The sequence below is a fragment of the Paenibacillus pinihumi DSM 23905 = JCM 16419 genome (genome assembly GCF_000422505.1).
GTDB lineage: Bacteria > Bacillota > Bacilli > Paenibacillales > Paenibacillaceae > Paenibacillus_D > Paenibacillus_D pinihumi.
In genome coordinates, this window is sequence record NZ_AULX01000018.1 from 57,672 (window position 1) to 115,342 (window position 57,671).

42 protein-coding genes and 3 pseudogenes (2 of these 45 cut by a window edge) are annotated in these 57,671 nt (G+C 50.3%); 31 read left to right on the plus strand and 14 right to left on the minus strand.

Annotated elements, in window-relative coordinates; translation table 11 throughout:
- The 12 genes and pseudogenes from H583_RS35125 to sbnB form a co-directional block, all read left to right on the plus strand.
- A pseudogene (locus tag H583_RS35125) lies at window positions 1-6,506 on the plus strand (SDR family NAD(P)-dependent oxidoreductase) (its annotated part extends 991 nt beyond the left edge of the window); the annotation flags it as partial.
- A gap of 252 nt (window positions 6,507-6,758) precedes the next feature.
- Window positions 6,759-8,582, plus strand: a pseudogene (locus H583_RS38060) (type I polyketide synthase); the annotation flags it as partial.
- 456 nt (window positions 8,583-9,038) lie between these two features.
- Window positions 9,039-9,755 (plus strand): annotated as a pseudogene (locus tag H583_RS38065) (acyl carrier protein); the annotation flags it as partial.
- 2 nt (window positions 9,756-9,757) lie between these two features.
- Complete coding sequence (locus H583_RS0103995) at window positions 9,758-10,006, plus strand: acyl carrier protein (RefSeq protein ID WP_028559339.1); 249 nt, start codon at window positions 9,758-9,760, stop codon at window positions 10,004-10,006.
- A complete protein-coding gene (locus H583_RS0104000) occupies window positions 9,984-11,210 on the plus strand; it encodes a beta-ketoacyl synthase N-terminal-like domain-containing protein (protein WP_028559340.1) in 1,227 nt (408 codons plus the stop codon). Before H583_RS0103995 ends, H583_RS0104000 begins: the two co-directional genes overlap by 23 nt.
- A gap of 22 nt (window positions 11,211-11,232) precedes the next feature.
- A complete protein-coding gene (locus H583_RS0104005; RefSeq protein ID WP_028559341.1) occupies window positions 11,233-12,498 on the plus strand; it encodes a hydroxymethylglutaryl-CoA synthase family protein in 1,266 nt (421 codons plus the stop codon).
- On the plus strand, window positions 12,495-13,265 hold the full coding sequence (locus H583_RS0104010) for an enoyl-CoA hydratase/isomerase (protein ID WP_036708436.1): 771 nt from the start codon (window positions 12,495-12,497) through the stop codon (window positions 13,263-13,265). Before H583_RS0104005 ends, H583_RS0104010 begins: the two co-directional genes overlap by 4 nt.
- A 14-nt stretch (window positions 13,266-13,279) precedes the next feature.
- Window positions 13,280-14,029, plus strand: coding sequence for a polyketide synthase (locus H583_RS0104015; protein ID WP_028559343.1), 750 nt, complete (start codon window positions 13,280-13,282; stop codon window positions 14,027-14,029).
- A 32-nt stretch (window positions 14,030-14,061) separates the two neighbouring features.
- Entirely contained in the window at window positions 14,062-16,455 is a 2,394-nt protein-coding gene (locus tag H583_RS0104020) for a type I polyketide synthase (protein ID WP_028559344.1), read from the plus strand.
- Window positions 16,456-16,473: 18 nt separating this feature from the next.
- Window positions 16,474-22,005: a non-ribosomal peptide synthetase gene (locus tag H583_RS0104025; protein WP_028559345.1), complete on the plus strand. Its 5,532-nt coding sequence runs from the start codon at window positions 16,474-16,476 to the stop codon at window positions 22,003-22,005.
- Window positions 22,006-22,041: 36 nt separating this feature from the next.
- Window positions 22,042-23,037, plus strand: a complete 996-nt coding sequence (gene sbnA, locus H583_RS0104030) for a 2,3-diaminopropionate biosynthesis protein SbnA (protein ID WP_028559346.1) — start codon at window positions 22,042-22,044, stop codon at window positions 23,035-23,037.
- A complete protein-coding gene (gene sbnB, locus H583_RS31845) occupies window positions 23,030-24,073 on the plus strand; it encodes a 2,3-diaminopropionate biosynthesis protein SbnB (RefSeq protein WP_036708441.1) in 1,044 nt (347 codons plus the stop codon). The genes sbnA and sbnB overlap by 8 nt, the downstream gene beginning before the upstream one ends.
- 311 nt (window positions 24,074-24,384) lie before the next feature.
- Here sbnB and H583_RS0104045 read toward each other — a convergent pair whose 3' ends face one another.
- From H583_RS0104045 to H583_RS37840, 3 genes are all read right to left on the minus strand, one after another.
- Window positions 24,385-26,232 carry an alpha/beta fold hydrolase gene (locus H583_RS0104045; RefSeq protein ID WP_028559347.1) on the minus strand — a complete coding sequence of 616 codons (1,848 nt, stop codon included), beginning with the start codon at window positions 26,230-26,232 and terminating at the stop codon, window positions 24,385-24,387.
- A gap of 59 nt (window positions 26,233-26,291) precedes the next feature.
- The gene (locus H583_RS0104050) at window positions 26,292-26,873 is read right to left on the minus strand and encodes a TetR/AcrR family transcriptional regulator (protein ID WP_051235964.1); all 582 of its coding nucleotides are present in this window, start codon (window positions 26,871-26,873) and stop codon (window positions 26,292-26,294) included.
- Window positions 26,874-27,108: 235 nt separating this feature from the next.
- The gene (locus H583_RS37840; RefSeq protein ID WP_081666975.1) at window positions 27,109-27,375 is read right to left on the minus strand and encodes a DUF2642 domain-containing protein; all 267 of its coding nucleotides are present in this window, start codon (window positions 27,373-27,375) and stop codon (window positions 27,109-27,111) included.
- 163 nt (window positions 27,376-27,538) lie between these two features.
- Between H583_RS37840 and H583_RS0104055 the strand changes: the two genes are divergently transcribed.
- Complete coding sequence (locus tag H583_RS0104055; RefSeq protein ID WP_028559349.1) at window positions 27,539-28,468, plus strand: aldo/keto reductase; 930 nt, start codon at window positions 27,539-27,541, stop codon at window positions 28,466-28,468.
- An 80-nt stretch (window positions 28,469-28,548) separates the two neighbouring features.
- Here H583_RS0104055 and H583_RS0104060 read toward each other — a convergent pair whose 3' ends face one another.
- The 8 genes from H583_RS0104060 to H583_RS0104100 all read right to left on the minus strand — a co-directional run bounded on the left by H583_RS0104060 (window position 28,549) and on the right by H583_RS0104100 (window position 34,643).
- A complete protein-coding gene (locus H583_RS0104060) occupies window positions 28,549-28,974 on the minus strand; it encodes a hypothetical protein (protein WP_028559350.1) in 426 nt (141 codons plus the stop codon).
- A gap of 2 nt (window positions 28,975-28,976) precedes the next feature.
- The gene (locus H583_RS0104065) at window positions 28,977-29,480 is read right to left on the minus strand and encodes a MauE/DoxX family redox-associated membrane protein (protein ID WP_051235967.1); all 504 of its coding nucleotides are present in this window, start codon (window positions 29,478-29,480) and stop codon (window positions 28,977-28,979) included.
- A gap of 34 nt (window positions 29,481-29,514) precedes the next feature.
- Window positions 29,515-30,123 carry a hypothetical protein gene (locus H583_RS31850; protein ID WP_245585837.1) on the minus strand — a complete coding sequence of 203 codons (609 nt, stop codon included), beginning with the start codon at window positions 30,121-30,123 and terminating at the stop codon, window positions 29,515-29,517.
- A 92-nt stretch (window positions 30,124-30,215) separates the two neighbouring features.
- Window positions 30,216-30,671 (minus strand): TlpA family protein disulfide reductase, encoded by a 456-nt coding sequence (locus H583_RS0104075; protein WP_028559352.1) that lies wholly within the window; start codon window positions 30,669-30,671, stop codon window positions 30,216-30,218.
- Window positions 30,672-30,698: 27 nt separating this feature from the next.
- A complete protein-coding gene (locus tag H583_RS0104080; RefSeq protein WP_028559353.1) occupies window positions 30,699-32,468 on the minus strand; it encodes an ATP-binding cassette domain-containing protein in 1,770 nt (589 codons plus the stop codon).
- Window positions 32,465-32,959 (minus strand): hypothetical protein, encoded by a 495-nt coding sequence (locus H583_RS0104085; RefSeq protein WP_028559354.1) that lies wholly within the window; start codon window positions 32,957-32,959, stop codon window positions 32,465-32,467. The genes H583_RS0104080 and H583_RS0104085 overlap by 4 nt, the downstream gene beginning before the upstream one ends.
- 580 nt (window positions 32,960-33,539) lie before the next feature.
- Window positions 33,540-33,899: a hypothetical protein gene (locus tag H583_RS0104095; protein WP_154665796.1), complete on the minus strand. Its 360-nt coding sequence runs from the start codon at window positions 33,897-33,899 to the stop codon at window positions 33,540-33,542.
- 375 nt (window positions 33,900-34,274) lie between these two features.
- Window positions 34,275-34,643 carry a hypothetical protein gene (locus H583_RS0104100; RefSeq protein WP_028559356.1) on the minus strand — a complete coding sequence of 123 codons (369 nt, stop codon included), beginning with the start codon at window positions 34,641-34,643 and terminating at the stop codon, window positions 34,275-34,277.
- A 622-nt stretch (window positions 34,644-35,265) separates the two neighbouring features.
- Between H583_RS0104100 and H583_RS0104105 the strand changes: the two genes are divergently transcribed.
- From H583_RS0104105 to H583_RS0104115, 3 genes are read left to right on the plus strand one after another with little or no spacing between them, the layout of a single operon-like run.
- Window positions 35,266-36,048: a hypothetical protein gene (locus tag H583_RS0104105; RefSeq protein ID WP_245585838.1), complete on the plus strand. Its 783-nt coding sequence runs from the start codon at window positions 35,266-35,268 to the stop codon at window positions 36,046-36,048.
- A gap of 9 nt (window positions 36,049-36,057) precedes the next feature.
- Complete coding sequence (locus H583_RS0104110; protein WP_028559358.1) at window positions 36,058-37,752, plus strand: vWA domain-containing protein; 1,695 nt, start codon at window positions 36,058-36,060, stop codon at window positions 37,750-37,752.
- A gap of 27 nt (window positions 37,753-37,779) precedes the next feature.
- On the plus strand, window positions 37,780-38,919 hold the full coding sequence (locus tag H583_RS0104115; protein ID WP_028559359.1) for a toxic anion resistance protein: 1,140 nt from the start codon (window positions 37,780-37,782) through the stop codon (window positions 38,917-38,919).
- Window positions 38,920-38,985: 66 nt separating this feature from the next.
- Here the strand turns inward: H583_RS0104115 and H583_RS0104120 are convergent, their stop codons facing one another.
- Both H583_RS0104120 and H583_RS0104125 read right to left on the minus strand, forming a co-directional pair.
- Window positions 38,986-40,341, minus strand: coding sequence for a sensor histidine kinase (locus H583_RS0104120; protein WP_028559360.1), 1,356 nt, complete (start codon window positions 40,339-40,341; stop codon window positions 38,986-38,988).
- Between the two features lies 1 nt (window position 40,342).
- Window positions 40,343-41,056: a response regulator transcription factor gene (locus H583_RS0104125; protein ID WP_028559361.1), complete on the minus strand. Its 714-nt coding sequence runs from the start codon at window positions 41,054-41,056 to the stop codon at window positions 40,343-40,345.
- Between the two features lie 183 nt (window positions 41,057-41,239).
- Here H583_RS0104125 and H583_RS0104130 point away from each other — a divergent pair, with 183 nt between their 5' ends.
- The 12 genes from H583_RS0104130 (at window position 41,240) to H583_RS0104185 (ending at window position 52,040) form a co-directional block, all read left to right on the plus strand.
- The gene (locus H583_RS0104130) at window positions 41,240-42,109 is read left to right on the plus strand and encodes a carbohydrate ABC transporter permease (RefSeq protein WP_028559362.1); all 870 of its coding nucleotides are present in this window, start codon (window positions 41,240-41,242) and stop codon (window positions 42,107-42,109) included.
- Between the two features lie 36 nt (window positions 42,110-42,145).
- Complete coding sequence (locus H583_RS0104135; protein ID WP_028559363.1) at window positions 42,146-43,006, plus strand: carbohydrate ABC transporter permease; 861 nt, start codon at window positions 42,146-42,148, stop codon at window positions 43,004-43,006.
- Window positions 43,007-43,034: 28 nt separating this feature from the next.
- Complete coding sequence (locus H583_RS0104140; protein ID WP_028559364.1) at window positions 43,035-44,171, plus strand: efflux RND transporter periplasmic adaptor subunit; 1,137 nt, start codon at window positions 43,035-43,037, stop codon at window positions 44,169-44,171.
- Between the two features lie 318 nt (window positions 44,172-44,489).
- Window positions 44,490-45,617, plus strand: coding sequence for an ABC transporter substrate-binding protein (locus tag H583_RS0104145; RefSeq protein WP_028559365.1), 1,128 nt, complete (start codon window positions 44,490-44,492; stop codon window positions 45,615-45,617).
- A 110-nt stretch (window positions 45,618-45,727) separates the two neighbouring features.
- Window positions 45,728-46,648 carry an ABC transporter permease gene (locus H583_RS31855; protein WP_036708449.1) on the plus strand — a complete coding sequence of 307 codons (921 nt, stop codon included), beginning with the start codon at window positions 45,728-45,730 and terminating at the stop codon, window positions 46,646-46,648.
- Window positions 46,648-47,454: an ABC transporter permease gene (locus tag H583_RS0104155; RefSeq protein WP_028559366.1), complete on the plus strand. Its 807-nt coding sequence runs from the start codon at window positions 46,648-46,650 to the stop codon at window positions 47,452-47,454. Before H583_RS31855 ends, H583_RS0104155 begins: the two co-directional genes overlap by 1 nt.
- The gene (locus H583_RS0104160) at window positions 47,451-48,494 is read left to right on the plus strand and encodes an ABC transporter ATP-binding protein (RefSeq protein ID WP_028559367.1); all 1,044 of its coding nucleotides are present in this window, start codon (window positions 47,451-47,453) and stop codon (window positions 48,492-48,494) included. Before H583_RS0104155 ends, H583_RS0104160 begins: the two co-directional genes overlap by 4 nt.
- A 5-nt stretch (window positions 48,495-48,499) precedes the next feature.
- The gene (locus tag H583_RS0104165; RefSeq protein ID WP_028559368.1) at window positions 48,500-49,285 is read left to right on the plus strand and encodes a DeoR/GlpR family DNA-binding transcription regulator; all 786 of its coding nucleotides are present in this window, start codon (window positions 48,500-48,502) and stop codon (window positions 49,283-49,285) included.
- Window positions 49,286-49,298: 13 nt separating this feature from the next.
- Window positions 49,299-50,132: an alkaline phosphatase family protein gene (locus H583_RS0104170; RefSeq protein ID WP_028559369.1), complete on the plus strand. Its 834-nt coding sequence runs from the start codon at window positions 49,299-49,301 to the stop codon at window positions 50,130-50,132.
- 38 nt (window positions 50,133-50,170) lie between these two features.
- The gene (locus tag H583_RS0104175; RefSeq protein WP_028559370.1) at window positions 50,171-51,169 is read left to right on the plus strand and encodes a PHP domain-containing protein; all 999 of its coding nucleotides are present in this window, start codon (window positions 50,171-50,173) and stop codon (window positions 51,167-51,169) included.
- A gap of 176 nt (window positions 51,170-51,345) precedes the next feature.
- A complete protein-coding gene (locus tag H583_RS0104180; protein WP_028559371.1) occupies window positions 51,346-51,546 on the plus strand; it encodes a cold-shock protein in 201 nt (66 codons plus the stop codon).
- 257 nt (window positions 51,547-51,803) lie between these two features.
- A complete protein-coding gene (locus tag H583_RS0104185) occupies window positions 51,804-52,040 on the plus strand; it encodes a cold-shock protein (RefSeq protein ID WP_028559372.1) in 237 nt (78 codons plus the stop codon).
- A 258-nt stretch (window positions 52,041-52,298) separates the two neighbouring features.
- Here the strand turns inward: H583_RS0104185 and H583_RS0104190 are convergent, their stop codons facing one another.
- Complete coding sequence (locus tag H583_RS0104190) at window positions 52,299-53,465, minus strand: MFS transporter (protein WP_028559373.1); 1,167 nt, start codon at window positions 53,463-53,465, stop codon at window positions 52,299-52,301.
- Between the two features lie 224 nt (window positions 53,466-53,689).
- Here H583_RS0104190 and bglX point away from each other — a divergent pair, with 224 nt between their 5' ends.
- The 3 genes from bglX to H583_RS0104205 all read left to right on the plus strand — a co-directional run.
- Window positions 53,690-55,849: a beta-glucosidase BglX gene (bglX, locus tag H583_RS0104195; RefSeq protein ID WP_028559374.1), complete on the plus strand. Its 2,160-nt coding sequence runs from the start codon at window positions 53,690-53,692 to the stop codon at window positions 55,847-55,849.
- 245 nt (window positions 55,850-56,094) lie between these two features.
- Window positions 56,095-56,820, plus strand: coding sequence for an HAD family hydrolase (locus H583_RS0104200; RefSeq protein WP_028559375.1), 726 nt, complete (start codon window positions 56,095-56,097; stop codon window positions 56,818-56,820).
- Window positions 56,821-56,935: 115 nt separating this feature from the next.
- Window positions 56,936-57,671, plus strand: partial view of a hypothetical protein gene (locus H583_RS0104205; RefSeq protein ID WP_036708451.1) — the 5' portion only. Its footprint extends 341 nt past the window's final position; only the first 736 of its 1,077 coding nucleotides appear in the window; its start codon is at window positions 56,936-56,938; its stop codon lies beyond the right edge, outside the window.

The following is a 57,671-nucleotide window of genomic DNA, read 5'->3' on the forward strand; positions in this document are numbered from 1 at the left end:
ATCCGGCTTCTTCATCCATCGCGGGTGAATCTCAGGACCCTGCGGAGTGTGCTGCGGCTTACTTGCAGGAACAGATCGGACACGTTCTTCAGACAGACCCCGCTTCTCTGGATGCCCAGACAGGCTTTTATGATTTGGGCCTGGATTCAACCGAATTGATCGTTCTGGTGAAGAAACTCGAACGGCGGGTGGAGGCGCAATTATATCCGACGCTATTATTTGAGTACGCTACGATTGAACGCTTGTCTGAATATTTGGCAGACCAGCATGCTGCGGCATTCCAGCAGCCGCATGAGACTGCAGATAAAAAGCAGGCAACGGAATCACTCTCGTCTGATATGACCACGGATACGGGTGCCGGTGCCCAGCCGGATTTGTCCGCCGGAGACAGCGGTTTCGCTGTAACCGGGGAGAGCAGCAAGCTGTTGATTTACCGCCGGCACTGGGAACAGGCTGCAATCAGACAACGTGAAAAGGCCGAGGAAGCAACCGATGCCAAGGGCACTCCAATAGCACGGCAATACAAAATCTGGCTGTACGGGCCGGCTGCCCGGCTTCATGCCGGATTGCCCTCGGTGTTGTCCGCAGAGCTTGGTAATGCCGAAATGTTCCTGCTTGAATCTGAGGGGGATGACACGCCAGCAAGTCTGGAACAGATATTCAGGCAATCACTTGAACGCCTTCAGCATGAGCTCTTACAACGGACATCGGATCATATTCAATGTTTGATCGTTGCAGATGGCTTGGACGAATCAGGCCAGTACGCGGCAGCCCTGGAGGCTATGCTGAGAACGGCTAATCTGGAGCAGCCCCGCATTAGCGGCCAAGTGATTCTGATCGATCATTTGTTGGAACTGCCTTTATCCGAACTGGGGGGACTGCTGCTGCAAGAGGCCGTATTCTCGCAGCGTACGGAAGGAACGGTCAGGTATAGCGGACAACCGCTCTCCCGGATGGCTAGACATTGGACACCGATAACTGGTGAAAAGGCTAATGTTTCTGCCGATGCCCGTGTTGAACCCACCCCTGCCCAACTGGCCTTTAAGCCAAACGGCGTGTATGTGATCACGGGCGGTTTAGGCGGTTTGGGACTGGCTGTGGCTGAGCATATAGCAGGGAAATTCCCGGTCAAGCTGGCGCTTATCGGCCGTTCGCCTATCCGTGCCGAACAGGAGCAGCGGGTTCAGCAATTGCGGGAGCTTGGCTCGGAGGTTATGGTGCTGCAATCAGACATAGGCTCTGAAGCCCAGGTAGAGGAGGCTTATGCCCGCATCAAAGATCAATTTGGTGCGATTCACGGCATCGTTCATAGTGCAGGCATTATCAAGGATGAGTTCATCGTCCGTAAACAGACATCGGAATTAAAAGAAGTATTTCTGCCCAAAGTACAGGGGCTGTTTGCGCTGGATAATGTGAGCCGAGAGGAGCAGCTCGACTTTTTTGTCCTATTTTCATCAATCTCCGCGGTCATTGGGAATTTAGGTCAGGCTGATTATGCAAGTGCCAATGCCATTATGGACGTCTTTGCAGAGCTTCGCCAAGAGCGGGTAAGCCGGGGCGAGCGCAGCGGCATGACTGTGTCCATCAATTGGCCGCTTTGGGCGGACGGAGGCATGCATATTGATGAAGCCATGGAGCGTATGCTGTTTGCCTCATCAGGACTCAAGCCATTGCCAACGCTGGCAGGTTTGGAGGCGCTGGACCTTGCGCTGGCAGCCGGAGCGGCACAGGCAATTGTCATGTATGGGGAAGAGAGCCGGATTCAACATACATTTACGAGCGTGAATGCGGGTCAGGTCGAACAATTCACAAGTCTTGACGGGCAGATCGAGGTCAGCTATGGCCCGGATGATATTGCGATTATCGGCTTGTCCGGACGTTATCCGCTTGCCGGGACGATCAGCGAGTTCGAAGCCAATCTTCGCAGCAAGCGGGACTGTGTAACATCATTCCCCCAAGACAGATGGGAAGGACATGATTTTGGGTATGAGGTGGATCAGTTTTATAAATTCGGCGGGTTTATTGACCATATGGACAAGTTTGACCCATTGTTTTTCAATATGTCGCCTAGACAGGCCGAGACAACCGATCCGCAGGCCCGTTTGTTTTTACAAGCAGCCTGGTCTGCTTGTGAGGATGCTGGCTTCTATCAGAACCGTGGAGAGCATCACTATGTATCAGGCGGCGAACAGAGCGTCGGTGTATTTGCGGGTGTATTCTGGAGCCATTATGAATTGTTTGGTGCAGATTTGGCCCATCAGGGGACGCCGATGTCATTTGGCAACAGTCCTGCGGCTATTGCGAACTTGGTTTCCTATAATCTGAACTTGCACGGCCCTTCGATGGCGGTGGATACCATGTGCTCCTCATCTTTGACAGCTATCCATTTGGCAAGTGAAAGCATAAAGGGCGGAGAGTGCCACTTTGCCATCGCAGGGGGCGTTAATCTGGTCACGCATCCGCATAAATATATGTTTTTAAGGCAGGCACAGTTTCTGGCTTCCGACGGGCGCTGCCGCAGCTTCGGTGAGGGCGGCGACGGCTATGTGCCGGGAGAAGGCGTGGGCGCTGTCCTGCTGACGACAGTAGCGCGGGCGGAGCGTGAAGGCTATCCGGTGTATGGGGTGATTAAAGGCTCTGCTATCAATCATGTCGGCAAAACATCAGGGGCAACTGTGCCTGATCCGGTTGCACAATCTGAAGTCATTAAAAATGCGCTGGACAAGTCGGGCATACACCCGCGCACCATTACCTATGTGGAGGCGCATGGCACGGGAACCTCGCTGGGCGACCCGATAGAGATTCAAGGCTTGACGCGCGCTTTTTCCGAACGGACAGAGGACAAGGCCTACTGTGCCATTGGCTCTTCCAAATCGGGCATTGGACATCTGGAGGCGGCGGCAGGCATTGCTGCGCTCACCAAGCTGCTTTTACAGTTCCGGCGGGGGGAGATGTTCCCTTCTCTGCATGCGGAGAAAACGAACCCGTTCATTCCGTTTGCAGATACGCCGTTTTATCTGGAACGGGACGGGAAGGAATGGAGCAGGATTGAGAAAGTTACGGGCGGCAAGCGGGGTTTCTATTCAAGACGGGCCGGGCTTAGCTCCTTTGGCGCATTCGGGAGCAATGCCCATCTGATTGTAGAGGAATATATACCGCTACCAAAAGCGAAAGCCTCCACCACCCGGGAGGGCAAGCCGGTTATCATTCCGCTGTCCGCCCGCAATGAAGACAGGCTGCAAGCTGTTGCCAGGCGGCTGCTTGACTGGCTGCTTGCTGACGGTCAGGGTGCAAAAGAAATATCCGGTCCATCGTTACGCGAGCAATTGCTTGCGGACATACTGGAGCAACTGGCCGGATTGCTGGATGTGCCGGCAAGCGAATTGGATGATTGGCAGCCTTTTGTCGACCAGAATGTTGATCCATTGACCCGCTTCCGGTTGTATGAGCGGCTGGAGGAAAAGTGGGAGCTGTCCGGCCTTGAAGGGCAAACCTGTCAGGCAGTTTCCGTTCAAGAGCTAGCCGATCTTCTGCTTCAGCATCATCGGGCTGCGCTGGCCATGCAATATGCAGAGGCTCCGGCAGGCCAAGCGGGGACAGAGCTTCCAATACCTGATAATTTGAATGAGCTGGCTTATACACTTCAGGTTGGCAGGGAAGCGATGGCTGTCCGGTTAGCCTGTGTTGTCCGGTCGACCGACGAATTAATCAGCGCACTGCGAGCGGTTATAGAGGGGCATACGCCATTGAACGGCTATCGAAGTGCCGGGTCAACTGGCAGGAACGCCACTGTTATTGAACTCCACACCAGGATGAGCGATGAGGAGCTCAGTACAGCGGCAGAACAATGGACAAAGGGAGCCCGCTTACACTGGCAAGGACAATATGAAGCTCTTCCTCAGCGAATTCATATCCCAACCTATCCATTCGCAGAGCAAAGGTATTGGGTTCCCGCAGCGGAGTTGGCCAGTTCTGCCGGGTCACGGCGATTCCAAGGGCAGGACATGATTCATCCGTTAGTGCACCGCAATACGTCCGATTTGACGAAGCAGCGGTTTAGATCGGCCTTCAATGGCCATGAACCGTTTTTGAACGACCATGTGGTGAACGGCCGTCGTGTGCTGCCGGCTGCTGCGATTCTGGAAATGGTGCGTGCGGCCGTATATGAGGCTGCTGCTCCGCTTATGGCGGATGAACGGAGACTGACGCTGAAGCAAGTCGTGTGGACAAAGCCCATCGTTGCCAATGACGCAGGCGCAAATACGCTGCTTCATATCGGACTTTCACCGCAAAGCAATGGCGGCATTGGATTTGAAATTTATGGGGAGCAGGAAAATGAGCTGTACTCACAAGGGACGGCAATGATCGGTACGGAACAGGAGCAGCCCCGCCTTGCATTGGAGAAGCTGATTCACCAGTCCCGTCCTAGCCGGTGGAGCGCAGGGGAGTACTATACGGCCTTTCAAAATTGCGGTTTGTCATATGGAGCGGAGCACCGCTGTATGGAGAGCGTTCACCTGGGCACAGACACCGTTTTGGTGAAGCTCCGGTTGCCTGTAAGCGATGGAGCAGCTTCAAATGCCGCATACGGGGATTCGTATATGCTGCACCCGGGTTTATTGGATTCCGCTCTGCAGGCGACACTTGTTCTTAACCATCCGGCCAGCCCAAGCTCTGACGAAATGCCGGAGCTCCCTTTGATGATCCCGTATTCCTTGCAGGAGCTGCAAATATACGGCAAGGCTGCACCTGCAATGTGGGCCGTCGTCCGGCATAGTACAAGCGGGCCTTCTGCCGAAAATGTCCGGGCCTTTGACATCGATATTTGCGATGAAGAGGGGCTGGTGCTTTGGCGTGTCCGGCAGTTGACGGCGGCAGCGTTAAAGCCGGAAGAGAAGGCGGCTGATTTGGGCGTGCTTCTCTATGAGCCTATTTGGCGTGAATGCAGTTTGACTTCACCAATTTCACCACAAAGCGTTTTGCCGCTGCGGCATTCTGTTTTGCTCTGCGGGCGGGATCATGCGGACCTTCAAAGAGTAGAAGCGCAGTTGCCAGGCATCAGCTGCCAGGCTTTGCGGTCAGAGGAGCGTCATGAGGGATTGCAATTCCAGGAGTATGCCATTCAGCTTCTGGAGCAGATTCAGCATATTCTGGCTGCAGGCGGAACAGGCAAAGCGCTGTTGCAGGTCGCTGTTCCTTCATCAGGCAGCGGCAAGCTTCTTGCAGGGTTGAGCGGAATGCTCAGAACCGCACATCTGGAGCACCCTCGCCTGTTGTGGCAGCTCATTGAACTTGAGCCTGAGCTGACGGCAACTGAGATTGCAAGCACATTGCAGGCCAATGCGGGCTGCCTGGAGGATCTTCATATTCGCTACAGCAACGGCAAGCGGTATGTGAAGGACTGGCAGGAACAAGCTGCTCTCCGTCATTCCGGCACGAACCCTTGGCGGAATGACGGGGTATATGTCATTACGGGAGGCGCCGGAGGCTTGGGGATAATCGTTGCCAAAGATATTGTAACCCGCGCCCCTCAGGCAACGCTGGTGCTGACCGGGCGTTCGGGGCCGGAGCAGGCGACGGTGCAAGACAAGCTGGCTGTGCTGCAAGCTGAGGCGCCTCTTGCCACTATTGATTATGTACAGGCAGACGTGTCAGACCGTGACCAGGCAGACAGCCTTGTGGAGCGTATCCATACCTGTTACGGGGCATTACACGGTATTATTCACAGCGCCGGTGTAACACGGGACAGCTACCTGCTTAAAAAGGTGCCGCAGGAGCTGAAGGACGTATTTGCACCAAAGGTATCAGGTGCCGTCAATCTTGATTTGGCGAGCCGCCATCTCCCGCTTGAGCAATTTATTATTTTTGGCTCGATTGCCGGATCGCTGGGCAATGCCGGGCAGGCTGACTATGCAGCGGCTAACGCTTTTGCAGCGGCCTATGCGGATTACCGGGCAGAAGCTGTCCGCGCAGGGCTTTGCGCCGGGAAGACATTGACGATCGACTGGCCGCTTTGGCAGGAGGGCGGGATGCTTGTCGATGCAGAGAATGAGGAGCGGCTGCGCCGCCATATCGGCATCATTCCGATGAGTTCCGCGACCGGCTTGCGGGCGCTGTCCGACGGCCTGTCTCTTCCGGGTTCCCGCTTGATTGTATTGGGAGGGGACTTGAAGCGGATAAGAGAGAGAGTCACAGCGAATGAGAAAGGTGCCGGACACGCCATAATGCCGGGCGGCTGGAACGAGGCAGCGGCTTTGGTTGCAAGCGGCAGTAGCGACGGCATACCGGCGGACAAAGCATCTGTCGCGGCAGCGATGGAGGATGCGCTCGGCCAACTGGTATCCCAATTGCTTAAAGTACAGCTTCAAGATATTGAGCCTCAGCTTAACCTGAGTGATTACGGCTTCGATTCGGTCACCTTCACGGAGCTGACAAACCGGTTGAACGAACAGTTCCATGTTGAATTGACACCTGCGATTTTCTTTGAATATGCAACGATTCAAAGCTTTGCCGGCTATATGGCCGAGGAGCATCGCGAGCGTGTTGAAGCGTTGTTGCTGTCCGGCCCGGCTTCCAATAAGAAGCCTTCTGAAATCCCGGCGAGAACGGATGCTGCAAAAGCTGCACCATTGCCGTCATCCACAAGCCGGTTTGTCAAGGAAGGTTCCGCTAAACAATCTGTACAGGCTCAGCAGGCAAGAACAGGCGGCCGGATGGAGCCCCTCCGTTCCTATTCGGGTGAAGATCGACTGAAGCACGAGCCGATTGCAATTGTCGGCATGAGCGGAAAATTTCCGATGGCAGATGATTTGGAGGCGCTATGGGCGAACCTGCTGCAGGGCCGCAATTGTATTTCTGAAATTCCGGCCGAACGCTGGGACTGGCGTTCCTATTTCGGTAATCCTGAGGCGGAAGCGAACAAGTCCAATGTAAAATGGGGCGGCTTCATAAACGGGATTGAAGAATTTGATCCGCAATTTTTCGGTATTTCCCCCCGGGAGGCAGAGCTCATGGATCCGCAGCAGCGGCTGCTGATGACTTATGCGTGGAAGGCCATTGAGGATGCCGGCTATGCGGCAAGCAGACTGGCGGGGTCAGATACGGGCATATTTGTCGGTACTGCCGGCAGTGGCTATGGGGAGCGCATTTACAGGTCGGGCATGCCGATCGAAGGATATACCTCAACAGGTACCGTATCCTCAGTAGGCCCGAACCGAATGAGCTATTTCCTTGACCTCCACGGTCCGAGCGAGCCGATTGAAACAGCATGCTCCAGCTCACTGGTGGCGATTGACCGGGCCGTCACAGCCATCCAGAACGGCGTTTGCCGCATGGCGGTTGCAGGTGGAGTCAATACGCTGGTTGCGCCAGAGCCGCATATAAGCTTCAATAGAGCCGGCATGCTGAGTGAGGACGGGCGCTGCAAGACATTCTCGAGTGAAGCCAATGGTTATGTTCGCGGCGAGGGAGTCGGGATGCTGGTGCTCAAAAGTCTGGCTGATGCAGAAGCGGACGGCGATTATATTCATGGCGTCATTCGTGCGACGGCTGTTAATCACGGAGGGAGAGCGCAATCTCTGACGGCACCGAATCCGAAAGCCCAAGCGGCGCTGCTGCAAAAAGCCTATGAAAAGGCCGGGATAGACCCGCGTACCGTAACGTACATCGAGGCGCACGGGACAGGTACCGCGCTCGGAGACCCGATTGAAATCAACGGGTTGAAAGCAGCGTTCCAGAATTTGTATGAACATCATGGATTGGAATTGGAGAGCGAGCCGCATTGCGGGCTCGGTTCAATCAAGACGAGTATCGGACATTTGGAACTTGCCGCCGGTGTCGCAGGGGTTATAAAGGTGCTGCTGCAGATGAAGCATAAAACACTTGTACAGAGCCTGCATTGTGACCAGATAAACCCGTACATTCAATTGCAGGACAGTCCATTCTATATCGTGAGGCAGAGCCGGGAATGGCCGGCGCTTAGCGACGAGCGCGGACAGGCAGTTCCACGGCGGGCGGGGGTCAGTTCCTTCGGCTTCGGCGGTGTCAACGCACATGCTGTCATAGAAGAATATATTCCGCCGCAACTGCCACCGCAGGCTAACATGCCGGGGGACAAAAAGGATGTTGTCATTGTGCTTTCGGCCAGGAGCGAGGAGCGCCTGCGCGATTTGGCCGGGGAGTGGCTGTCATATTTGGCAGCCGGCAAACTTGAGGATGTCTGCCTGACGGATGCTGCCTATACGCTCCAGACGGGCCGGAGCGCTTTTGAAGAAAGACTGGGCGTTGTTGTCGGGTTTGTTCAGGAGCTTGCTGACAAACTCAAGCTTTATATCGAAGGTGAGACATCCATTCCCGGCCTGTACCGGGATCATTCCAAACGGAGCAAGGATATCGTGTCTTTGTTTGCAGATGATGATCTCAAGTCTGCTATTGAGAGCTGGTTTGACAAAGGCAAGCATCATAAGCTGGCGGAAATTTGGGCGCGCGGGCTGGATATTGACTGGAGTCCGTTGTACGGCAGCAGCAAGCGGCAGCGTCTGAGTCTGCCGACGTATGCATTTGCGCGTGAACGCTATTGGATCGGGCAGCGTAAGCCGCAACTTCAACCGCAGCTTCAACCGCAGCTTACGGTCGGCCTGGCCCAATCCAGGATGCACAGCGAGCCTTCTCCATCTGAAAGCTTGAACAAGTCTGCCATTCAGGAAGTCACGACTGAAGCACGTGAGTTGCTCAATAAGCCGACAGGAATTAAACTCCAGCCTCCCCATGCAGGTTTCTCAGGGGCCTTGCCAGACAAGCCTTCCGGCATTGCACCTGTAACGCTCCGCTCTCCGGGGCAATCAGCGATGGAAGGAGCTTTCAACATGGCAGGGGGGCAGAACACAGGGACATTCAATACGATAGCACCTGGACCGGAACCACGCGAAATGGTGAAAGCTTTTGGGAGTGTCGGCCAAGAGCCTCAAAGTCCTGAGGCAGCTGCTGGTCGGGAAGACACTCAAGCGACGATACGGCGCCTGCAGCAAGAGCTGTCTGCAAGTCTGGCAGAGGCGCTGTACCTGAATGAAGCGGCTATCGATATGGACAAGCCTTTTACAGATATGGGACTGGATTCGATTGTTGGTGTTGAATGGATGCGCACGATCAATCGCCGGTACGGAACGGATATTTCGGCCACCAAGGTATATGACTACCCGAATTTGCGCACATTGGCTTCCTATTTGGCACAGCAGGTGCAAGCCGTAAATGTCCCGGGGAGCCCTGCTTCTGCAGAAGCACAAAGTGTAACTGTATCAAATGGAAAGGTTTCTCAGCAGCACGTTCATGCAAAAAGTCAGGGAGAAGAGGCGCTTATGAGCGGTCTGGTGGAGAAGCTGGCGGATAGTCTGGCCGACGCCCTCTATCTGGATCGCGGGAAGATAGACACCGGCGCGAAGTTTAATGAATTGGGGCTTGATTCCATTGTAGGCGTTGAATGGTTGAGAACTATCAACCGCCTGTTTAATACTGCAATACCTGTAACGAAGGTATACGATTATCCGACCATTAACGAGTTCGCCCGCTACTTGTCAACCTATGTACAGCCTTCACAAGGGGCCTTCACAAGCGGAGCACAAGTACCGGCTGCAGACAGCAGTCATTCCCGGACAGCAGGAGGCAAGCAATCGGTGGACGATGTGCTCCAGCAGGTACAGTCTGGCAAACTTGACATTCAGCAGGCAGAGAAGCTGCTTATTGCATTAGGAGGAATTTAAAAATGACGAAGGAAACGATATTTAACATTATTGTGAATCATAGCCGCGAGCTGCTTCCCGAGCTGGAAGACTATACGTTCCAGTTTACGGACCGGCTTGCGGACCTGGGGGCCAACTCGGTAGACCGGGCAGAAATCGTCATGATGACGATGGAATCCTTATCGCTGCAAATCCCGCGTGTCGAATTATTCGGGGCAAGCAATATAGGTGAATTGGTGGACATTATTTATGACAAATTACAGCTCGTCTGATGTCTGGATTACCGGTGCGGGAGTTTCATCTGCCGTAGGGCAAGGGAAAGAAGCCTTTGCGGAGGCCCTCTTCCGCGGGGACCATGCATTCGGGATCATGCGGCGGCCAGGCAGGCAAAAAGATACGCAATTCATCGGGGCTGAACTCGCACCTTTGGCACCGGGAAGCCGAATTTCCCGGCGATTATGGCGGGGAGCCTCGCTAACTGCACAGGCCGCCCTTGTTACACTGCTGGAAGCCTGGGAAGAGGCAGGGCTGGACAATATGGACCCGGCTCGCATCGGTTTGATTATAGGCGGTTCCAATGTTCAGCAGCGGGAACAATTGCTGACGTATGCGAGCTATGCTGACCGCCCTTTGTATACGAAGCCGACCTACGGTCTGACTTTTATGGACAGCGACCTGTGCGGGCTCTGTACGGAGCAGTTCCAAATCAGGGGATTTGCTTATACGATGGGCGGCGCCTCGGCGAGCGGTCAAGCGGCGGTAATAGCCGGAGCTGAAGCGATTCGTTCAGGGCAAGCCGACGTTGTCGTTGCCATTGGCGCATTAATGGACTTGTCCTATTTGGAGTGTCAAGCGTTCAGCTCGCTGGGCGCAATGGGATCGGAGCGGTATGCCGGTGACCCGGCTTCCGCCTCGCGCCCCTTTGACCGTCAGCGGGATGGTTTCATCTATGGCGAGGCCTGTGGCGCCATCGTGCTTGAGCGCGCGGAACATGCTGCCAGCCGGGGGCAGCAGCCTCTGGCGCGAGTGGCCGGCTGGGGAATATCTGCGGATGGCAACCGCAATCCGAATCCGTCCGCAGAAGGAGAGGCGCGGGCTGTAAATCAGGCTCTGGCTTCCTCAGGGGTGAATGCGCGGGCAATAGATTATATCAATATGCATGGAACAGGCTCAATAATCGGAGATGAAATTGAATTACAGGTGATCAGAGACAGCGGCCTTGAAAATGCCTGTCTCAATGCAACGAAGTCAATAACCGGACATGGTCTGAGTGCGGCCGGTAATGTTGAGCTGGTGGCTACACTGCTCCAGATGAAGGCATCCCGGCTGCATCCGACCCGCAATTTACAGGACCCGATTGATGCCGGACTGCGCTGGGTTGCCGGACAGGCAATCGGGCATGAAGTGCAGCACGCTTTAAATTTGAGCATGGGATTTGGCGGTATGAACACAGCTGTCATTTTGCAGCGAATCTGAATGGGGGTAGGGTAGAGTCCAGATGATTGCAGCGGGAATAGAAGTAATGAATGCCTTTGGCGGAACTGCAAGCCTAAATGTGATGGAGCTGGCCAAGTATCGGAAGCTGGATACGGCCCGGTTTGAGAACTTATTAATGTTGGAAAAAACGGTGGCATTGCCGAATGAGGACCCGGTCACATTCGCGGTCAATGCAGCCAAGCCGCTTATTGACAGGATGTCCGAAGCGGAGAAAAATCGCATTGAAATGCTGATTACCTGCACGGAATCAGGCATAGATTTTGGGAAATCCATCAGCACGTATGTGCATCACTATTTGGGCTTGTCCCGCAACTGCCGGTTATTTGAAATTAAGCAAGCCTGTTACGCAGGGACGGCTGGCTTGCAGATGGCGGTCAATTTTGTATTGTCGCAGGTATCCCCGGGAGCGAAGGTGCTGGTTGTAGCCACTGATATCTCCCGGCATTTAAAAGCTGAGGATGGAGATCCGCTTGCGCCGGACTGGTCCTTTGTAGAACCTAGCGGCGGGGCAGGTGCTGTAGCGATGATTGTATCGGAGCAGCCCTATGTATTCCAGATTGATCCGGGAGCTAACGGCTATTACGGATATGAGGTCATGGATACTTGCCGCCCGGTGCCGGACAGTGAGGCGGGAGATGCCGATTTGTCGCTGTTGTCTTATCTCGACTGCTGCGAGCAAACCTATCTGGAGTATGAGAGAAGGGTTAGAGGGGCTCACTATCGCGATACGTTTGACTACATGGCTTACCACACCCCCTTTGGAGGGATGGTAAAAGGCGCCCACCGTACGATGATGCGCAAGATGGTAAAGGCCAAGCCCGCAGAAATAGAAGCGGATTTTGAGAAGCGTGTGCTTCCCGGCCTGTACTATTGCCAGCGCGTAGGAAATATTATGGGAGCCACCTTATTCCTGGCATTGGCCGGTGTAATTGACAATGGGGACTTTTCCGTTCCGAAACGTGTCGGATTGTTTTCTTACGGCTCCGGATGCAGCTCGGAATTTTTCAGCGGCATTGTAACTCCTGAAGGACAAGAGCGCCAGCGGCAAATGGACATTGGCCGCAAGCTTGCCGCCCGGTACTCACTGGCGATGGATGAGTATGAAGCCGTACTGCACGCAAGCAGCATTGTCAGGTTTGGGATACGCAATGTCAAGCTGGATCCGCTCAGCATTCCTCAAGCCGCGAGCAGGCATGATGCGCCTTTGCTTGTGCTGGATGAAATCCGTGATTATCACCGCCTGTACAACTGGTCGACTTTCACATGAGGACATCGTATGAAACGATCCGTGTCCACATGCGGGGCGCAGTAGCGAACATCCAATTGTACCGGCCGGATGCGGACAATGCCATTAATGACCGCATGATCGAAGAGTGCACGGAAGTGCTGGATTATTGTGCGCAGCAGGTTCAGGTTGTGACACTGGAAGGGCTGCCGGGAGTGTTCTGCTCGGGAGCCGATTTTCACCGTGTGAGCGAGTATCACACTACAGGGACACAGGCTCCGGATATTGCCGAACCCCTATATGCATTGTGGGAAAGGCTTGCCGAAGGGCCTTATGTCACAATTGCCCATGTAAAGGGCAAGGTTAATGCCGGGGGTGTGGGTTTTGCGGCAGCGTGCGATATGGTTATCGCAGATGAAACCGCACAATTCAGCCTTTCCGAAATGCTGTTCGGGCTGTTCCCGGCCTGTGTGCTGCCTTTCTTAATCCGGCGTGTGGGCTATCAGAGAGCCCATTATATGACGTTATCCACGCAAGCGATTACCGCCGGACAAGCACTCGAGTGGGGGCTTGCCGATGCTGGCGGCCCGGACAGCGAGCATTTGCTTCGCAGGCATCTGCCCCGGCTGACACGGTTGTCGAAGGAAGCGATTGTTAATTACAAACAGTATATGTCCAGACTGCGCAACGATATCACATCCGCCAGAGCCGAGGCTGTTGCCGCGAACCGGCGGATGTTTGCGGATCCGGTCATTGCCGCGCATATCAGCAGATATGCCGTGACAGGACAATTTCCATGGGAATCTTAGGAGCGAAACCAGTTATGAATGACTCTATTATTCAGTTCATTGAGCTAGAGCCGGGCATTATGCTGTTGAAAATGGAGGACCGGGAACATAAAAATCTGCTGACCCCGGATATGACCGCTTCTTTACAAGCGGCATTCCGGCAAGCCGGGGATAAGCCGGAATGCCGTGCCGTCATTTGGACGGGATATGACAGCTACTTCTCGACCGGCGGCACCAAGGAAGGCCTATTGTCTATCCATACCGGACAAGCCGTATTTACAGATGCATCTGTATTCCAATTGTCACTGGAATGCCCGGTTCCCGTTATTGCGGCGATGCAAGGGCATGCAATCGGGGGCGGTTTGTCCATGGGGCTGTTTGCCGACTTCATTGTGTTAAGCCGGGAAAGCGTGTACTCAGCCAACTATATGAAATACGGCTTTACACCCGGCATGGGGGCAACTCTTGTCATGCCTCACAAGCTGGGTTATCCGCTGGGAAGCGAGATGCTGATGACCGGAAGCGCCTACCGTGGCGCCGACCTGGAGCGGCGCGGGGTTGCATTTCCCGTCGTTGCGAGGGAAGAAGTGTTGTCCGTTGCGCTGGAGCTGGCTCGTGATCTTGCGCAGAAGCCCCGGGAGTCGCTGGTAACACTCAAGCGCCATCTGACAAAAAATATCCGGGAGATGCTTCCGTCAATCATTCAGCAGGAGATTGAGATGCACGAGCAGACGATCCACAGGCCAGAGGTTAAAGAGCGAATCATGCAGCTGTTTGGAAATTGAGTTATCAAATTGACAGTTAAAGAGGGAGAGAAATGAACGCACAAGCGATCCTAAGGTCCCTGCAGGAGGGAGTAATAAGCCAGGAAGAGGCTAAACGCAGACTTCGTGAGACGCTTTCTGGGGAGAGCGGGCCAACTCCGGAACAGCATCAATCCTCAGAGCGTGAAAGCTATGAAGCGGCCAAAAGGCAAGCAGCGCCTGAGTCCGATGCAATCGCCATTATCGGGATGTCCGGGCAATTCCCGATGGCCGATACATTGGAACAGTTCTGGAATAATTTGAAGGAAGGGCGCGACTGTATAAGCGAAGTTCCTGCGGATAGATGGGATATGAGCTTTTATGACGCCGATCCCAAGTCTCCGGGCAAAAGCTATTCCAAATGGATGGGGGTTTTGGAAAATGCGGATCGTTTCGATCCGCATTTTTTTCAATTGTCTCCGGCCGAAGCCGAGCTGATGGACCCTCAGCAGAGATTATTTCTGGAGCACTGCTGGCGCAGTCTGGAGGATGCAGGCATAGCTCCATCCAGTCTTGCAGGCAGCCGGTGCGGCGTATTCGCGGGCTGTTCTGTGAATGATTATGATCATCATATGGGCAGCGAGGGGCTTAGCGCCTATGGCCTTGTCGGCAGATCAATCGCCATCCTGCCCGCAAGAATTTCGTATTTGCTTAATTTGAAAGGCCCTTGCCTGGCGATCGATACTTCTTGCTCGGCTTCATTGGTTGCCATTGCCGAGGCGTGCAACAGCTTGAAGCTCGGGGACAGCGATTTGGCGCTGGCAGGAGGTGTCTGCGTGCTTACGACCCCCGATATGCATATTATGACGAGCAAGGCCGGGATGCTGTCCCCGGACGGCCGTTGTTATACGTTTGATAACCGGGCCAACGGTTTTGTCCCGGGAGAAGGGGCAGGTGTCATTCTGCTGAAACGTCTTGCTGATGCTGTTCGCGACGAGGATCTGATTTATGGGGTCATTCGTGGCTGGGGCGTCAATCAGGACGGCAGAACAAACGGAATTACCGCTCCCAGCAGCCAATCACAGAGTGAATTGGAACGTGATGTATATACACGCTTCGGGATTAACCCGGATTCGATCACGATGGTTGAGGCGCACGGAACAGGGACAAAGCTGGGTGACCCGATAGAGGTTGAAGCCTTGATTGCTTCCATGCGGACATTCACCCGGAAGCAAGGCTATTGCGCTCTTGGCTCGGTCAAAAGCAACATCGGCCATTTGCTGACGGCAGCAGGGGCAGCAAGCGTGATCAAGGTACTGTTGTCGATGAAGCATAAAATGCTGCCTCCGACGATTCATTTTCAGTCCTTAAATGATCATATTTCGCTGGATGCAAGCCCGTTCTATGTGAACGCCAGCCTGAAAGCATGGGAACCTGGAGCATCCGGCACAAGACGTGCAGCGGTTAGCTCCTTTGGCTTCAGCGGAACGAACGCCCATCTCGTCCTTGAGGAATATCCATATGCTAATCGGAATAGCGCGGAAGAAGGGGGAGCGAACGGGGGCCAGTCCTTCCCATCAGGCGGGGAAACCTTGATATTCCCATTGTCTGCACCGGATGCCGACAGCCTCAAGCGCTATGCAAAACAGCTCCGGGATTGGGCAGTCAGCAGTGCAGCATCCAATGACTCCACAATGCTGAAGCCTCTTGCATATACAATGCAAACCGGGCGCGAAGCAATGAAGGTGCGCATGGCCGTAATGGCCAGTCATGTAACGGACCTTATTCAGGGACTGGATCATTTTCTCAATGACCATCCTTCGCCTGTTGTCCTCTCAAGCCCGCAAACAGCAGGCGGGCGCGAGCAGCATGACATGTACAGGCTTCAAGGCGGGCCGGCATCGGGCGGGCAGGAATATGCAGCAAATCTTAGCCGGCAGTGGGTGAGCGGCGGCGAAGTTGTGTGGCGTGATTTGTACACAGTCCGTCCCATGCGCTTGAGATTGCCGGGCTATCCCTTCAAGAGGGAGCGATTCTGGATTCATCGCGCCGCCATTCAAGCTGCCCCTGCCCTCGAAGCAATCGTTCCACCCGCCTCTCCCTTGTCCGATGCAAAAGCTTATGTATATGAGCTGCTTGGACGGCACAGCCTGGGTATTCAGCCCGGGCAGTCTGCGGATGAATTGAATGAGCTTCGTCCATTAATCTATTTGGGCCTGGATTCATTAGTCGGTATCCACATCCAAAATACCATTATGAAGGATTACGGCATTGAGGTGACAATGGCCCAGCTTATGGACGGCTTGCATACGAAAGGGCTCATAGAGCTGCTCCAGCGCAGCGGTCCTGTGAATTCCCAAAGCATTGGCGAAGTAAAGAATCGGGGACTAGACGAAGGGCAGCAATGGCAAGAGGTGGCGACACAATCCGAACAAAAACAGGAAAAAGCCGTTTGGATGGAGCTTTGACGAAAAGGGGGGAGAACTATGCGTTTTTATTCCTTGCTTAACGATCTGATGCTGCAAGGGATTGCCTTCAAAGTGGAGAACGGGAAGCTGCGCTTCAGCGATGAGAACGGCGTCATGACAGAATCGATGCTCTCGGCGCTGACTGCTTACCGCCCTGACTTTGTCAAGCTGACGAAAATCGGGGATGCTTTTAAACTGGCGCCTGTATCTCCAGCCCAGCAGGCCATGTGGATGATGAATCAATTTAAACCGGCAAGCGCGGCCTACAATACCGTACTCGGCTTGCGACTCAATTCGCAGGTGAATGAATCCATGCTGGAGCAGGCCTGCCAGCAGCTGACAGACCGCCATCCTGCGCTGCGTTCCGTCTTTCAAAGCGATGGTCCGGATGTGCTGCAGGTCATTTATAACCGTCAACGCGTGAAGTGGCAGGTATACGATTGCCGTGCGCTGACCGCCGAACAGGCAAGAGCTGAGATGGCCCGATGCGGCAAAGAGCCATTCCACCTCGGCAAGGGCGCTTTATTCCGTGCGGAATTGTTTCGTATGGCTGATCATAGCTGTCTGGTGTTAACAGCCCACCATATTATTATGGATGCGTGGTCTTATCATTTGATTGTCCGGGAGCTGGAAGACTGCTATCGTGCGTTAACCGCCGGGCAGACGGCTGTTCTTCCGCCTCTTGAATGCCAGTATGACCATTATGTGCTTCAGCAGCAACGTATGCTTGCGGGAGCCAAAGGGGAATCTTTGTCGGCTTACTGGTACGATCAATTATACGGGGAGCTGCATGCCCTCCAGCTGCCGTTTGATTTCCCCCGCTCCCCTGTACAGAGGGGCAATGGCGCGACTGTGGCTTTCGAGCTGGACGCCCCGCTGCTGCTGCGGCTGACTGCGGCGGCGCATGAGACAGGCAATACGCTGTATGTCACGCTGCTTGCCGCATATATAGTACTGCTGCACCGTTATACCAGCCAGGACAGGCTGGTTGTCGGAACGCCTGCAACCGGCCGGACCCAGCCTGAATGGGCCGGCATAATCGGTTATTTTATCAACGCAGTGGTGATCAAAGCGGATTGTGGCAGTAATCCGACCTTTGCCGATTTTGCACGCCAGATCAAGCGGAATGTACTGGAGGCGCTGGAGCACCAGGAATACCCTTATGCACTGCTGCCGGAAAAGCTGGGATTAAAAGCTGATCCGGGACATCAGCAGCTGCTGCAGGTGATGTTCGTTTTTATTGACGATATCCGCAAAGCCCAGCAGGCGGAAAATACCCGTACAGAGTTGTGGACGCCATTTGATCTGCCGAGCGAAGAAGGGCAAAATGACCTGATGCTCGTCATGACAAAGCTGGGAGAGCGGTTTGCAGGCGCGTTGCGCTATGACGCTGACCTGTTTGAACGGAATACAATATCCCGGATGGCTGAAAATTTTGTGACCCTGCTTCAAAGTATCGCTGATCATCCGCATTTGCCAATCCGCAAGCTGACTTTGCTTGGCTCATCCGAGCGGATGCTTCAACTGCAGTGGAACGATACTGCTTTGTCCTATCCCCATGAATTTCGCTTGCATGAGTTATTCGAACGCCAGGCAGCCAGAACGCCTCATGAAGTAGCTGCGTTTGACAGCAAAACTTCCTTGACCTATGAGCAGTTGAACCGCTATGCCAATGAAGTGGCGGCGGCACTGATTGCCAGGGGCATCGTCCCGGATGACCGGATTTGTATTCTGGGAAACCGGAGCTGCGACTTTTTAATTGCTGTATTAGGCGTATTAAAATCAGGCGGGGCTTATATTCCGCTTGATCCCAAGCATCCTTCAAGCCGGCATGCCGGCATCTTGGAAGACAGTGGAGCGGCTATATTGTTGACGGCCTTCAGCGGGTCGGAAACGGTTGCGAAGGAGACGGAAAGCGAGCAGGTTGCCATTTTGCCTGTTGCCCGGTTATACGGACTTCAGACGGAATGCCGCAATCCCGGTATTCGGGTCACGGCTGATCATCTGGCGTATGTCATCTATACGTCCGGCTCTACAGGCAAGCCAAAAGGAGCGATGGTGGAACATCGCGGGATGCTGAACCATCTGTATTCTAAAATTAACGAAATGTCTATCGGTCCCGGCGACGTCGTCGTACAAAATGCATCCCAGTGCTTTGATATCTCGGTCTGGCAGTTTCTTTCTGCGATTGTAGCAGGCGGCCGGACACGGATTGTAGAGGATGATCTCGTTAGAGATCCTCTCCGTATGCTGGAAGCTCTGGCCGATGCCCGTGCAACCATACTGGAGACGGTCCCTTCCCTGCTTCACGCTATGCTTGACGTTGTGGGCTCAAGGGGAGATCTGGCGGCCAAACTTCATGGCTTGCGATGGATGATGGTCACAGGCGAAGCGCTGCCGCCTACTCTCTGCGTCAGATGGTTTGAGAAATATCCGCATATCCCCATGATCAATGCATATGGACCGACGGAATGCTCGGATGATGTCGCTCATTATGTACTGCATGGGCCGCCACCGGAGCATTGCACGATTATGCCGATCGGACGGGCGATTCAGAATACAAGCTTGTATACACTGGATGCATATCTGGCACCTGTGCCGATTGGTGTAGTCGGCGAGCTTTATGTAGCAGGAGAGAGTGTAGGACGCGGTTATTTGAATGATCCGGCGCGGACAGAGCAGGCTTTTCTCATTAATCATCTGGCTGTCAAGCCTGGCGGGAGGCTGTATCGAACGGGGGACCGGGCCAAATATTTGTCCACTGGCGATATCGAGTATCACGGGCGTATTGATTATCAGGTCAAGGTACGCGGCTTTAGGATCGAGTTGGGAGAGATCGAAGCAGCCATTCAGAGGCTGGGTGAAGTAAAGGACGCCGCGGTGGCTGCCAGAGGGGAGTCTCTGGAGGACAAAACGCTGGTAGCCTACTGGATTGCTGCTGATCCTGAAGCGGCGTCTTCCACGCCTGCGAATCTTCAAAAAGCGTTCAAGGACGCCTTGAAGATGACCCTGCCGGATTACATGGTGCCAGATGTATGGGTGCAGCTAGGCCAGTTCCCATTGTCAGCTAACGGCAAAATCGACCGCAAGATTTTAACCGGCAGTGCACTGAACGAAATTGAAAACCAATTCGGAGTTAGCGGTTTGCAAAGGCCAGGCAGTCACGTAACAGAAGATAAGGGCGGGAAATCCGCCAGCCTGAATGCTGGCGAGAAAGCGGCCCGTTTATCTGAGGAAAGCATCAAAGGGCTGCTGCTTGGCTGGCTGGAACGGGATGTCGGTGCAATCATTGCGGATATTATGAACAAGGGTGATGCCGTTCTTGATAAGCGCGCCAATCTGATAGAGAGCGGCTTTAACTCTATCAAATTCATTACGCTGAGCGCCAGGCTGGACGAACAGTACGGGATACGGATTGCGCCGCCACAATTTTTTGATTTTGGCACCACTCTGGGTATTATTCAATATTTGCTGGGTCACTGCCGGGACCAATTAAAATCGTATTATGCGGAAGGTTTGCAGCAAACGTGCACAGTGAACAACTTGTCTCTGCCGTCTCCTCCGAAATCTGATTCTCAAGCGGAAGATGACAGGGTTGAAGTGGAAGATCCGTCCTGGATGGAGTCGGCAATTGCCATTGTTGGTATTGCTGCGCGCACGCCAGGAGCGGGCGATGCCGCAAAGTTATGGAGCAATCTGATAGAGGGCGCTAATGTCATTACAGAGATTCCCTCCGGGAGATGGGACTGGAGGCGTGTATCCGGCGAAGAAACGAAGGCCAGATGGGGCGGATTTATCGACGATGTGGATAAGTTCGACGCTGGCTTTTTTGGCGTGCCGGAAGACAGGGCCAGACAGATGGATCCGCAGCAGCGTCTCATGCTGGAGACGGCCTGGAAGGCCGTGGAGAATGCCGGATACAAAATGTCGGAGCTGTCAGAGCAGCCAGTTGGTGTATTTACGGCCGTAGCCTATACCGACTACATGGATGTACTCCGCGAGAGCGGGAATAATCTCGACTTATTTGCAGCAGCCGGGATGGAGCGGACATTGATCCCGAATCTGATCTCCCACCACTTTAATCTTACGGGGCCAAGCGAAGCCATTGATACAGCTTGTTCCAGTTCGCTGACTGCCTTGAACCGCGCTATGGATTCGCTGCATAACGGGGAGTGCGATACGGCAATTGTAGGGGCAAGCAACCTGATTTTGAGTCCGCGCTTGTTCCAGGTGTTCGACGAGCTTGGCAAGCTTAGCAGTGACGGGCGCTGCAAAACCTTTGACAAAGATGCAGATGGCTATGTCAGGTCCGAGGCAGTCATCACCTTTGTCTTAAAGCCCTTGAAGGCGGCGATAGCAGGCCAGGATCATATTCATGGGGTTTTAAGAGGCTGTACAACCCGTCATATTGGCCGTTCCAGTGCATTTACCGCGCCAAAGTCCACTGCCCAGTCGGACCTTATCAACCTGACCTATCAGCGTCATGGCATTGATCTCACATCGCTCGATTACGTGGAGCTCCATGGGCCGGGAATCAGTCTGGTCGATGCTGTGGAAGTCAATGCACTCTCCAAAACGATGAAAGAGGCAATGAACAAGCTTTCTCCGGAAGCAAAGGCTTCGTATTCATGCGGAATTGGATCAGTAAAATCCAACCTGGGGCATATGGAGGCGGCGAGCGGTCTCGCAGGTCTGCTGAAAATTGTACTTGCGATGCAGCATGGCGTCATACCTGCCAATGTCAATCTGAAGGAGATCAATCCCTATTTGGAATTGGCCGATAGCCCGCTGCACATTATTCAATCCAATACCCCATGGCCGGACAAAATGGCGAAGGATGGACAGCGCCAGCCAAGAAGAGCGGGAATCAGTTCTTTTGGCGGAGGCGGGGTCATTGCCCATGCCATAGTGGAGGAGTTTATTGGACAGCCGCAGCAGCCCAAGGAGCGGTCCCTGGCGGAAGCTGGCAACAAGCAGCATCACTATGCCATTCCGATTTCGGCCAAGAGCGAAGCGTCCCTGCGGCAATATGCTGCTGATTTGGCTGCTTTTATCCATCCGCTTATCAGCCGGAGCGCTCAGAGCAACGGATTCTTGCATATCAATTATAGCCTTGAGCCGATTCCCGCGGGCTCATGCACACTGCCTGAAATCGCCTATACGCTGCAGGCCGGCCGGGAGGAATTTGGGGAGAGGCTTGGGGTTACGGCCTCTAACCTGACGGAGCTTCATCGAAAGCTGTCTCTGTATTCGCAGGGAAAACTCGCTGCGCATGAGTTTTATCGGGGCACGGTGGATGTCCCGGAGGCTGCGGCTGATGACTGGGCTGGCAATAATGAGGAATCGGCATCATTCATGATCGAGCCCTCTTCAGATCATGCGGCGGAATACCTGATTCAGAAATGGGCAAGCGGCGCTGTTGTAAGGTGGCATCTTCTCTATGCAACGGATAGGCCTGACAGGGTGCCACTGCCAACGTATCCTTTTCACAAAGAGCGTCATTGGGTTGAGAGTTCCACAATACTTGAAAATGCGGTTGCAGGCAGGTAGCAAGAAAAACCATGATTAGTGGAGAGAGATGATAAGATGATAAACACAACAGAAGCCCTCGCATTTCCTGATACGGGGGTTGTTTCTTTAATCGGCAATACGCCTCTCTTGAAGTTGGAGCGTATCCTGTCAGAGAACCGTTTTCACCTGTATGGCAAGCTTGAGATGTGCAATCCGGGATCGAGCATCAAGGACCGCACAGCGCTCAGCATGATCAAAGAGGCATGGAAGCGCGGGAATATCAATTCTGAAACAACGATTATTGAATCAAGTTCCGGCAATCTGGCTGTAGGGCTTGCGCAGCTGGCCAATTATTTGGGCTTGAAATTTATATGTGTGCTTGATCCGAAGACGAACCTGCAGACGATTAAGGTGCTGCGGGCATATGGCGCGGTCATTGATATGGTACGTGACCCTGATCCGGTCACTGGCGAATATCTTCAAGCGAGAATTAACCGCGTCAGTTATCTTAAAGAAACGACCCCAAACAGTTTTTGGTGCAACCAGTATGCAAATCCCGACAATCCGCTGGCGCACCGCAATCTTATGGGGGAAGTGATGGGAGCCTTGAATAGCGAGGTTGATTACCTGTTCCTCTCCGTCAGCACATGCGGAACCTTCAGGGGATGCTTCGAATATATTCAACAAAACAGGCTCAATACGAAAATTGTGGCAGTGGATGCAAAAGGCAGCGTTATTTTCGGCGACACAGGACGCAACAAGCGCCTGATTCCCGGCCATGGCGCCGCCCGGGTGCCGGAACTGTTTCAGCCGGGGATGGAATACAGGCAAATGCATGTAACCGATATGGAATGCGTAGAAGGCTGCCGAATGCTGATGCAGCGCGAATCGATCCTTGCGGGCGGGTCTTCCGGAGGGATCGTTACAGCGATCAGGCGGCTTGAACCCGAGATCAGGGATAATGCCACATGTGTTGCCATATTTGCGGACAGCGGCGAGCGTTATATGGATACCGTTTATTCGGACGAGTGGGTGCAGACCAATTTAAATGGGGGATTAGCTTATGAGTAGCGTAGCGGTAGACCAGGGACAGATCGTAATTGTCACCGGCGATGAGATTGTTGACATTCTTAAGGGTCATGAAAAGGAGACGATTGAAATCGTCAAGGCGGCATATCAGACACACAGCCTTGGTGACAGCGAGCTTCCGCACTCTACCTTTCTCCGCTTCCCGCAGCAGGAGCGGGACCGTATTATTGCCCTTGCGGCATATTTGGGGGGAGAGTTTAATGTAGCAGGTATAAAGTGGATTGCTTCCTTTCCGGGCAATATTCAGCAGGGGCTTGAGAGAGCTTCCGCGACACTTATTTTGAATGACATGAGCAACGGCCGCCCGAAGGCGATCATGGAAAGCTCGGTCATCAGCGCGCAGCGGACAGCAGCAGGAGCGGCTCTTGCTGCAAATCGCCTGCTGGAGAGCAGGCCGCTTCATACAGCGGGAGTGATTGGCTGCGGGCTTATTAATTACGAGACGTTCAGGTTTATGGTGAGTATCAATCCGGAGCTTCAAACCTTATATGTATATGATGTGGACTCTGTGAGAGCTGAACAATACAAGCGTAAGTGCCAGACATATGCGGGAAATATCGATATTGTCGTGCAACCGGATATGGAATCCGTGCTGGCTAAATCGACTGTGATCTCACTGGCTACAACAGCTGTTCAGCCTCATATCCATGATCTGTCGATGTGTTCTCCGGACAGTATCATCCTCCATACGTCGCTGCGTGATATTAGTCCTGAGGCCATACTGAGCGTCGATAATGTAGTGGATGATGTGGATCATTGCTGCAGAGCACAGACATCTGTCCACCTGGCGGAGCAGCATGCAGGCGAACGGTCGTTCATACGCTGTACGATCGGGGATATTCTGCTGGGCAATGCCCCTGCACGGGAGCATGGAAAGCCGGTTGTTTATAGTGCATTTGGTCTTGGCATTCTGGATATTGCCCTAGGTGATTACGTATATAAGCGTGCACTGGAACAGCAGGTCGGACGAATCAACTCTTTCTTCCCGACCAACTGGCTGGAGCGCGATCTGTTGTAAGCATCTGTCATATAAATGGCTTGCCTGTTTCAGAGTAAGGGAAACCCCTGTTTTGTTAACAAAACTCCGGGTTTCTCCTCTTTTTTAACGAAAAGGCTTATCCCCCTTGTTCCCTCTTGCTCCTTACTCCCCTCATAATTGTGCCGTATGGGACATACGTACCCATTCCGCTTTGCCATCAAGGTGAATTCCATTGTCCGGATTCACCTCCTCCCATGGCATTACCGCTTTTTTTCTTTACTATTCATCCCTTTCCCACAGCCGCATTTAGCTCATCCGCTACTCATGGTTTTCGCCACGGCATTGAAGAATTACTTCCCCATAACGTTGAGTATCCGACGTGCAGTGTCCTTCGGGTAGGAAATAGGGAATTGATGGGCGTAAGGCAATGCGGTCATATTGAACCTGTGATAGGCATCCGGTATTTTATAATCTTGCTCCTGTGTGCCCCAAAAGATCGATACTTTGTCCGCATCCCAGCTGTCGGGATGAAGCGATATTTGAGCTGCGCGGGTAATGGCCGCCATAACCTCTGCTGTTGCGGCTCTAACCCGGGGAGATCGAAACTCCTCATGGATATACGAGACGTAGCTGTCCGGGATTTCGTCCTTATGGGCGAAGCTTTGGGCCTTTACCATGCTCTTTCTTAATGAAGCTTCGGATATCCACCGCAATAGGGTGCGGGTCAAGCGGGAGGACTTATAGTTGGACGAGACGGGCGCCAGCATAGGCTGCAGCAAAATGGTCTGCTGAATATAATCCGGCAGTTTTTCCATCATCTTGGCTGCAAGGTAACCGCCGAATGAATGCCCGGCAAGGATGACTTTAGCGTCTATGCCAGTAATTAAGTCCAGAATGGACTGTTCATAGCCTTCCAGCAACGAAGGAGCATGATGAAAGGGAGAACGGCCAAACCCCGGCAAATCCACAATATAGATGGGCGTGTCTGCTTTAGCCTCAGCTAAATGCCGGGCCAGCGGCAATAACGCATAGGATGTGCTGAATGTCCCATGCAAGAGAATAATGGGCGTCCCTTTGCCTTCCTTTTCAATGGTAGCCAGATTGGCTCTTCTATTCAGATGAAAGGGATCAGGTATATGGAGGCTTCCATGCGAAATCCGGTAATCCAAGTCTGCGATAACAAAGGGCAAGGAGGCTGGAACGACTGACAGGTCCATGTCATGTCTGGCTTCGATTGCAAGTTTGGATGAAACCGGAAAATCGGCATTAGTAATAAAATCAATGGATTCCTTGGGCATGTTCAACATGTTGCCTGCTCCAAGATTCAGCATTTTTTTGGTGAAATCATAGGGCATAGCGCCAATGGGGCCATTAACCCGTACTTCTTTGGCAATAAGCTTTGTCAGCCCGATTATATTGGGCGTGTTTTGTTTTTGGTCCAATAGATAATACGTATGATTGATGGGCCGCTCCTCTTGAGCTAATGCCGCAATGAAAGCAGCCACGTGGTCAACATGCACCAGCGGTAGCCAGTAATCATCCCCTACGGGAGTCAGCGGCATCAGCTTCCGGCGCACGCTGTTGACAAGGATGCCTAATCCCCCTACTTGTTCGGTTACCCCTGTATGCGAGTCTCCGATGACGACCCCCGGATTGACGATAGCAAGTGGAATCCCCGACTCACCGAGGGCTTGCCGAATAATATAATCGGCCTGAAACTTCATTCTTTCATAGGGAGGCAATGAATGAAGCTGGTCCTGGCTGGCCTGCCGGGCATGTCCGTTATTTGATTCCGTATAAGGCGACTTGAATCCGACGACATGAATAAATTGCTTCAATGGGTTAGTATTATGAATCCTTTTGGCAAGCCCGGCAATTTCAACAGCGGGTTGGACAAACACTTGCTCAGCTTCTTTCTCAGGCAGGAGAATATTCATTGGCCCGCCACCATGTATGATGATGTCGACACCCAGCAACAGCTGCAAATCAGCAGAGCTCAAGCCGAGAGAAGGCTTGGTCAGATCGCCTTGTACAGGTGTAATCAATGAGAAGTCATTCCACCCGATTCCCCGCATGGCCTCCATCAGTTTCTCCCTGGAGCGGACGAGGACATACAGCTTATGGTTCGCTTTGGCCAAGGCTGCCAGCACATGCCGTCCGATAAATCCGCTTCCTCCAGTAATAAAAATAGAATGCATTTGAAATTCCTCCTTGTCTATTTAATAGTACTGATTAGTACTAATTTAGAGTAAAAAAATTACTTCAGCAAAAATGCCAAAGTTTGAAGTGTGTTTGTGAGCAGCAAAGGATCTTTTGTTGTATGTTGCAAAAAAAGGCTGCCCTCAATTGTCGAGACAATGAGTGCCGCTAGCCGGGAGAGAGGGAGTTCGGACTTGAATTCATGGCGATCGACGCCTTCCTGGAGCAGCTTTTCTATCGTCTGTGTCTGCTCCTGAAAAAAGTTCCCGATCATCTCTCTGACAAAACCAAATTCATGCGAGGTTTGGACATAAAGCGTAAGGAATGGACATCCGCCTGAACTGCTGGGCGTACGCTCGGAGAGCAGCATGGCAAATTCACTCATGCGTTCCATTACAGTCCGGCTGTTCTGGCTTACAATGTCATCAATCATCTGTTTGTACTGATCAATCATTTGACTGACAATGGCGGTTAACAGCTCTTCCTTGCTTTTAAAGTGGTAATAAATATTGGTCTTGGAGACTTTGCTGACGGCTACAATCTCGTCCATGCTGGTCGATGAATAACCTTTCTCCAGAAAAAGGGCGGTGGCTGTCCGCATTGCGATGTGCCGGTTACCGGAATTTTGGTTTCTTTTCATGTTTAGAACTATATAGTACTAATGTATAACTTGTCAAATGGCTGCCCGGCTCGAAAGTCATTCGTGCGAGTATGGCACATACTGGAATGAATTGTTTGCCGCAGCAATCCTGTCGGTCATTATACCCGTTTGGAGGAGCTATTCCTCTTGATGAAGCCGGCCTGGTTTGGCCACTCATTAAAAAGACCCGCTTAGCGGGTCGCAATGGAGGAATAACGTGTAGCCCAAATCCGTCTTATAAGGGCATTGTCCAGACAATTTCAGCAATTCGCACACATGCTTGCCGGCTGTGAAGTTGTAAAAGCACATGATCAGGCTTGACGTCAACAATGGCTCCTTCAATGGCGCCCCGGGTAGTTTCAAGTACGACACAGCGTCCCTTCAAACGCATAAGTGCCTCGACAACGTAGGGGTCAATAGAGGAAACTGTTTGGATATGAGTCGGGCTGACTTGGGCAGGGCTGACTTGAGTTGGGTAGTGCGGATAATTCAAATTTATCACCTCAAAAAGTTTTAATTCATCCTATGCGAATGCCTAATAATGAGTTCAAATATTTGGAAAAAGGAAAGCGCGGAATATCTTAAAGCTTGCTCTCGTACTGAGATGCTTGTCTTGATCTGTTTGCCCAAATCGATTATGCTACCTGAAAAAGGAGTGATGTGGAATGAAATATCGTAAATTGGGGCGGACCAATCTGGATGTGTCGGTCATCGGTTTGGGTACATGGCAGTTTGGCGGGGAATGGGGAAAATCCTACACCCAAGCTGAGGTAAACGGCATTTTGGATACAGCCAAATCATTGGGCATCAACTTGATCGACACGGCCGAATGCTATGGGGACCACTTGTCCGAGGCATTGATTGGACAATATTTGCGGGCCTCAAGACGGGAGGACTGGGTCGTTGCGACGAAATTCGGGCATCAATTTCACAGTCATCTCAACCGGACGGATCAATATTCCGCACAAGAGGTTCAGCAGCAGCTGGAAGACTCGCTTCGCGCATTGCAAACGGACTATATCGATTTGTACCAATTCCATTCCGGCCCTGACGAGGCCTTTGATAAGGACGATCTGTGGACGATGCTGGACAAGCAGGTTCAGGCAGGGAAAATTCGCCATCTCGGCCTGTCACTGAATAAGAAGAACAGCCTGCACCAGGTTGACTCGGCAACGCAAATCAATGCCAGCACAATTCAAGTGGTCTATAATCGCCTTGATCAGCAGCCTGAAGAGGGGGTCTTCCCGTCTTGTATCCGGCAAAATCTTGGTGTGCTTGCACGTGTTCCGCTTGCCAGCGGCTACCTGAGCGGAAAGTATAAGCCGGGGGCGGTATTCCCCGACAATGATGTGCGCAAAAATCATAACCCGGAAGAAACGGCAGACCGCTTGCGCAAGGTACAGGAGATTCAGCAAAACGAAGTGCCTGAAGGTGCAGACATGGCAAGGTGGGCACTGGCATGGTGCCTTAAGCATGATGCGGTTACTTGCGTAATTCCCGGCTGCAAAGACGAAGCGCAGGTCAATGCGAATGCAGCAGCGGCTGAGCTGGCGCCGGATGATCATCCGCTATCCGTAGCGGCTCCCCTAAAGTGAGAGTTGTGAATATTTCGCTTTCGTTAGGATTAGGCAACAAATTCAGAAAAGCGGCCTTGTTGGCCGCTTTTCTTTATGTTTTATTTCTGTAGTGCAGTCAGCCTGATTAAAGCAGGTATCTCATGAAAAACTTGAAATTTTTCTTTCTGTATCCGAAGAGCCTTTGTTCCTGTTCCACCAGAGTCCAGCAAGCTAATGATATTAGTATTTGATAGGACATGGTGGGTAACCCATTTTTTCTTTTTAACTTCAATTAACCATATAGGTGCCCGGAATACAACAACAAAACTGACAGGCGTCTCTGATAGCAATAATTCATCTATTTCTTTGAAGTCCGGGGAAGTATAATCCAGAAACAATACAAGTTCTGGTGTTGTATTAAATGTTTGCGCCACTTGTCTGATTTGTTGTTGAATGTCCCGGCGTTCCTTTATTTTCAAGTGGATGAGGATTGCTGAGGATAGGATAAGCCAAACTATCACGAATCCAAAAATTAAATTAAACATTGCTACGCCTCATTTCGTCTTCCGATGTGCTGCATGATGTCAATTGAAAAAGACATCGCCATAACCAGAGCAAGGGATAGCACCATCAGGTAGATATCTTGAATAACCTGTCCCGACAAGAAAAAATCAATGAGTAAAAGAATAATCAGCATAATATTCCGATAAATAGGAAAGCGATTTAGAAATCCGATATTGCCAAAGCAGGCACAGGCTTCTATTCCGGTTTTCCTTTTCTTGTTCCATGTTAACCAGGTAAAGCAAGTCAGCAGAGTGATCCCTAGTATATGTTTCCATCCCTCCGCCAGACCTGTTGCAAAGCAAATAAACAGCCAACATTCCATTATTAATATGGCTGCTGCCGCCCAGGTTAGAAAAGCCGCTGGCAGCACTTTATAGGCATAAATTTCTACCCTGAATCCTTGAATGCTCTGAAGCTTCATGTAAAAAGGTATAAAAAAGGAAACGGCAATTACCAGGCCCAAAATATATTCAATCCAGCTTGCCATTGTTACTCCCCCAGTACAGATAATAGTTCAACTATCAGGAGGCATGCTGCTCCTCATCCTGAAGCCGGATTGTTAAGGGGTACCATGCTGCTTCTTTACCGTTAGCCAAGCATCGGATATGGACGATTCCTGGCTCTGTAAGTACAAGAATTACTGTAAAATCTTTATCGACCCCTGGAACTTGATCTTCCATCCGGTAATTCCGAAGAACAGTCAAGCCTGTCTGACCAATCTTTTCTCCCCTGCTATTCGTAAATATAAAATGAGTATCGAGGGCCTCTCCTGCGGGAAAATCAAAAATTTTCAAAAGTATATTCAATTCGACGGCATAGGGCAGAACCGGAATCGTTATATCATTGAGTACTTTTCCCAACTCGTGGCCCTTCAATTGTGGATTACTGGTAATACGGTCACACACAATAATCTGCGTATTCAACTTCATCCCTCCGTTGTTATCCTGGCATAAAAAGAGAAGAGGGGAAATTTCCCCTCCTCCATTTGTGTTAATAGCAGCAACCGACTCTTGGTTGTTGGCATGGTACTGTTGATCCATCATCACAGCCGAGAAGTTTGTTTGAAGCCATTGTTTTTGGATAGTTTTGACCACCAGAATTGCAAGGGCTGGTATAACAATAAGTTTCATTTCTCAATACAACTACACATCCTGGAATATCACAAGCCATTATGTTCACCTCCTTTCAAGTGAAAGTCAGATTTAAAACGAGTAGCTTCTATTTATGCTGTTGTATGGCTCTTAAACCCCTTCATAATTTGATAAAATTCATCTGCATTATAAATGACCCCTTTAGCAGCTACGGCCCCTGCCGCATCCTGGAAGATCATAAAAGGAAGGTAGGTTACTGTAAAATAGGCTTCCATATCGCTCTGGTCCAGTGAGTGAACAGGGAATCCCCATCCAAAATAATCAATCATGCTTTGATTATCCGCCTCATCACCAGTAGTGAAGAGCTGGAATGACAATTCGCGATAGCTTTGGACCATGTTTTCAATATGAGGAAGCAGATCAATACAATGGGCACAATGCATGGATACAAACAGCAAGACCCGGGCCGTTGCTTCTTTCGTCTGAGCTGAGTTATTGTACTTGTTAACTCCAGGCGGGAAACCCGGCAGTGTTGATCCGATTGGCGGGCCACTGTCAGTTGAACCGCCAGTCTTACGATTTGACATCGTCTCTCCCTCCATTTCAGTGGATGATCAGTCGTACCACTGCTTTTGCTGATGCCACATTTCATGATATAGGCCTTCTTGCTTCAATAGTTCCTCATGAGTTCCTGACTCGGCAATCCGGCCGCCTTGTATAACGAAGATTCGGTTAGCCCGTTTTGCAATGCCTACACGATGGGATACCATAAGAACGGTTTTCCCTTGGCAGTAATGCAGGATTTCATCCATAAGTCTGACTTCGCTGACCGGGTCAAGTGCAGAGGTTGGTTCGTCAAACACGACTAATTCATGAACATCAGAGACAAACACCCGTGATAATGCAAGCCTTTGCCACTGCCCCCCGGACAGATTTACTGCACTATCTTCAAGCATACCAAGCTTGGTGTCCAGCCCGTGCTTGAATGTTTTAGAAAGCCCTACTTTTTCGAGTACTGCGTGCAGCTTATAGGTATTGTTTGCTTCCGCAACATTCCCGACAGCGATGTTGTCCCTTACATCTGTCATATATTTGATGTAGTCCTGAAATACCGCACTCGTCTTCTCCCACATACCGGTTCTGTCCAACTCTCGAATGCTGACTCCGTCATAGAATATGGAGTCGTCTTTACTCTGGTAAAGACCCAGCAGCAGTTTGATCAAAGTGGATTTTCCAGATCCATTTTCTCCTAGTATAGTGATCATCTCGCCCTTTTTTATTTCTGCGGTAATCTCATGGAGAGTTGGTTCATCCCGGTTTGGATAACGAAAAGTGAGATTCCGGATTTCAAGTTTATCTTCAAAACGGAAGGTCCGGGGTTTGTGCTGCTCTTGTAAGCGGGTCGCAGCCTGGATATCACGCTCAATCTTGTGCAGTTTACGGATATGAGTTGCATTTTCTGTCAAACCTGATACGGAAGCAAACATCATGGAAATATTACTCTCGGTAATGGTTAATGCCATCGTGATTGCCACATAATCGCCGATCGTCAGAGTGCCTCTAAATATCAAAAAAGCTATAATAACAATCACGAAACCGGAACTGAAAATGGAGAGCAGTTCGCCTGCGAATTTTCTATTAAGATTTAATCGTTCAAGCTGCATGGATAAAGCAGTAGCCTCGTTTTTCTTTGTCAGCCACCTTTGACGAAAATAAGGGACTAGCTGAAATAATGTAATCTCCTTCTGCGTCTGGGGGCCAGTCAATAAATCAAAAAAATAATAATATCCCCGTGATTGCCGCATAAGTTTCTCATCAATGGACACTCTCTGACGTACAGCATAAAGGTCATAGAGACCCTTGAGCGTTCCGACAAGTAATGCAACGATGCCGATATACAAGTGATAATAAAGCAGGTAAGACAAACTTAGCAGTGCAACGAGACCTTGCTTGATGAGTTGGGTCACGGCGTTATAAGATTCCAAATATTTACCGTTGATAAAGGACCAATAGGAAAAATCTCCTGTGAATTTTGGATGTTCCTTGTCGAGAAGTTCTGTCCTGGCGACAAGCTCAATCAGTTCATTTTCACAATGAATGCCAAACTTCATATGCATTTCTCGATTCTTGAACTGCGAATATGATTCCAGCCCAAGACGAAAAAGCTGACATGTAATAAGAATCGCAATAATTCCCATGATTAATTGAATATTATTTGAAGATAGCTGATCAACAATCCATTTGCTAAAAAAGATATTGATGTTGGCCTGAAAAGCGACAATAGTGTATGCAAATAATGCAAGCAAAACAACAGATTTATCAAATCGGTAAACTTTTGAAAATGCTTGGCCTGCGCACTTCATTGTATAAAAGAAAGATTTCATATCTTTGCAAGCTGATTCTCATATACACGAATCAAAGGAGCTGTCAGTATCTCCAGTTTTTCATAATCATTAAATATTCCCGCACCAACTGCTTGTCCAATTTTATTCAGGACCAGGGCGTAAGGCATGGCGTTTACCATTAGCTGGGTCGTGATTTTAGCAGCATCACATATATGAAATGGGATATCAAGGTCATAAATGTCACGCTGCTGCTCCATTTCTTGCAAAGTTCCTTCAAATAAGACACAGTAACGAAAAGCCGTATACTGCTCAACAAATTCTTGGACCGGTTTCATGTTGCATGCCGAACAGTAAGCACTCATTAGAAAGACAACAGATCCATGTTCGGTTTCTCGAAGCCATTCGAAAGATTCAGGCTCAGATTTAATATTCAACGTGAGATGGCGAGGGAAATATGTTCCCAGTTTGTATTCTTCGGAAATTTGTTTTAAGAAACGTCTATGTTCTCCAAGCGGACGTTCGGGCTGCATGTAAACTCCTCCAGTTTCAACTTAAATAAGAAGGTAGCTTGTCGCCTTGCTTAAATCCGGATAGTGAAAGATTGGTATTCTTGAAACTTCTATTCGTTATAAACCCCCTTTGAGACCAGTTAAAGGAATATTTAAATTGTGAGGTCGGAACAGCTTCTATTAAACCGATTAGGTTTTTTGTGACTAAATTACCATGTGTGACTAATTAATAACATCATTTTACAATAGACTCTTCTTTTATGGAAGTCTTTTTTCTAAATTTGTTTATTTAAAGGTATAAATACAATTTTTAGGTTAATTAGATAACGGAAACTCATGTCTAAAAATCCCTGATAAGGCTATAAAGTTTATTCATAAGATTAGACTTTGCAATTGCCTATAGATAATGAACTTCAGAGGGAGAGGTTCAGATTATGACTAAGATTTATGCTGGTCAGCGTTCGATTTTTGAAAAAGCAGCCAACAAAAAAATGACCCTCGAAAAATCAGGGGGTCATTTGTGAAATGGATCTGTGCATAATTTTAGTCAACTGGCCGCCAGACTACTGCATCTGATGGCACCCGCTGCGACCAGGTTGTATTAAGAGAACGATGCATAATGTGTAATGTAGTTAAGGGAACCGGCATATTGGAATTTGATGATATAAGTGCCAGGAGGAAATACAGTGTCAAAATTAATTGTATAGTTATGAACTGTAGGATTGGTAAGTATATTCGAACGGCTGCCCTCTACAAACACTTCTGTGCCATTTTCCAACCGGTAAACATCCGCCAGAATGAGCCCAACAGGGGAGCCTTGGTTGAAATAAGCGGTCCCGGTAACTTTCAAAGTGCCTTGCCCGGTGATCACATACGAGTTGGAAATAGGGTTCGCGTTAGCCGCAGTAGCAAACATCACAAGCATAATTGCTGACAACATCAAAGCCACTAACTTCTTCATTTTCATCATTCTCATCCTTTCAAGGAAACAGCAGAGTAGTAGAAGGAAAATCAGGGGGCTTGAATGCTGGCCAGCGTTCGATTTATCGGTATCAATCCTTCTGTTTCTATTATACTTAATTTGTATATTATGTAAATAGATCGTTTTGCACAGAAAAAAATATTCTAATTCTTGGTTTTTACGCAACTTTACCAGGAGTGCGTTGTTTTTTTCGTTTATCTCCTCGAAAAGCAAACTGTTATTATGTTAATAATCAATTTCCGAATAAAAAATGGCCCCCGAGTCAGAGGCCATTATAGTTAGAGATATTAACAACGTTGTTCGAATAGGAGATTTAGCAGAGGCATTCCATGAAGCTTGAGCTATTGACTTTGATTAGGAAAAAGATGCATTGATCGTAAAGTCAATAAGTTGACCGCCATAGGAATATCTGATGATATAGGTTCCTTGCGGAAAATCCGTTCTAAAATTGATTGTGTAGCTAACGAAAGCAGGCGTACTAAAAATATTCGAACGACTGCTTTCAATAAGGGTTTCGGTTCCATTTTCTACCTTATAGACGTTCGCAAAAATAACTCCGCCTGCTGAAGCAGAACCGAAATACGCATTCCCGGTAACTTTGAGAGTTCCTTGCCCTGTAATGGTAGTCGTGGTGTTCAACGGGGTTGAAGCGCTTACAACACTAGAGAACATAATAAGCATAAGAGCTGACAGCATCAGAGTCACTAACTTCTTCATTTTCATGATACTCATCCTTTCAAAGGGAGTAGTAGAAGGAGAATCTGGAAGTGTGAATGCTGGCCAGCGTTCTATTGAGTTATTATGAAACCTTCTGTCTCTAATTATACTAAAACTACTATTATATGTATATGTTATTTTTTGTCGGACATATCCGCTCATCCATACTTTTTCTGTATCTTCAGTTCTGCAATCAGAATAGCTGCAATTAAAATAGCAGTATGATTAATGACTTCATTACATTCGCTAAATTTCTACAAAAAATAGGTTTAACGCCCTGCGTTTCGCGTGAAATTCATTGATCTTTCCTACCAATTGAGTTACGCTAGTGTTGCTGTTATAAAAAGGGAATACAAGAAATATGCTGATATTACGGGCATTTTGGGGCCATGAGCGATGCTCGATATTGATGTGAAAATAATGTTGTAAACCATGCGTTCATACAGTTGCCGAAAAAAATGCTACTTCTTGGATACATCGTACGTAACAATGATTAGATAACAGAATGAAATGCTTCTGCGGTATCAGCCCGTGTTACAAAAGCAGTCGTTTGGAGAGCTGAGGGACAGCAAGCTTCCTGCGCTGCTCATTATTTAATTACAATCCTTTAGTATGGTAGTCGATAGCAGTGAAAGTCATTGTCATTGTGGATGGGGTGAGTCGGATAAATATCTGGAAATTATTCAAGCTGCTGCTGCTCATTACCGGGATTGTGCTGCTGAATATAGTGGTTTTGTCCCCCGGATTTATAGGGGTAGAGATTGGCGGGGACAGCGTCTTCCAGACTGCGGCAGGTGTGACACTACTGGTAATCAGCCTGATCGTCATCTTATATCAGAGCTATGTCGTGATCTACGCGCAGCCTGTAGTCGAGCCTGTCCCGGTCAAGAATATCCAGACACGTGAGGATTACATAGCAGCTCTTCAAAAATACAGTCAAGTTACGGTGCTTGATAAAGATATTGCGCTTGCCCTTGATCAATTGGAGAGGATTGAGAAGAAGAAGCTCACGCTTGAGGACGTTCTTGGCCAACGATTTGAAGAGACAGAGCTGAGCTACAGGAAGTTTAAATCGGTCATTTACGAGGTTGAAAAGCTGTTTTACCTGAATATCAGGGGCATTTTGAACAAACTTGGCGTCTTTGATGTCTCGGAGTTTATCAAGTTTGCCCAACAGCAAAAGACGATGCGCTTTTCCAGCAGGCTGGTACAGGAGAAAACAGCGCTTTACAATGAATATCTGTCTTATGTGTCCGGCTACCTGAATGCGAACGAAGAGATTTTGCTTAAGCTAGACAAGTTGCTGCTGGAGATCTCGCTGCTGGGAAGTGCGGATTACAATGATGTGGAAGAAATGCCTTGCATGAAAGAAATCGATTTGCTCATTAAACAGACTAAATTTTATAAGTAATTGGGGGAGATGAGAGTGCAAAAGAAACGCAGTCCCTTTGTAGTACTCGGTACAATTGCCGTTGTCGTGTTTGTACTGGTCTATATAGGGGTCAACTTAACTACTAATGTGGGGAAAACACAGCTGCAGGTAAACACCGAGGATGCGGCCAAGAAGCTGGATAAACTGTATAAAAATATTTCTGTCAAATTTGAAGAGCCGGTAAAGGGCCAAATCGACCTCGACCCGGTAGATATAGGCGCTTCGCTGCCGGATATTTCTAAGTATCCAATCACGGAAGACAATACGACGGACAGCTTCGCCGAAATTTTTTCTTCAATAGAAAAGGGTGGAACCGGAATTGACGGCTGGCTGACAGAAGCCGCGGCAGATTTTAATAAAGCCAAAATCATGGTCAACGGCAAGCAGGCCTCTGTCAAGCTTCGTAATATCGCCTCCGGCACAGCGGCAGATTACATTCGTTCAGGCAAGTATGTGCCGGACGCCTTCACACCGTCCAACGAGCTGTGGGGAGAAATGGTCAAAGATTACGGAGTCAAAACACAACTCATCTCAAGCCGACTTGTCGGCAACGTGCCTGGTGTCGTCATGAGCAAGAAAAAGCATGATGAGCTGTTGGAGAAATATAAAGAAATTAATGTAAAAACACTGACAGATGCCATTGTAAATAATGAGCTGGCTATGGGCTACACCGATCCGTTTGCAAGCTCGGCTGGTTTGAATTTCCTGGTGACAGCACTAAACACCTTCGACAGTTCGGATTTGTTGAGCAAGAAAGCGGTGGAAGGCTTCGAGAGATTCCAGGCGAACGTGCCATTCATTGCTTCGACTACGATTCAAATGCGGGACGCAGCCAAGTCCGGTATGCTCGATGCTTTTATTCTCGAATACCAGACCTTCGTGAACGCCGCGGACTTGAAGGGCGGTTACGTCTTTGTACCGTTCGGCGTCCGGCATGACAGCCCGCTCTATGCGCTGGGCAATTTGCCGAAAGAGAAGATCGATATTATCAAGAAGTTTGCAGAGTTTGTACAAGGGGAGAAGTACCAGAGTCTGGGCACTCAAAAAGGCTTCAATGGCCTGAATGATTATAAACCGCAACTGAAGCTGAAGGATAGCAGCATTTTGCCTGCTGCCCAGAAGCTGTGGAAGGAAAAGAAAGACGGAAATAAACCGACTGCCGCAGTGTTCGTGGCGGATGTGTCCGGAAGCATGGACGGAGAGCGGCTGAACCGGCTCAAGGAATCGCTATTGAAGGGCCAAAAATTCCTCGGACGGGATAACAGCATCGGTTTCGTGTCCTATTCCAGCAGCGTCTCGATCAATCTGCCAATCGGCAAATATGATGCAAACCAGCAATCTATGTTCGTCGGAGCGATTAACGGTTTGCAGGCCGGTGGCCAGACAGCGACCTTTGATGCGATTATTGTCGCACTGAAGATGCTCCAGGATGAGCTGGCGGCTAATCCGAACACCAAGCCGGTCATTTTCGTCCTTAGTGACGGTGAGACCAATGAAGGCAATTCGCTCAAGGAAATCAAGGAACTCATCGAGAGCTATAAGGTTCCGATCTACACCATCGGATACAACGCCAATATCCAGGCGCTTCAAGACATCTCAAGCATTAATGAGGCTGCCAGCATCAACGCGGATACAGACGATGTCGTCTATAAAATCGGCAATCTGCTTAACGTTCAAATGTAGATAGATAAATTATAAGGAGGGGTTGCAATGTCATTCACTATGGAGGTTGTAAACCAGGAGCAGATCAAGGCGGCAATCGAGGAAGAGGTGAAGCCGGAACCGGCGGAGGTCACCCAGCTCAAGGAGCAGGCTCAAAATAATGTGTCCGCTATATTGAATCTGGATTTGGACTCGCTCGACAAGCGGAGAGAAATGTTGCAATCCATCGAGAACTTCGGTTTAGGCACTATGAGAGTCTCTTCGCAAAAAAATTCCCTGCTGCAAGTTCAGGTCGGGAAGTTGTCCCAGACCGGGGATGAAGGCGGCCAGGTGGCCAAAGGCCTTACGGAGCTGCAACTGCAGCTCAAGGATTTGGACCCGAGCATTGTCGATTTTGCCAAGAGCGGGATTCTGGGGAATTTATTCAATCCGCTGCGCCGCTACTTCGCGAAGTATCAGAAGGCGGATATCGTGATTTCGGACATTATTGTTTCTTTGGATAAGGGCAAGACCGTACTGAAAAATGATAATACGACCCTTGAGCTTGAGCAGCACACCCTCCGTGAATTATCCAAACGGCTGCAAAAGGAAATTCAGCTCGGCATGCTGATGGATGCAGAAATCGAGTCCCAGATTGAAGCGGCCAGATTGCGTGTTGAAGAGGAAGAGAAAGTCCGCTTTATTACCGAAGAGGTGCTGTTCCCATTGCGTCAGCGTGTCATGGATATGCAGCAAATGCTGGTGGTCAATCAGCAGGGCATCATGGCGATTGAAGTCGTGATGCGGAATAATAAAGAACTGATCCGCGGGGTAGACCGGGCGAGAAATGTAACCATCGCGGCTCTGAGAGTGTCCATAACCGTCGCAAGTGCGCTGTACAATCAGAAGATTGTCTTGAAGAAAATCGAGATGCTGAATGAAACAACGAACAACCTGATCAGCAGCACTTCCAAAATGCTCAAGGACCAGGGCGCGGCGATTCATAAGCAGGCTCTGAATACGAGTATTTCTGTCGATACGCTGAAGCAGGCATTTACAGATGTTATGGCGGCGCTGGACTCGATCAGCAGCTACAAGCAGGAAGCACTGCCGAAAATGCGTGATACCATTATCCAGTTCAGAGAAATGGCGGATAACGGCGAGCAGCAGATTTTGCGCCTGGAAAGAGGCCAGAAGCTGGGCCTGTAATTAATCAAAATATTGAAGGAGTGCATAGGGGCATTAGACTATGCACTCTTTTTGTCTAAGCAGCTTCTAACGTACAGGAAAACGCAGTGTAAATACAGCTCCGCCTTCCGGCCGGTTTGCAGCCGTAATTCGTCCGCCGCATCGTTCTACAATGGCATGGGATATCGCCAGCCCAAGTCCTGTCTCCCCGTTTTTTCCTTTTGCAAAACGCTGGAACAAATGGGGCAGCAGGTTCTCCGGGATCCCCTCCCCGTCATCTGAAACCTCGATTTCGATATTTTTGTTATGAACAGAAGTTCTGATCCAGATCCGCTCTTTTGCATAGCGGGTTGCATTGCCGGTAATATTAATCAGCGCCTGCAAAACCTTTTCCCGGTCGACATGGATGGATGAAGGCGGTCCGCCGCTGCCGCTAACGACCTCCATTTTTATTTCTTTGTTCATCAGCAGCGGATTCATGCGCTCGACCGTTTGGGAAATCAGATCCTCCACAGGCACATCCGTCATATGAAAGATGCCTTCCTCGCTTTCAAGCTTGGCGAGCAAAACCATTTCCGTGACGACTTTTTTCAGGCGCTCACATTCATTGACGATGACGCTTAACCCTTTTTCAGCCCGCTCCCCCTTGAAGACACCATCTTTAATTCCCTCTGCATAACCTTGAATGGACATCAGCGGCGTTTTCAGCTCATGGGAAGCATTTTGGAAGAACTGCTTCTGGGTTCGCTGGTATTTTTCCAGCACATTTGCGAGCTGATAAATGCTCTTCGCCACCTCCCCGACTTCTCCCCCTGATTTGACCATCTGAACGTCAGAGAAGCGCTGGGATTCCACTTTCTTCAACTCGGTTCTCAGCTTGGCAAGAGGGTTCACGAGCCGTCTTGTAATCAGCATGCATAACAGGAAGGTCATAAGCCCCCCTATGGATAAAATCATCATCATTCGTTTAAACAATTCCATTTGCAGGCTCTGAATTTTACTTACGGGGGTGCTCAAAATAGCAGTGACGGCGTTCGTGCCCGGCACACTAAAATCATCCGCTCTTACAGCTTCGACAATATAACGTTCACCTGCAGTTTGCCAGTATCTGTCCGTTACTTGCTGCAGTTGGAACCAATCCATCCAAATTGGCGTTTGTGACCTGGGCTGCGTACTGAAAACGACTTGCTGTGCTGGTGTTGTGATGACAACATTTTGGGTTTGTGAAGCTTCATGCGCGGGAATCTGCCTCACTCCGGGCAATGCTGCGCTCAATCTTGGTGTGAAGTATTGCGTCAGAAGTTGACCCTGGCTGCGCATTTCCTGTCTTTGGCTGGTGACAAGCGTATTGAACATCAAGGGATAAATAAGGGCTGCTGTAATACCCAGAATACAAATGAGCAGCAGGCCAAACGACAAGCTCATCCGGTAAATTAGCTTCATCTTATTCCACCCTGTCTTCCATACGCAGCCGGTAACCGTGCCCCCACACCGTTTCGATCGGCAGTTCGTTTAATTTCCTTCGCAATCGTTTGACAAGATCGTCTACCGCGCGGTCACTGCCGAAGTAATTGTCCCCCCAGACCAAAGTGAGCAGCTCATCCCGGGCAAAAGCGCGGTTGGGCTCCTCTACCAGCGTCTGCAGCAAATTAAATTCCTTCAGGGTCATTTCCACCTCTTCTTCTTTCCAGAACACCCGCCGCTCCTTCAACGAAAGGCGCAGCTCGCTAATTCGAATCTCATTGTTCCTGGACGGCGATGCTCCGTGTGGCTCGCTTAACTGCATATAGGAGCTAAACCGGTAAAACAGCCTTTTCACCCGTGCTACCAATTCCCTTGGACTGAATGGCTTAGTCAGATAATCGTCACTCCCAAGCTCCAGCCCCAGTATTTTATCGACTTCTTCATCCCGTGCCGAGATCATAATGATGGGCACCTCAGCTTCCTTGCGGATATGACGGCAAAAATCGAAGCCGCTCATTCCCGGCAGCATAATATCTAAAATCCACATATCGGGCGGATCGCTTTTCCACAATTCCCATGCCTCTTCCGCGGAAGAGAGTGAGACCGTACGATAGCCTTCCTTTTGCAAGTAAGCCTCCACGATCTCTCTGATTTGAATATCATCATCTACAATAGCAATCTGATAGGACCTCATTTCAGTCTCCCCCAAGTCATTAATTCTCACAATTGTAGCAGAAATAAATCCGGATAAGTTGAATCCCATACTTTTTACACACTTCTCCCGCAGTTTTACCAGAGATGGTCTGTATATTAAGAGCAGCAAGGCAAATCAGGCTGCGCAAGCAGAATAATTGCTGCCTATTGGAGGATTCACATAATGAAAATTCACCGTCTGGCCCGCAAGGAGCTTATGATCGCATTTGCTTTTCTCATCCCGAGTTTAGTTGGATTTGCGGTTTTCTATCTGATCCCTTTTGTACAGAGCGTACTTCTTTCCTTTCAGGACAAAGGTGGAGGAGGGAGCTTGACACTCGATAATTATAAGGATGTGCTGACGAGCTTGTCCTTTCAAAAGGCCGCAGCCAATACATTCTGGTTTACGGTTGTCAGTGTGCCGCTGCTTGTGGTCTTGTCTCTTGTTTTGGCACTGCTTCTCAACCAGCGTGTGTTCTTCCGGGACTGGCTCCGAACCGCTTATGTAATGCCGCTTGTAGTACCAGTTGCCTCGATTGTACTGGTGTGGCAGATATTATTTGATTGGAACGGAGCCTTCAATGGCGTGCTAATGCATTTTGGGCAAGACCGTGTTGACTGGATGAAATCTGATTGGGCAGGTCTTGTCATCATTCTTATTTATATATGGAAAAACGTCGGTTATAATGTCGTACTGTTTTTGGCGGGACTGCAGAACATTCCGGATCAGTATTATGAAATTGCCAGTTTGGAAGGGGCAGGGCGGATGCGCACGCTGTTTGGCATCACCTTGACCTATTTGACACCAACCACATTCCTGGTCATCTTAATGTCCGTTCTCAACTCCTTCAAAGTCTTTCGGGAGACGTATCTTGTGGCTGGCGCATATCCGCATGACCAGATTTATTTGATGCAGCACTATATGAACAATATGTTCCTCTCGCTGGATATTCAGAAGCTTTCGGCCGCAGCCGTACTGATGGCTCTTAGTATCCTCGTGCTTGTGGCCGTATTGTTCCGCACCGAGCGGGTATTCCGTTCCTTTATGGAATAGCCGGTTTGAATGTTATGGAAAAGGAGGGATGCAATCATGATGAAAAAGCTTATCAGCATTACTATGCTCCGGAGCGTTTTACTTTTAATGCTGGCGGTAGTTATGCTAATGCCGGTTATCTTAATGGTAGACAATTCGTTCATGACGGAAAAAGAAATTCAAGCCAACTACAGCATGCTGGGCAAGACCAGTACCAATGAAATTGTGAATATGAAGCTCATCCCCGATTGGGTTTCATTTGACCAGTATTATAAGGTTCTTATTTCTACATCTGCGTTTCTGTTCATGTTCTGGAACTCGGTGCTGCTTGTACTGCCTATTATTGCCGGACAAGTCCTTGTTGCAACACTCGCTGCCTTCGCATTTGGGAAGCTCCAGTTTCCGGGCAGAGAATCATTATTCTTCTTATACTTGATCACGATGCTGATGCCGTTTCAGGTTACGCTCGTATCCAACTATATTATGGCGGATCAGCTAGGCTTGCTTAACACCCATAGCTCAATTATTTTGCCGGGTGTGTTCGGTGCCTTTGGAGTTTTCCTGCTGCGGCAGTTCATGATGCATATTCACTCGGCATATTTGGAGGCTGCAAAAATGGACGGTGCCGGCTATCTTCGCATTTTTTTTACGATTGCGCTGCCGATGGTCAAGCCGGGCGTAGCAGCACTCGTAGTGCTGTTATTCGCAGATTATTGGAATATGGTGGAGCAGCCGCTTATTTTTCTGCAGGATGCAAATTTACAGCCTTTATCCATCTTCTTATCCCGGATTCAGGAGGAATTATTGGGCGTATCATTTGCCGCATCCGTTGTGTATATGATGCCAATGGTTCTCTTGTTCTTATTCGCCGAACGTTATTTTATCGAGGGAATCCAGCTTTCCGGAGTAAAAGGCTAATGGAAGCAGGCAGAAAGGGGTTAGACAATTGAATCGGAGACAAAGACTTGCAGGCATCCTGTTTATTTTATTTTTCGTGCTGTTGGGAGGTTTGACGTTTTTCAGCAATACGTTCCAGAATGCCATGCTGCCGAAGGTTACCACAGAGAAGCCCGTCAAAAAGCCGCTGTCGCACAAGATAAAAGGCAGTGGCGTTATTACGCCAAAGGAAGAAGCGGATGTTCTGAGTGAAGGCGGCGGGAAGGTAATCAAGGTCCACATCAGCAAAAATGATCAAATTAAGAAAGGACAATTGCTCCTGACCTATGACACCACAAAAGCAGAGCAGGACATCATGGATGCTGAAGACCAGTTGAAGAAAACGAAATTGAACCGGGAACTGCTGCAGGAGCAATTTATCACCGCACAACAAAAAGGTGAGGAGGCGGACATTCGGGCAGCGGAACGTGCCCTGAGAGCAGATGAGCTGGAGCAGGATATTGCCAGGCGCAAAATTGAAGCTATGCGGAAGGATCTTGAAGCAAAACGGACCTTAAAAGCTCCCTTTTCCGGAAAAGTGAAGACGCTTGAGGCCAAGGAGGGGGTCAGCATGGCACCTGGACAAAGCGTCCTTAAATTAGTAAAGACGGAGGAAGGATTTCAGTTCACTTTGACGGTAGAGGAGGAGAAGGCGGACTTGCTGGAGATAGGTGAACAAGTGAAATTGAATTTAAAAGCGATGAAAAAGAAGGGGGTAGAAGGAACGATAACTGAAATCAAAGAGCCTGATAATAGCGACGGCGCAGGCCCTAATCCGGGTGGGAATGACGGAGAGGGAGGAGCTCAAGGGGCGAAGCCGAAAAAGACGGTCATCATTTCACTATCGGGGCAGGGGCTTCAAGGCGGCGAGCAAGCCACTGTAGAGTTGCAAAAACCGGCTGCAGAGCAGGGGCTGGTCATTCGCAAAGAGCTGGTCAAGAAAGACAGCACAGGAAGTTATGTCTTTGTCGTTCGGGAGGCCAAGAGTGCACTCGGCAACACCTATAGAGCGCAAAAAGCATATTTGATGACAGGGGAAGAGAACGGCGATGAAATCATCATTCTGGGCGGAATTTCTGATCAGGACAGTATAATTGCGGATTCAAGCGAACCGCTGGAGGACGGCAACCGGGTTCGAGTCGAATAGCTGGCAGGCAAGGGCCAAGGGGGCGGAACAATGAATAAACAGGAACATAGAAAAGTGAGTGAGATCCGGTCAACCGCAGGTTTGTAAAGCTTGGCACGGTTTAAGAGATTCAAAAGATATACGGAGTCTTACACAAGTGATGAAGGCATGAAATCTCTGTAGAAGCTAAATGCTATGAGATTTCATGCCTGTTTTAACAAACCGTAATCATTCGGATAATCTTCAGCAAATAAACACGATCTATACTCAAGTTGGGTCAAAAACAACAACAATGCATGGACAACCCACAATAATCCACATGGGAGTGAAAGAAAGATCATGAAACCTTGGGTGAAAAAACAACTGTTTTTCGGTCTTATCATGTCTGTGTTCGTGTTAATGCTGGCAGCATGCGGGGGTACAAATACCAAGAGCGGAGCTAACGGCCAGCCTGCCGGAGAAGCACCGGCTCAAACGGAAGAAGTTTCTGTCGCTGATCTGGAGAAAAAGGCGAAGGAAGAAGGCGCCATTGCAAGTGTCGGGATGCCGGATTCCTGGGCGAACTGGAAGGACACTTGGGCAGACCTGGAGAGCAAGTATTCGTTAAAGCATACCGATACAGACATGTCGAGTGCGGAGGAAATCGCCAAGTTTGAAGCGGAAAAGGACAAGCCTACCGCAGATATCGGGGATGTCGGTATCGCATTCGGTCCGGTTGCAGTAGAGAAAGGCGTAACACAGCCTTATAAAACTTCTTACTGGGATGAGATTCCGGCATGGGCCAAGGACAAGGACGGACATTGGCTGGTCGGATACCAAGGCTCCATCGCCTTCCTGACGAATACAAAGCTTGTGCCTAGTGCGCCTAAGAGCTGGGAAGATCTGAAGAACGGAAACTATAAAATTATCGTGGGCGATGTAACCAAAGCTGCACAAGCTCAAATGGCGGTACTCGCTGCTGCGATCGCATTTGGCGGAGATGAATCCAACATTGAGCCGGGAATCGCGTATTTCGAAGACCTTGCCAAGAAGGGCCGCTTGTCCAATGCCGAAGCAAGTCTGGCAAACATCGAGAAGGGCGAAGTTGAAGTGACTCTGCTGTGGGATTTCAACGCGCTGAACTACAGTGACCAGCTTGGCAAGCAGCAGTTCAATGTCTCCATTCCGAAAGAAGGCAGCGTCGTGAGCGGTTATGCGACAATCATCAACAAGTATGCACCGCATCCGAACGCAGCGAAGCTGGCGCGTGAGTATATTTTGAGCGATGCCGGACAAATCAACCTGGCCAAAGGCTATGCAAGACCGATCCGTGAGAGCGTCAAGCTGCCGGAAGATGTAGCAGCCAAATTGCTGCCTAAAGAAGAATATGCGAACGTGAAGCCGGTAGGAGACTACAAAGTCTGGGAAGAGACTGCGAAGAAGATTCCTCAGCTCTGGCAGGAACGTGTACTTGTTCATATGAACTAAACAAGCAGTAAGAATGCAATATGCCCTGCAAAGGAGTGTCTTCATCTTCGGGCCGGAGACACTCCTTTGTTTTTAAAATGAAGGTCTTGCGCTCGAGGAAGGGGAGAGACATGAAACGGAGAAACCGGTGGATTTTTGCAGGGCTGATTCCCTTTGCAGTCATGATCGTTGCGTTTCAATTGGCTCCAATTATATCGATGTTAACGGGCAGTGTAACAGCGGAGAACGGCTCAGGCGTTACACTGGAATATTACACGAGAGTTTTAACCAGTGATTATTATTTGAAAGCGATCAAGAACAGCTTGCTCATTTCAGTGACTTCAAGCCTTGCCGGGATTGTGATCGGTCTGGTGTGTGCCTATTCGATTACGCGATTCGCACCAGGAATACGCAACCGTCTGTTCATGCTATCCAATATGACATCGAATTTTGCAGGTGTTCCACTTGCCTTTGCTTATATTATTTTGCTTGGCAGCAACGGCGTATTCACGCTGTTGTTCAAGCAGTGGGGATGGGATGTATTCGCCAGCTTTAACCTGTACAGCTGGACAGGACTGATCCTGGTCTACATTTATTTTCAGATTCCACTGGCACTTCTGCTGCTCTATCCTTCCTTCTATGGCATCCGTGAACAGTGGAAGGAGGCAGCTTCCCTGCTCGGGGCAAGCAAATGGCAGTTCTGGAGAACGGTCGGCATACCGGTTCTGATGCCGGCTGTGTTTGGGACTATCGGCATTTTGTTCGCGAACTCCATGGGGGCTTATGCCACCGCGTATGCACTTGTTGGCGGCAATTACAATTTGCTGGCGATCCGGATCGGCTCCCTCGTAGCGGGAAATGTCATCAATGAGCCGCAGCTTGGCAATGTGCTGGCCGTTATTCTGGCCCTGACGACTTTGATTGCCGTGTATCTCAATCATAAGATGACTCAGCGCAATCAATTATTCCAATCAGGACCCGCATCCGTACCGGTGCGCAAACGCCGGAAGCTATTGCGGCCATGGGCGCCGGTTGTGAAGGAGGAGCTGTAATGGAAAGTGTGAGGAAGGCCGGCTGGCCGCATCGCATCGTTGTGACTGTGCTTATGGTGTACCTGCTGCTGCCGCTGCTGGCGACTTTTATTTATGCGTTTGCGAAGGATTGGCAAGCGACAATTTTGCCGGAGCGCTGGACACTGGAATGGTTTGGCGAGCTGTTCAGGGATGTACGGTTCCTGGATGCCTTGTGGAGATCCTTCTACTTATGCGCTATAAGCGTAGCGCTCAGCCTGGCTGTCATGCTGCCTGCGGTGTTTGTCATAACGGTGTATTTTCCGAAATGGGAGAGCTTTATGAAAGGGATCGTCGTCCTTCCGTATGCCGTACCTGGCGTGGTAGCAGCGGTAGGACTCATTCGGGCGTATTCTTCCGGGCCGGTCAACATCGCAGGCACGGCTTATATTTTGATCGGTGCTTATTTCATTGTCATTCTGCCATACATGTATCAGGGAATACGGAACAGCCTGTTGACCGTTTCTGCGGTTGATTTGCTGCAATCGGCTGAGCTCCTGGGCGCAACCCGGGCGAGGGCCTTTATAAATGTTATTTTGCCAAATATATGGCCGGGTGTCATTACGTCTACGCTCTTGTCCTTCTCCGTGCTGTTCGGCGAGTTTGTACTGACCAACATGCTGGTAGGCGGGCATATTCAGACGGTTCAGATCTATTTGTACCAGCGTCTCGGGGAGAGCGGGCATTTGGCAAGCGCCATTGCGATTTCGTATTTCATATTTATCCTCGCGTTGTCCATGATCCTGATGAAGCTTGGCCAGAAAATGAACAGGGGGATTGAAGGATGAACGCCTATCTGGAACTCCAGGGCATCCGCAAGCAGTTTGGAGATGCCAATGTGCTGAATCATGTAAATTTAAAAATTGCCGAAGGAGAGATGGTCACGCTCCTCGGTCCTTCCGGATGCGGAAAAAGCACACTTTTGCGCTGCATCGCCGGTCTGACGGAAATTGATGACGGGCAAATTATTTTGGCGCAGAAGAATATCGTGAATGTTCCGCCGCGCAACCGGGAGATCGGGATGGTTTTCCAATCGTATGGGCTATTTCCGAATATGACGGTCATCGAGAACATTGAATACGGGATGAAAATGCGGAGAGCCTCCAAAGAGGAACGCCGCAAACGATCGGATGAGCTGCTGGCCATTATTGATCTGGAGGACAAGCGCGGATCTTATCCACGGCAGTTGTCCGGCGGCCAGCAGCAGCGCGTGGCGCTTGCCCGTTCGCTTGCCGTTCAACCTAAGGTACTGCTGCTCGACGAGCCGCTCAGCGCACTTGATGCCAAGATTCGCAAGAGCCTGCGGACAGAAATCAGGGAGATTCAAAAACGGTTTAATATGACCACCATATTCGTTACCCACGACCAGGAAGAGGCACTTATTGTATCAGACCGGGTATGTCTGATGAATAAGGGGAATATCGTACAAGAGGGAACACCAGAGGACATTTATACAACGCCCCGAACTGAATTTGTTGCCCGGTTCATGGGCAGCTACAATGTGCTGACACGCCCTGAGGTGCTTAATCTGTTTGGTCAAGTGGACAGCGGGTCGGAGAGTTTTGCCATTCGTCCCGAGTCTGTTGCGTTGCTGAACGAGGAATCACGAAGTGAAGCTGTTCGTACAGGCAAGCAAATCGTGGACGGTACTGTCCGTTCAATCTCGATCCTCGGCAACGTGCTCCGCTATTCGGTTCAGGCTGCGGGTGTGAGCTTGACGGTTGATGCGCTTAATGACAGCCGTTCATTGCGAATCGGCGAGAACAGTCCGGTCAGCATTGCGCTGGATGCTTCCCAGCTCTTGCATTTGGAGAGGGAAGGAGCGTAAGTGCAATGTCGATTTCATCGGAAGAACGCAAACGAATCATCATTGAGCAATTAAAGCTAGAAGGACAGGTGAAGGTGCCTGAGCTGTCGTTGCGTCTGACCATTTCGGAGGAAACGGTCCGCCGCGATCTGGTCGTGCTGGAGCGGGAGGGGATTGCCAAGCGCGTATATGGCGGGGCAGTGCTCCAAAAGTCGTCGGGCTATGAGCCGCCGTATGTGCAGCGTCAGCAGGTCAGAGCAGAGGAGAAGGCACGGATCGGACGGGCAGCGGCTGAGATGATTGAATCCGGAGACACGATCGCCATTGATGTCGGAACCACGACACTGGAGCTGGCAAAAGCAATTGCCGGACGCGAACGGCTTACGATTCTGACGAATTCTGTGGCGGTTGCTTATCATTTAATGGAGTCTGTCAGCAGCGGGAGGTTTTCTGGTAAAATTATTGTCATGGGAGGGGAGCTGAACCCGGAGCAGCAATCGATCTCAGGTCCGCTCGCTGAAGGGATCATCTCCCAGTTCCGTGTGGATAAAGCATTTATATCGGTTGGCGGCATTTCTCTTAAACGGGGCATTAGCGATTATGACCTCGGCGAGGCTGTCATCTCCCGCCGGATGGTGGAATCGGCGTGCCAGACCATTGTTCTGGCGGATGATTCCAAGCTGGATAAGGAAGCGTTTGCAGAGATTGCCCCGCTGCATAATGCGCACATTATCGTCAGTAATACTGCCGCTCCGAAGGAATGGTCAGCCATGCTCAGAAGCCAGCACGTACATTGGATTGAAGCGAAATAGGGAGGAAAGCAATATGGAAAAATCAAGGCAGAAACTGATTGTTGTCGTTTTGGACGGGTTAAGATTTGATGCAGCGCGAAAATATTTGGGCTATGTAGAGCATCTGGTGGAGCAGGGCATTGTCGGCTGCTACCCGGTTCAATCCGAACTTCCCAGCCTCTCGCGCCCGCTCTATGAAGTGCTGCTTACAGGCACCCCGGTTGCACGCAATGGTATTACCGCGAACCATGTGACGCGTCTAAGCCATGAAGAGAGTGTATTTCATCTGGCTTCGCAGGCAGGTCTGACCACAGCTGCTGCGGCATATCACTGGGTTAGCGAGCTTTACAACTCGGCGCCTTTTAATCCGGTTACCGACCGCCATCAGCATCATGCGGACAAGCCGATTCAGCATGGGGTGTTTTACTTTGAAGATCATTATCCGGACAATCATCTGTTCCTGGATGCAGAATATTTGCGCACAGCATATGACCCGGATTTCTTATACATTCACTCGATGAATATTGATGATGCCGGACACAAGTTTGGCGGAGAGAGCAAGCAGTATGAAGGTGCTGTGCGCGGGGCCGATGGAATTCTTGCAGCGCTTGTCCCGCAGTGGACTGCACAGGGCTACCAGGTAATTGTTACCTCCGACCACGGAATGAATGCCATGGGCCAGCACGGAGGCACGGAGCCGGAGGAGCGCAATGTGCCGCTGTATGTATGGGGCGGGCTGCCTTTTGATGCGATGCAAAATGAATCGGGCGGATTGTCCCAGCTTATTATGGCTCCTCTTATGTGCAGCTATCTCGGTATCGGGCCGTCTGAAGCGATGATTGACCCGTCTGCAAGGCATAACAAATAAATTTACAGCATTAAATATATATGAATGGAGGGCAGCCAATGAAGGTTGACATGCATTTTCATCTTGAAGAAGGTCCTTATTCGCTACGCTGGCTGTCTCGTACTGTGCAGGCGCTGGCTTCCACGGAATCCGGTGTGGCTGGTCAATTTGGGCATCATAGCCTTGAATATATCAATCATATTTCTAATCAGCTAAGCAGCAGAATGCAGCAGGGCTGCTTCAGCGAGGAGTGGCTGGACCGTTATCTGGCAACGGGCCGCGAGCGGGGAATTCAGGCCTTCGGCGTTGTGGACCACCTGTACCGTTTCCGGGAATGCCGATCCTATTATGAAAAGCATATGCTGCTGGATGACAGCCCGGTGGGCAAATTGCAGAGAAAGTGGCTGGATCAGGTATGCGTAGCGTCGATTACGGATTTTGTGAATTTTGTTACGGAAGCGAAGAAAACCCGTCCCGATCTGGCAATGGGTATCGAAGCGGATTTCTTTGAGGGCGGCGAAGAGGAGCTGCGGGAACTGCTTACGGGCTATGACTGGGATTATGTGATCGGATCTGTGCATTTTATGGACGGCTGGGGCTTCGACAACCCGGAGACACAGGAGCAATTCGCAAATCTGGACCCGATTACGACATATGCGGGCTACTTCGATCTGCTGCGCCAGGCATGTGCATCGGGCTTGTTCGAAATCATTGCCCACCCGGATAACCTCAAAGTATTCGGATTTCGTCCGGAGAATGAGCAGGATTTGCTCCCCTTGTATCATTCGGTAGCGGAAGAGATGATTGCACATGGTGTAGCGACAGAGGTCAATACGGGGCTGGCCTACAGGTACCCGATTGCGGAGAGTTGCCCCAGTCCGATGTTCTTGACCGTGATTGCAGAGCACCGTGTGCCTATTACACTATCGTCGGACTCCCATTTCCCCGATGATATTGGCACTCTGCTGGATGAAGCCGCCGCCGCTGTGATCGGGAGAGGCTACACCGAATTGACTGTATTTAGAGAGCGCAAGCCTATTAAACTGGCGATTGGATAAGGTTTATAAAAAAGGATTTGGAATGTGCTTTGCTTATTTGAACAAATAGTGTTATACTTAGTTTATCGTATATGAGACTACAAGTCACATATTGAAAAGGGTTGCGATGCTGCCTTTTTTCGATATGTGACTTTTTTAAAACGTACACGTAAAATATAGTATTTGGAGGAAATAACATGCAAAAAGGTACAGTAAAATGGTTTAATGCAGAAAAAGGCTTTGGTTTTATCGAGGTTGAAGGCGGCGAAGACGTATTCGTACACTTCAGCGCAATCACAGGTGACGGCTTCAAATCGCTGGATGAAGGACAACGTGTTGAGTTCAACATCGTTCAAGGCAACCGCGGTCAGCAAGCTGAAAATGTTGTAAAACTATAATTTACCAGCTACCCTGCCTAGAGTAGGGTAGCTTTTTTTCTTATCAGGATGCAGAAAATTGTATAGCAGTTGTTCTCATGTGTCTGCGCGAATATGCTGTATGTCTGTTCGTTAATTAACATTTCTCTACACAATACTGCTGTACAATGAAGAAATTCAAGAGGCAGAGAAACAGGCCGATGGAAGCCAAGCCAGTTTCGGACCCTGTGTGCAGCATTTGTGTGCGTACGAGAAATTCAGAAGGAGAGGGCTTGTCTATGTATTATTCCCGGAAGAAGCCTGTTGGGGATTACGAGCAGGAAATGACAGCGATATGGTCATGTACACAGGAATCCTGCAACGGGTGGATGAGGGATGATTTTTCGTTTGAAGTTGTTCCTACCTGCTCACAATGCAATTCCCCGATGCTCCGCAGCATGAAAAGCCTCCCGGTTCTCATCAATTCAAGTTACGGGAATAAGATGGGAATTAAGAAGATGGAAACTAAGCTATAGTTGAACCTGTAATCGTTTTGAAAAACCAGTCCATTCTAACGTGTGGACTGGTTTTTTGTTGTAAATCATATGATTTCATGTCCTTCATGTCTGCAACGACTGCGGACTACATAGCCATTGGTCTTTGATGGCAAGCATGACGCTTTTGATCTCTCCTGTGTATATGAAATGAGTCAGCTGCTGTACAGGCTATTTTGAGGCTCCCGATTGATGCAGCTGTTGACTGTACCGCATATATTTGGCTCTCTTCATTTGACCTTACCGGTTGCCAAAAGCGTCCTTCCGGCCCCGCATTCTCCACACAATAAACCCGAAAACGACCGTGCACACTACAGCAATCACGGAATTATACATAAACACCTTGCGCATGCCGAACTGGTGGGTGGCGATTCCGCCGGCAAAGCTGCCGATGATACGGGCTGCACCGAGCGTCAGCAGGCCGTTGAGCGTCTGTCCGCTCGCTTTCAGCTCCTTGGGCACATTCTGATTAATATAATACGCCATCGTCACTGTCAGCACGATAAAGATCAAACCGTGCAGCGCTTGCACCGGAAGCGCCCAGTAGGGGGAATCGATGACCGAGAACAGATACCAGCGGATAACCGTAGCTACGGCTGCGACGAGCAAAATATAATGAACCTTCACCCGCTGGAAAATCCGGTTGGCAAACAACAGGAACGGCACTTCACTGAGTGAAGAAATCACCATCGACCAGCCCAGCAGCAGATTGTTGCCGCCCAGATCGTTGAAATACATCGGGAAGAACGCATAATAATAGCCGAGCGTCACCTGCAAAATAAAGCTGAAGCCCAGGTACAGCATGAGCAGCTTGTTCCGGAACAGTACCCGAATAGACACTTTGCTGCCGCCCTTGGACTGGTGGCCTTCAATGACCGGAAATTTCAGTACGAGCAGGAAGCAGATCAGCACAATAAGCGCATACACGTAAAACAGAGAACCAATATGCTTCTGGGCAATCGCTCCGAACAGGAGAGACATGGCGGCGAAGCCGAACGTCCCGCCCATGCGGATCAGGCCGAAGCTTTGCAGCTTTTGCCGGTCCAGAACCTCCAGCGTAATGGTATCGCTCATTGCGAAGATTGAAGTCTGGAAGAAAGTGAAGATGCAGATCATTAATAATAAGTATAAAAACATAGTCGAGAGCGGATATAGCAGGGCAACGACACCGCTGCCTGTCAGCAGAATAAGCAGAATCATATTTTTCGTGCGCGCCCGGTCCCCCAATGCTCCCCATAACGGCTGGGCCAGAATCGCTACAAGCGGGCCAAGACTGAGCAGTGTCCCGATCTGGATCGAGTCAAAGCCGATATCCTGAAAATATACCGGAAGGAAGGTGCCGTACACTGCATTTCCGGCATAAATGAACACATAGAACAAAATAAAGTAGATTAAGCGGACTTTCACAGGAAAGCTCCTCTCTGGAGTCATGTTCATATTCAGGCCATTTACAATAAACAAAAGGCTCTGTTACAGCAGCCCTTCCCAGTATAGCAAAATTCCGCCGGGTAGAAGCTTCTAATCTGCAATTCCGGCAAATTGTTGATGTTTTTGACCAGAATTCCACTATTGGCGAAAGTGGCATCCCGATATAATGAAGGAAGAAGCTGACCAGGATGGGGGTAATTCACATGTTAAAAACGTCTGTAACCGCTTTATTGGAACAAATGACGCTGGAGGAAAAGATCGCCCAGTTGATGCAAATTACACCGAACTTTTTGACGGATAACAAAGCCGACCTTACCGGGCCAATGGAATGGATGGGACTGACGGAAGAGTCAGTGAGCAACGTTGGTTCCGTGCTCAGTGCTGTAGGAGCCAAGGACGTCATTGAGTTGCAAAAGAAATATATGGCGGGTAATCGCCTCGGCATTCCGCTGCTGTTCATGGCTGACATCATTCACGGATACCGGACGATCTTCCCGGTGACACTCGCCATTGCCTGCTCCTGGGATATGAAGCTTGCGGAACAGAGTGCGGCTATTGCAGCGAAGGAATCCGCAGTGACGGGCATTCATGTCACCTTTGCGCCGATGGTCGACCTGGTGCGTGATCCGAGATGGGGCAGGGTCATGGAATCGACAGGGGAAGACCCGTATTTGAACAGCGAGTTTGCGCGGGCGTTTGTCCGCGGTTTTCAGGGCCATGATCTGAGCCGGGATTCCGACCGGATCGCTGCATGCGTCAAGCATTTTGCCGCATACGGGGCTTCGGAAGGCGGGCGTGATTACAATACGGTAAATATGTCGGAGAGGCAGCTCAGAGAATCGTATTTGCCGGCTTACAAGGCAGCGTTAGATGAAGGCTGTGAAATGGTGATGACGGCCTTCAACGTCGTTGACGGTGTTCCGGCTACCGGCAATAAGTGGCTGATGCGCAAGCTGCTTCGCGAGGAATGGGGCTTTGATGGCATGCTGATTTCCGATTGGGGTGCTGTGCATGAAATGATTCCGCATGGTGCGGCAGAGGGCGGAGAACAAGCCGCGCAGAAAGCGATCCAGGCCGGGGTCGATATGGAGATGATGTCCTCCTGCTATATTAACAACCTGAAGGAATTAGTAGAATCCGGCAAGCTGGATGAGGCTCTAATCGATGAGAGCGTGCTGCGGGTGCTGCGTTTAAAGGAAAAGCTCGGCTTGTTCGAAAATCCGTACCGCGGTGCGGACGAGCAGCGGGAGAAAGAAATTATACTGTGCGACGAGCATCGTCAGGCGGCCCGCGAAATTGCGGCGAAGTCAAGCGTCCTGCTGAAAAATGAGCAGATGCTGCCGCTGCATCCGGGGCAGCGGATCGCCCTGATCGGGCCATTCGCCCAAAGCGGGGATATTCTCGGTCCATGGTCGATCTGGGGCTCCAGAGAAGAGGCTGTTCAGCTCTTTGAAGGCCTGTCCGAGAAGACAGCGCCAGCACGGATTTCCGTGGCCCAGGGCTGCGATATCGAGACGGGTACAGACGAGCAGCTGGCAGAAGCGGTTCAGGCCGCACAATCTGCTGAGGTGATTGTGCTCGCGCTCGGTGAACGGTCCGAGATGAGCGGCGAAGCAGGAAGCCGGGCGGATATCCGGCTGCCGCAGGTACAGCTTGATCTGATCGCCCGTCTCAAGCAGCTTGACAAGCCAATTGCCGTCGTCTTGTTCAATGGCCGCCCGCTTGATCTGCATGGTGTCATTGATCCGGCAGATGCGGTTCTGGAAGCCTGGTATCCGGGTACAGAGGGAGGCAGCGCGATTGCGGATTTGCTGTTCGGAGATGTTAACCCGTCAGGCCGTCTTGCCATGTCCTTCCCGCATTCGGTCGGGCAAATTCCGGTATACTACAACAATTACAATACAGGCCGCCCGCTTACGCCTGAGAATGCGGACCAGCGTTATGTGTCCAAGTATTTGGACATTCCGAATGCGCCGCTGCTGCCGTTCGGCTACGGTTTAAGCTATACCTCATTCACATACAGTCCGGCGCTGCTGTCTTCCGACATCCTGCAAGCAGGGGAGAAACTGAACGTTACCGTAGACGTTACAAATAGCGGGGAGCGTGCAGGAGAAGAATTGGTGCAGCTCTATGTACGTGACATCGTGGGCGAAGTCGTGCGCCCGCTCAAAGAGTTGAAGGCATTTGAGAAGGTCAGCCTCAAGCCGGGTGAAACAAAGAGCGTAACCTTTACAATTCAGGAGGAACAGCTCCGTTACTACCATTCCGATTTGAGCTATGACAGTGATGCAGGCGATTTTCAAGTCTTTGTGGGCCCGAACAGCCGGGATGTCGAGACGCTTGCTTTCCGTCTGGTCAAATAATCAGACCTGCATACGGTAATTTTATTGAAGGAAAGCCGAGAACCGGACACAGCTGGTTTTCGGCTTTTTTAATCTTACAATCCTTTGCCTATGCAAGAGCAGATGTTTTTTTGCACGCAAGGTCTGCTTCCTTTTCTATGCAAAGAGAGCCGTGTTGGCGGGGGAGGAGCCATGCAGGGGGATGTTCAGGCTGTACAGGTAGTGCTAATATATACACCAGGCATACAAACAGGAGTGACAGCAGCATGAATGAGCAAATGCAGGCCAAGGGCATCTTTTTTGATGTAGACGATACATTATATGATCATTTAACCCCTTTGCGAAAAGCGCTTGAGGAGGTTGCAGATACAGGCAGCGATTTCCCCTATGATGCGGCTTACCATCGGCTTCGCTATTACAGTGATATGCTGTCTCTGGAACTGGGCGGCGCAGGAGCTATGGAAACAGGCAGTGCGACAGAGCTGATGCGCAGGCGGCGCTTCCAACTGGCGCTCGCCGAGTTCGGCATGGAGCTGAGCGAGGAACAGGCCGCACAAATGCAGGCCGCTTATATCGGCTGCCAATACGAAATTACCATGTTCCCCGGGGCCAGAGAATTAATTGAGAAGCTGGTACGGGCAGGACATATTGTCGGCCTGATTACAAATGGGGCAGGCGGACATCAGATGAACAAAATCAGCGCCATGAATTTGGATGATCTGATCCCGTCTGAATATCAGTTTGTCTCGGGGGTCGTAGGATGGGACAAGCCGGATGTGCGGATTTTTAGCCATGTTAATGAACGCACGGGGACAGTTCCGGCCAATAGTGTGTATATCGGGGATTCCTGGCGTAACGATGTTATCGGAGCGCTTGAGGCTGGCTGGCGCGTCATCTGGTTCAATCATCGCGGGGTAGAGCCGGAATCGGAACATACTCCCCAGCACATTGCAGCCGATTATGAGGAACTGGGCCGGCTGCTGATAGACTGACCTGGTGCAGCAGCGGGCTGCATGTACGCTTCCTTTGGTCAAACACACAAGCGCCCAATTTTGCATAGGGTGTAAGGGATGAAGTGACCTGTGAAAAGAAAGGGAGCGGATCGACATGACACAGCAGCTGCATTTTTTCGCACGCGGCAATACGGCTGAAGGCTTGCATAGCTTGAACGACTCGGTCTATGAAGAAGTGAAAACCTTTTATGTGCTGGAAGGATACCCGGGAAGCTCTTCGGAGGTGCTTGGGCAGCTGGCAGAGGCCTGGAGCGGGAAGGATTGGAATATTCAATGGATTCATCAGCCGCTGGACAGCGAATTGCTGGAGGGAATCATTCTGCCGGATCACCAGCTCGCGATTGTAGACGGAGAGTCATGGGGCGGCAATAGCGCAGCGCAAGAAGCGGTCATCCACATCGTGAACTTAAACCAGGCGCTGCAAGATGATATCCTGTCCGCAGCGCGTGAGACGATAACGGCACTGGAATTGGAGATCAGTCGGACCTGCGAAGCTGCCTATGCGTTATTCCAGCAGACACTGCGGATCCATGACGAATGGGAAGTTTTCTATATTGAGGCGCTGGACCATGACATAATGAACGGTCTCGCTGCTGATTGGGCCAATCGCCATTTGACCCCGCCTGCCAGGGAAAAGACAGCCAAAGTCGCCCATCGTTTTCTCGGAGCAGCTACCTGGCGAGGGGCCGTCGACTATGTGCTTAATCTGACGGATGACCTGAACACCCGCGTATTCGTGAAGGGGCGCCCGGGATCGGGCAAATCCACGCTATTCAAGAAGCTTGCGGCAGCGGCAGCTGGCAGAGGGATCGATGTGGAGGTGTATCATT

Bases quoted from the DNA above. Each gene is read 5' to 3' on its own strand.
- H583_RS0103995 (WP_028559339.1), top strand. From the start codon at position 9,758: ATGACGAAGGAAACGATATTTAACATTATTGTGAATCATAGCCGCGAG.
- H583_RS0104000 (WP_028559340.1), top strand. From the start codon at position 9,984: ATGACAAATTACAGCTCGTCTGATGTCTGGATTACCGGTGCGGGAGTT.
- H583_RS0104005 (WP_028559341.1), top strand. From the start codon at position 11,233: ATGATTGCAGCGGGAATAGAAGTAATGAATGCCTTTGGCGGAACTGCA.
- H583_RS0104010 (WP_036708436.1), top strand. From the start codon at position 12,495: ATGAGGACATCGTATGAAACGATCCGTGTCCACATGCGGGGCGCAGTA.
- H583_RS0104015 (WP_028559343.1), top strand. From the start codon at position 13,280: ATGAATGACTCTATTATTCAGTTCATTGAGCTAGAGCCGGGCATTATG.
- H583_RS0104020 (WP_028559344.1), top strand. From the start codon at position 14,062: ATGAACGCACAAGCGATCCTAAGGTCCCTGCAGGAGGGAGTAATAAGC.
- H583_RS0104025 (WP_028559345.1), top strand. From the start codon at position 16,474: ATGCGTTTTTATTCCTTGCTTAACGATCTGATGCTGCAAGGGATTGCC.
- sbnA (WP_028559346.1), top strand. From the start codon at position 22,042: ATGATAAACACAACAGAAGCCCTCGCATTTCCTGATACGGGGGTTGTT.
- sbnB (WP_036708441.1), top strand. From the start codon at position 23,030: ATGAGTAGCGTAGCGGTAGACCAGGGACAGATCGTAATTGTCACCGGC.
- H583_RS0104045 (WP_028559347.1), bottom strand. From the start codon at position 26,232: ATGCATTCTATTTTTATTACTGGAGGAAGCGGATTTATCGGACGGCAT.
- H583_RS0104050 (WP_051235964.1), bottom strand. From the start codon at position 26,873: ATGAAAAGAAACCAAAATTCCGGTAACCGGCACATCGCAATGCGGACA.
- H583_RS0104055 (WP_028559349.1), top strand. From the start codon at position 27,539: ATGAAATATCGTAAATTGGGGCGGACCAATCTGGATGTGTCGGTCATC.
- H583_RS0104060 (WP_028559350.1), bottom strand. From the start codon at position 28,974: ATGTTTAATTTAATTTTTGGATTCGTGATAGTTTGGCTTATCCTATCC.
- H583_RS0104065 (WP_051235967.1), bottom strand. From the start codon at position 29,480: ATGGCAAGCTGGATTGAATATATTTTGGGCCTGGTAATTGCCGTTTCC.
- H583_RS31850 (WP_245585837.1), bottom strand. From the start codon at position 30,123: ATGAAACTTATTGTTATACCAGCCCTTGCAATTCTGGTGGTCAAAACT.
- H583_RS0104075 (WP_028559352.1), bottom strand. From the start codon at position 30,671: ATGTCAAATCGTAAGACTGGCGGTTCAACTGACAGTGGCCCGCCAATC.
- H583_RS0104080 (WP_028559353.1), bottom strand. From the start codon at position 32,468: ATGAAATCTTTCTTTTATACAATGAAGTGCGCAGGCCAAGCATTTTCA.
- H583_RS0104085 (WP_028559354.1), bottom strand. From the start codon at position 32,959: ATGCAGCCCGAACGTCCGCTTGGAGAACATAGACGTTTCTTAAAACAA.
- H583_RS0104095 (WP_154665796.1), bottom strand. From the start codon at position 33,899: ATGAAGAAGTTAGTGGCTTTGATGTTGTCAGCAATTATGCTTGTGATG.
- H583_RS0104100 (WP_028559356.1), bottom strand. From the start codon at position 34,643: ATGAAAATGAAGAAGTTAGTGACTCTGATGCTGTCAGCTCTTATGCTT.
- H583_RS0104110 (WP_028559358.1), top strand. From the start codon at position 36,058: ATGAGAGTGCAAAAGAAACGCAGTCCCTTTGTAGTACTCGGTACAATT.
- H583_RS0104115 (WP_028559359.1), top strand. From the start codon at position 37,780: ATGTCATTCACTATGGAGGTTGTAAACCAGGAGCAGATCAAGGCGGCA.
- H583_RS0104120 (WP_028559360.1), bottom strand. From the start codon at position 40,341: ATGAAGCTAATTTACCGGATGAGCTTGTCGTTTGGCCTGCTGCTCATT.
- H583_RS0104125 (WP_028559361.1), bottom strand. From the start codon at position 41,056: ATGAGGTCCTATCAGATTGCTATTGTAGATGATGATATTCAAATCAGA.
- H583_RS0104130 (WP_028559362.1), top strand. From the start codon at position 41,240: ATGAAAATTCACCGTCTGGCCCGCAAGGAGCTTATGATCGCATTTGCT.
- H583_RS0104135 (WP_028559363.1), top strand. From the start codon at position 42,146: ATGATGAAAAAGCTTATCAGCATTACTATGCTCCGGAGCGTTTTACTT.
- H583_RS0104145 (WP_028559365.1), top strand. From the start codon at position 44,490: ATGAAACCTTGGGTGAAAAAACAACTGTTTTTCGGTCTTATCATGTCT.
- H583_RS31855 (WP_036708449.1), top strand. From the start codon at position 45,728: ATGAAACGGAGAAACCGGTGGATTTTTGCAGGGCTGATTCCCTTTGCA.
- H583_RS0104155 (WP_028559366.1), top strand. From the start codon at position 46,648: ATGGAAAGTGTGAGGAAGGCCGGCTGGCCGCATCGCATCGTTGTGACT.
- H583_RS0104160 (WP_028559367.1), top strand. From the start codon at position 47,451: ATGAACGCCTATCTGGAACTCCAGGGCATCCGCAAGCAGTTTGGAGAT.
- H583_RS0104165 (WP_028559368.1), top strand. From the start codon at position 48,500: ATGTCGATTTCATCGGAAGAACGCAAACGAATCATCATTGAGCAATTA.
- H583_RS0104170 (WP_028559369.1), top strand. From the start codon at position 49,299: ATGGAAAAATCAAGGCAGAAACTGATTGTTGTCGTTTTGGACGGGTTA.
- H583_RS0104175 (WP_028559370.1), top strand. From the start codon at position 50,171: ATGAAGGTTGACATGCATTTTCATCTTGAAGAAGGTCCTTATTCGCTA.
- H583_RS0104180 (WP_028559371.1), top strand. From the start codon at position 51,346: ATGCAAAAAGGTACAGTAAAATGGTTTAATGCAGAAAAAGGCTTTGGT.
- H583_RS0104185 (WP_028559372.1), top strand. From the start codon at position 51,804: ATGTATTATTCCCGGAAGAAGCCTGTTGGGGATTACGAGCAGGAAATG.
- bglX (WP_028559374.1), top strand. From the start codon at position 53,690: ATGTTAAAAACGTCTGTAACCGCTTTATTGGAACAAATGACGCTGGAG.
- H583_RS0104200 (WP_028559375.1), top strand. From the start codon at position 56,095: ATGAATGAGCAAATGCAGGCCAAGGGCATCTTTTTTGATGTAGACGAT.